The organism is Chryseosolibacter histidinae, from assembly GCF_018598225.1.
GTDB classification, from domain to species: Bacteria; Bacteroidota; Bacteroidia; order Cytophagales; family Cyclobacteriaceae; genus Chryseosolibacter; species Chryseosolibacter histidini.
Genome location: NZ_JAHESF010000050.1, coordinates 1 through 43,886 on the forward strand (window position 1 = coordinate 1; position 43,886 = coordinate 43,886).

Annotated in this window: 33 protein-coding genes; 11 read left to right on the forward strand and 22 right to left on the reverse strand. The window is 50.7% G+C overall.

What is annotated here, in order from left to right; translation table 11 throughout:
* Positions 1-190: 190 nt before the first annotated feature.
* On the reverse strand, positions 191-1,942 hold the full coding sequence (locus KK083_RS28480; RefSeq protein ID WP_254169549.1) for a serine hydrolase: 1,752 nt from the start codon (positions 1,940-1,942) through the stop codon (positions 191-193).
* A gap of 84 nt (positions 1,943-2,026) precedes the next feature.
* Positions 2,027-2,947 (reverse strand): YceI family protein, encoded by a 921-nt coding sequence (locus KK083_RS28485; RefSeq protein ID WP_254169550.1) that lies wholly within the window; start codon positions 2,945-2,947, stop codon positions 2,027-2,029.
* Positions 2,948-3,065: 118 nt separating this feature from the next.
* Here KK083_RS28485 and KK083_RS28490 point away from each other — a divergent pair, with 118 nt between their 5' ends.
* The 4 genes from KK083_RS28490 (at position 3,066) to KK083_RS28505 (ending at position 8,091) form a co-directional block, all read left to right on the forward strand.
* Entirely contained in the window at positions 3,066-3,944 is an 879-nt protein-coding gene (locus tag KK083_RS28490; protein ID WP_254169551.1) for a winged helix-turn-helix domain-containing protein, read from the forward strand.
* Positions 3,945-4,213: 269 nt separating this feature from the next.
* Positions 4,214-5,131, forward strand: a complete 918-nt coding sequence (locus tag KK083_RS28495; protein WP_254169552.1) for a hypothetical protein — start codon at positions 4,214-4,216, stop codon at positions 5,129-5,131.
* Between the two features lie 9 nt (positions 5,132-5,140).
* Complete coding sequence (locus KK083_RS28500; protein ID WP_254169553.1) at positions 5,141-5,920, forward strand: hypothetical protein; 780 nt, start codon at positions 5,141-5,143, stop codon at positions 5,918-5,920.
* Positions 5,917-8,091 (forward strand): tetratricopeptide repeat protein, encoded by a 2,175-nt coding sequence (locus KK083_RS28505; RefSeq protein WP_254169554.1) that lies wholly within the window; start codon positions 5,917-5,919, stop codon positions 8,089-8,091. Before KK083_RS28500 ends, KK083_RS28505 begins: the two co-directional genes overlap by 4 nt.
* 178 nt (positions 8,092-8,269) lie before the next feature.
* Here KK083_RS28505 and KK083_RS28510 read toward each other — a convergent pair whose 3' ends face one another.
* The 6 genes from KK083_RS28510 to KK083_RS28535 all read right to left on the reverse strand — a co-directional run bounded on the left by KK083_RS28510 (position 8,270) and on the right by KK083_RS28535 (position 15,314).
* On the reverse strand, positions 8,270-8,893 hold the full coding sequence (locus KK083_RS28510; RefSeq protein WP_254169555.1) for a TerD family protein: 624 nt from the start codon (positions 8,891-8,893) through the stop codon (positions 8,270-8,272).
* 1 nt (position 8,894) lies between these two features.
* Positions 8,895-9,455 (reverse strand): TerD family protein, encoded by a 561-nt coding sequence (locus KK083_RS28515; protein WP_254169556.1) that lies wholly within the window; start codon positions 9,453-9,455, stop codon positions 8,895-8,897.
* 173 nt (positions 9,456-9,628) lie between these two features.
* Positions 9,629-10,453: a PspA/IM30 family protein gene (locus KK083_RS28520; RefSeq protein WP_254169557.1), complete on the reverse strand. Its 825-nt coding sequence runs from the start codon at positions 10,451-10,453 to the stop codon at positions 9,629-9,631.
* Between the two features lie 529 nt (positions 10,454-10,982).
* A complete protein-coding gene (locus KK083_RS28525) occupies positions 10,983-13,376 on the reverse strand; it encodes an ABC transporter permease (RefSeq protein ID WP_254169558.1) in 2,394 nt (797 codons plus the stop codon).
* A gap of 245 nt (positions 13,377-13,621) precedes the next feature.
* Positions 13,622-14,050: a DUF1801 domain-containing protein gene (locus tag KK083_RS28530; RefSeq protein WP_254169559.1), complete on the reverse strand. Its 429-nt coding sequence runs from the start codon at positions 14,048-14,050 to the stop codon at positions 13,622-13,624.
* A gap of 397 nt (positions 14,051-14,447) precedes the next feature.
* Positions 14,448-15,314 carry a pirin family protein gene (locus KK083_RS28535; protein ID WP_254169560.1) on the reverse strand — a complete coding sequence of 289 codons (867 nt, stop codon included), beginning with the start codon at positions 15,312-15,314 and terminating at the stop codon, positions 14,448-14,450.
* Positions 15,315-15,430: 116 nt separating this feature from the next.
* On the opposite strand from KK083_RS28535, the gene KK083_RS28540 reads away from it, so the two are divergent.
* The gene (locus tag KK083_RS28540; protein WP_254169561.1) at positions 15,431-15,832 is read left to right on the forward strand and encodes a winged helix-turn-helix transcriptional regulator; all 402 of its coding nucleotides are present in this window, start codon (positions 15,431-15,433) and stop codon (positions 15,830-15,832) included.
* Between the two features lie 75 nt (positions 15,833-15,907).
* On the opposite strand, the gene KK083_RS28545 is transcribed toward KK083_RS28540, so the two are convergent.
* Positions 15,908-18,301, reverse strand: coding sequence for an ABC transporter permease (locus KK083_RS28545; RefSeq protein WP_254169562.1), 2,394 nt, complete (start codon positions 18,299-18,301; stop codon positions 15,908-15,910).
* A gap of 134 nt (positions 18,302-18,435) precedes the next feature.
* The gene (locus KK083_RS28550) at positions 18,436-19,953 is read right to left on the reverse strand and encodes a helix-turn-helix domain-containing protein (protein WP_254169563.1); all 1,518 of its coding nucleotides are present in this window, start codon (positions 19,951-19,953) and stop codon (positions 18,436-18,438) included.
* Positions 19,954-19,960: 7 nt separating this feature from the next.
* Between KK083_RS28550 and KK083_RS28555 the strand changes: the two genes are divergently transcribed.
* The 3 genes from KK083_RS28555 (at position 19,961) to aceA (ending at position 23,422) form a co-directional block, all read left to right on the forward strand.
* Positions 19,961-20,329 (forward strand): hypothetical protein, encoded by a 369-nt coding sequence (locus KK083_RS28555; protein ID WP_254169564.1) that lies wholly within the window; start codon positions 19,961-19,963, stop codon positions 20,327-20,329.
* Between the two features lie 28 nt (positions 20,330-20,357).
* Complete coding sequence (gene aceB, locus KK083_RS28560; RefSeq protein WP_254169565.1) at positions 20,358-21,974, forward strand: malate synthase A; 1,617 nt, start codon at positions 20,358-20,360, stop codon at positions 21,972-21,974.
* A 140-nt stretch (positions 21,975-22,114) separates the two neighbouring features.
* Complete coding sequence (aceA, locus tag KK083_RS28565; protein WP_254169566.1) at positions 22,115-23,422, forward strand: isocitrate lyase; 1,308 nt, start codon at positions 22,115-22,117, stop codon at positions 23,420-23,422.
* Between the two features lie 365 nt (positions 23,423-23,787).
* Here aceA and KK083_RS28570 read toward each other — a convergent pair whose 3' ends face one another.
* From KK083_RS28570 to KK083_RS28605, 8 genes are all read right to left on the reverse strand, one after another.
* Positions 23,788-24,678 carry an EamA family transporter gene (locus KK083_RS28570; protein ID WP_254169567.1) on the reverse strand — a complete coding sequence of 297 codons (891 nt, stop codon included), beginning with the start codon at positions 24,676-24,678 and terminating at the stop codon, positions 23,788-23,790.
* A gap of 32 nt (positions 24,679-24,710) precedes the next feature.
* Positions 24,711-25,097, reverse strand: a complete 387-nt coding sequence (locus KK083_RS28575; RefSeq protein ID WP_254169568.1) for a hypothetical protein — start codon at positions 25,095-25,097, stop codon at positions 24,711-24,713.
* A gap of 113 nt (positions 25,098-25,210) precedes the next feature.
* A complete protein-coding gene (locus KK083_RS28580; RefSeq protein ID WP_254169569.1) occupies positions 25,211-26,863 on the reverse strand; it encodes a RagB/SusD family nutrient uptake outer membrane protein in 1,653 nt (550 codons plus the stop codon).
* Positions 26,864-26,874: 11 nt separating this feature from the next.
* Positions 26,875-30,210, reverse strand: coding sequence for a SusC/RagA family TonB-linked outer membrane protein (locus tag KK083_RS28585; RefSeq protein ID WP_254169570.1), 3,336 nt, complete (start codon positions 30,208-30,210; stop codon positions 26,875-26,877).
* Between the two features lie 27 nt (positions 30,211-30,237).
* Positions 30,238-31,260, reverse strand: coding sequence for a FecR family protein (locus tag KK083_RS28590; protein WP_254169571.1), 1,023 nt, complete (start codon positions 31,258-31,260; stop codon positions 30,238-30,240).
* 175 nt (positions 31,261-31,435) lie between these two features.
* The gene (locus KK083_RS28595; RefSeq protein ID WP_254169572.1) at positions 31,436-32,023 is read right to left on the reverse strand and encodes an RNA polymerase sigma factor; all 588 of its coding nucleotides are present in this window, start codon (positions 32,021-32,023) and stop codon (positions 31,436-31,438) included.
* Between the two features lie 138 nt (positions 32,024-32,161).
* Positions 32,162-33,355 carry a formate-dependent phosphoribosylglycinamide formyltransferase gene (gene purT / locus KK083_RS28600; RefSeq protein ID WP_254169573.1) on the reverse strand — a complete coding sequence of 398 codons (1,194 nt, stop codon included), beginning with the start codon at positions 33,353-33,355 and terminating at the stop codon, positions 32,162-32,164.
* Between the two features lie 115 nt (positions 33,356-33,470).
* Positions 33,471-33,893, reverse strand: a complete 423-nt coding sequence (locus KK083_RS28605; RefSeq protein WP_254169574.1) for a response regulator — start codon at positions 33,891-33,893, stop codon at positions 33,471-33,473.
* Between the two features lie 342 nt (positions 33,894-34,235).
* On the opposite strand from KK083_RS28605, the gene KK083_RS28610 reads away from it, so the two are divergent.
* Positions 34,236-34,649, forward strand: a complete 414-nt coding sequence (locus KK083_RS28610) for a response regulator (RefSeq protein ID WP_254169575.1) — start codon at positions 34,236-34,238, stop codon at positions 34,647-34,649.
* Between the two features lie 196 nt (positions 34,650-34,845).
* Here KK083_RS28610 and KK083_RS28615 read toward each other — a convergent pair whose 3' ends face one another.
* Entirely contained in the window at positions 34,846-35,736 is an 891-nt protein-coding gene (locus tag KK083_RS28615; RefSeq protein WP_254169576.1) for an SMP-30/gluconolactonase/LRE family protein, read from the reverse strand.
* A gap of 311 nt (positions 35,737-36,047) precedes the next feature.
* On the opposite strand from KK083_RS28615, the gene KK083_RS28620 reads away from it, so the two are divergent.
* Positions 36,048-37,631 (forward strand): hypothetical protein, encoded by a 1,584-nt coding sequence (locus tag KK083_RS28620; RefSeq protein WP_254169577.1) that lies wholly within the window; start codon positions 36,048-36,050, stop codon positions 37,629-37,631.
* Positions 37,632-37,761: 130 nt separating this feature from the next.
* Here KK083_RS28620 and KK083_RS28625 read toward each other — a convergent pair whose 3' ends face one another.
* Together KK083_RS28625 and KK083_RS28630 are read right to left on the reverse strand one after the other, a co-directional pair.
* Positions 37,762-39,282, reverse strand: coding sequence for a TolB family protein (locus KK083_RS28625; RefSeq protein WP_254169578.1), 1,521 nt, complete (start codon positions 39,280-39,282; stop codon positions 37,762-37,764).
* A gap of 179 nt (positions 39,283-39,461) precedes the next feature.
* Positions 39,462-40,895 (reverse strand): S41 family peptidase, encoded by a 1,434-nt coding sequence (locus KK083_RS28630; RefSeq protein ID WP_254169579.1) that lies wholly within the window; start codon positions 40,893-40,895, stop codon positions 39,462-39,464.
* A 165-nt stretch (positions 40,896-41,060) separates the two neighbouring features.
* Here KK083_RS28630 and KK083_RS28635 point away from each other — a divergent pair, with 165 nt between their 5' ends.
* The gene (locus tag KK083_RS28635) at positions 41,061-41,948 is read left to right on the forward strand and encodes a YihY/virulence factor BrkB family protein (protein ID WP_254169580.1); all 888 of its coding nucleotides are present in this window, start codon (positions 41,061-41,063) and stop codon (positions 41,946-41,948) included.
* Positions 41,949-42,045: 97 nt separating this feature from the next.
* Here the strand turns inward: KK083_RS28635 and KK083_RS28640 are convergent.
* Positions 42,046-43,886, reverse strand: a 1,841-nt coding sequence (locus KK083_RS28640; protein WP_254169581.1) for a BamA/TamA family outer membrane protein, incomplete at its 5' end; no start/stop codon positions are given.

Here is a 43,886-nt window from a genome sequence, read left to right on the forward strand (position 1 = left end):
GGGTACGGCAATACACGCGCGGCATTTAGGGCGATTTGTATTTTGGAAGTTATCAAAGTTTTCATCAAAAACCTCCAAAATCGCCGTCATGATTTTTCGCTGTAACAAACGATCACCCGGCATATCTGGTCTGTTGCTTCCCCCCTCCTGCCAATGCACGTTGCCGGTTTTTCTCCCTAAAAGTCTTTTCTCATATCACCTTTTTGAACTTCACCCTTCCAAAAAGCACCATCGTTATCGCATGCTTGTCTTTGGTATCGAATACCAATGAAGCGCCATCATCCGGATTGACAAACGCTCCTTCTCCCCCAACCGGAAGTACTTTATACCGGTAGCCCCTGTCATTGCCATACAAGATGCCTTCTGTCACATCAAATTTGATCTTCCATTCTTTGTTATCAGCATTCATGTATTCACCTTCCAAAAGTTTCAGGTATTCGATAGGAACTTTTTTGATCAGGTCATCTGTCTTTACGCCATTGTCTTTTAATATTTTGATGCCGTTTTCATTACCTGGATTTAACCTGACGGAGGTCTTGTAATTTTCGATGGCCTCTGTTTTGTTTCCAAGCGCCATCAGTGCCTCACCATAGCTGTCAAAAACATTGGCTGATTTGGGAAACGCTTGTGTATTGAGTTTAAAAATGGCTGCTGCTTCTTTCACTTTACCCGATTGCAGGAATTCGTATCCTGTCCCGTTCATTTCGTTTTCATTGAGGTAGTACCCGTCGGAATCTTTGATGCCTTTGTAATATTCAAGCGCAGCCGGAATTCCGTCTTTCTCTATCCTGTCAGCCAGTGAATAAGCAACCGATCTTTTTGGAAGGTCGTAAGTTTTGTCATAAAGAATTGCGGCGATGGCATTGGTCATTTCATTGAGAGGAGCGCCTCCCGTGTTATTCAATAACACAATGAATGATTTGTCCGAGGGGATCCGGGTGATCTGTGTGTTAAAGCCGTTTATCCCGCCTCCATGGCTAATGGTCCCTATTCGCTCCGCTGTGTTCCCCAAGGCGATCTCACCAATGCCCCAACCATAACCATAATAGCTTCCGCCTGATGGAATGTGTTTTTTAAATAACAGCTCCATATTTTCCTTCCGCAGCAGCTGATTGCCGTACAATGCCTGATCCCAGAGATACAGGTCTTCCACTGTTGAATACATGGCTCCGGCAGCGTGTGGAACTGACATGTCAATAAAACCTGCATTGAAATAATGCCTTCCATTTTTCTCATACCCATGAGCCCGGTTCTTCAGCAAAGGTTCATGATGGTCATACCCGGTATTATTCATTTTGAGCGGGCTAAGAATGTTCTCTCGCAAAACCTGCTCGTAAGATTTACCCGTTACTTTCTCAATGATGTAACCCAGTACTAAATAACCTGAATTGCTGTAGGCAAATTTTTTCCCGGGCTCGAATTGCAGCGTTGAGTCGGCAAAAGTAGTCACAAGCTGCAGGGGACTGTAAGAATTACGCATAACGTTCTTGACGAACCCCGGAAACGCGGTCATATTCGGAATTCCGGAGCTGTGCGTGAGCAGGTGATGGATCGTAATGACATCTCCGTTTTTTTTAGGGTAGTCAGGCAGATAGGTGGAAATGGGAACATCTAATTTCAATTTACCTTGTTCAACCAGTTGCATGATCAGCATGGCGGTAAATTGTTTCGTGATGGAACCTAACCTGTGTTTTGTGTCGGGCTGGTTGCGGATATCCCATTCCATATCAGCCAGTCCAAATCCCTTTTTGTAAATAACTTGACCTTTTTCAGCGACCAGCACTGAGCCATTGAATTTTCCATAGTCAGCGTATGCACTTACGAGCTTATCGAGCTTATCAGCTTTGGCTTGTCCATACGAGACATTAAAGATCCCTGTTGCGATAAAGACACCCAGGAAAACGGTGCGGATAATTGTTCTGTTAGATTTACCCATCATCATGTTAGTGTTGTTTTTGATAACGTGCCGCCTATGCTTCAGAAGAATTCTGATACCAAAAGTTATTACTTTTTTGTGGATTGCGACTTATTTTTTTGCTACGATCTTCATATCGAATTCAATGTTATCCGAAATGGCTTCGTCAGCCAGATCGGCGAAGAACTTCCCTGATCGGTAACGGACATCCCACTGGGTCCGGTCGATGCTCACTTTGCCATTTGCAGTAACAGTTCGTCCATTGACCTCTACTTTGGCTGGAAAAGTAACTTCGCGTGTGATGCCTTTAATGGTCAGGTTTCCTGTAACGTTTATATTTCCACCGTCTGCTGGCGCAACCCTGGTAATGGCGAATGTCGAGGTGGGAAATTTTTGGACATCAAAAAAATCAGGATCTTTTAGATGGTTGATAAGGTTATTATCACTCCCATGGCGCTCATCTGCAATGGTATTCATGTCCACTTCAACGGCGCCACCCACCAGCTGGCTTTTTTTAACGAGCAATTCACCTTTTGACAGCGAGACGTACCCATTATGACCACCCTTATTGGCAAATACCATGGAACATTTCCATTTTACGACACTTTCCTTTGTATCGATCACATATTTTTCATTGGCGGTATGGGCCGCGTATACGAAGCTTACCGACGCACGGTCTTCATTTTCCGGTTCTGCGGGTCCCTGGTAAGCGGAGAACAAAGGAGCAATAATGACGATTGAATAAACGAATGATATTTTTTTGAAAGATTTCATAAATAAAAATTGTTTTAACTTCACGTATCCAAACCTACGCAACCACGTTGCTGCCCATTGTAAATGAACTGTAAAAAGAAGTGTAAAATGCGTGTAAATTCTGCTTTTAAGGGCTTTTTGAATAACCGGATGGTAATGAGCTTCGGCATTGCCATAGTGATGCCCGCCATTTTTTTTATCGCCTCGTCTTTCACAGAACACCCAGACCGGGAGTTGCGGGCGAAGCAGGTGAACCTGATGATCCGTCTGATCGGCCATCGGTTGCTGCTGCAGGCCGGTGACTCAACCTCGCGTGTATTACCGGTGACCGAGCCTAAAGAAGGCACGTTTCTGCTCGAGTTCGAAAATGGATTCGTTTTTAGCCACGACTCGCTCCATGGCGCTGTCACAGAGCCTGCTTCCAAAAACACAGTTCCCTTCCGGTTACACCGTTACAGTACTTGATTGCAAGGAAGCCGATATCATCTATGGTTTCCTGGTAAGCAATACCTCACCAGACCTCCTGCCATGCAAGGGCAGACAAGAGCCCGTGGGTTGTTACATCATCGAATTTGCCTTTCCTGATTTTTATAAGAGCATAGAACAGAAGAAGACTGACATCGGCCAGCTGGCAAAAGAACCCAGGTCCGCTAACGTTGATGCTGCCGAAGCCAATCCAAAACTTGAAGCAGTCAAAGCAACAATCTTCAACGCTGACAATGAACAGCTCGCGGAAGAGGTCAAATCAACTGGTTCACAGGAAATCAATCCAAAACGTGAGGAGATCAAACCGGCAACCTCCGAATCTCCATTGATCAACCTGATTTACAGTGGCACGCTGGTGATGTTCAGTGTTACGCTGTTGATTGTACGTTTCGGGAATGTTTTTAAACCGGTGCGTGTACAGGATAAACACCCGGCTGCCATAAAAGAGTCCGTTCAGGAATTGGCCTCGCTGGGGAAATTTTTATTTGATGTGGAGGGCCAGCGTTTGTTATTAGGAAGTGAGGTGATCAGCCTCACCGACAAAGAATGCAAGGTCCTCGAACTGCTCCACAAAAGTTTCGGCGAGCTGATCCCACGCGAAACCCTGATGCAGAAAGTGTGGCTCAACGAAGGTGTCATCACCGGCCGCAGCCTCGACATGTTTGTCTCTAAGCTTCGAAAAAAATTAAGCAGCGACCCTGAGCTGAGAATAACGAATGTGCATGGTAAGGGGTACAGGCTTGAAAACTTTTTATCTTTGGAGAGCGCCAACCAACACCCTGAGATTTAAACTTTAAAGAACTTCCAGGGCAATGCCTCCGGCCCGGGCTCTACATTACAAGTCCGGCCCCGCTCCTTCCAACGCACTTCGGGCTTTCCATTTCGATCCCTATTGCTGATGATCCACCAGAACATGCAGGCGGTTGATAATTCAGAGACACAGCGCACGCCCTTGTAATCTCGATACTTTTAGCTACCTTTATTTTATGAGCCCATCCATAGACGACATCGTCTGCGGATGGGTTTTTTTGTTTTATCTCGACTTAAAAGAGAACCGTCATGCCCCCACCGAGAACCTTCAGCCTTAAAAAAGACTGGCCGCGATTGCTTTTGTTGTACATCGCCCTGGTGATTGCGAACTACTGGTTTGCAACGCACATTACCATGTCATTGATGGCGCAGCGAATTGTTCAGATTACCTCGGCGTTTTTTGCAGTGCTGGCCTTCATCGCTGGCTTTATGAACAGCCAGGAAGAAGACGACGTTGCAGCAGCCCGCCGGAATATATTTCTGTGGTGCATGGATCGCACGCGACTGATGTATCTGTACAGTGTACTGGCGGTGGTCATCCTCTTTGTTTCATCAGTTACGCTCGAACCAGAGGAAGAGGCGCGGGTGAACGTCTCTACCTCCGGCGTGATAGATGAAAACGATTACAGCGACGTTGAAAAAAGCGCTGTTGTTAGCTTTCCCAGGCTGATCTGGCCGTGGGGATCGGTTTATTATGTAAACGCCATCGGATATATGCCCGATACGGTAAGGCTTTACCCATGGAATACTACTTTCTGCACGCTTAAGCGGGAGCCAATCATTTTTGTCGGCATTCTGGCGCGGCCCGGCTTTTATAAAGATGTTAAATTTTCAATCATACGGGATGATGAACGCGTCGTGCAGGCCAATGACAAAACTTCGCTGCTCATCAGCACCAAGGAAAACAAGATGCCTACCGGCCTGGTGGAGATGATCAAAACTAAGATCATCAAAGACCTTCCGCTTCCTCCCTCGCGCCGCGACTCCATGATTGCTGTCATGCTCGACGATTGGCAGGAAGTTGTACATCACACGCCAGGCCGCCCCCTGGTAAATGGCGACCGCGTGATCGTGCATGCATTGCTCGATGAGCAATCACAGGTCCCTGATACATTGATCATCGATGGCGACAAACAATTTTATGTAACCTTTCTTCCCAAACGTTAACCTCCTCCCATGAATCGAAAAAAAATCCTTGTGCTCCTCCTGATCAGTTGTGCGTTGGCTGGACATGCAGCGGAAAAGCCTGTGATCCGATTGCAGGTACAGCTGAACGATGATGAGATCGTTAACAAGTATCGATTAAAAATGCCCATGCTGGAGATGGAACGCATTGTGGGCGATAGCATTGCAGCCTTCCTCAATGAAAGAGTATTGGTATTCCAGTTCAGCACACAAAAACCCTCGTCGCAGGTGTTGCATATCAACTTTAAAAAAACGGACAACAGCCCGCTGTATGGCATTAAGTTTCAGCTCTTACTCTCCGGCGCTGATAACGCCTCCCCTTGCCTTTGGCCTTGCGTAGACATGTTGCGCTACTCGGACTTCCTCAAAGACGAACCCACCCACTTCATTTCAACACTGATGACCGCATTCAAAAATTCTTTCAACAAAGACGAGCTTATCGAAAAACAGCTGGGGCATGTCACCATTGGCAACTTGGCCCGCCCTGACTTCAATAATCAACATTGGATCCTCAACGTCACGCACAGGGAAATGACCATCGGCGAACGAACGGAGTTCAGAGTGAAGCACGTGGACAAGGACAATAATTATGTCCTTTTCTCCTCGGAAGTCGTGTCGCGCGACCTCAGGAAGAATATTGTCCTTGACCTGATGACCGGCGACAGGAATAAATTCAATTCCAACATTTGCAAAGGCCTTGAAGGGATCCAGATAATCAAAGTATTCAAGATGACACTGCCTGAGGCAACCGATAACTACAACAACCGATGAAAAGATATCTTCTATCGCCGATGGTTGCTTTCACGCTGCTGCTAACCTGCAAACCGGCGCTGCACGGCCAGCATTCGAAAAGAAATGATTTTGACAGCACCATGAATGTCATAAAAATGAGCATTGCTAGACAGGAGTGGAAACTCGCTGAAAGCGCCATTCAAAACCTTGAACGCGCATCGTTACCCAAATCTAAGGCGCCCGAAATTCTTTTCATTCGCGGATATTTATACCAGCGTGAGGCATCGGTTGAGACCGATAGTGTAAAAGAACAGGAGCTCATGGCCCGCGCGCTCTCAACCTACCTGCGGGCCAGCGATCTTGCCCCGCGCAACGGCAGCCTCCATCAGAATATTGCCATCCTGTACGCGCAACAGAACAAAACCACCGATGCCATTGCCAGGATGCAGCTGGCGTACAGACAGGAGAAATTACCTGCGTATAGCAGTTTCCTGGGCGACTTGTATATGCAGGCAGGACAGTACGATTCCGCCCGGCGGTTCTACGAGCAGACCATTAAAGATGATCCGTTTAACGAGCCCGTTTACGACAGGCTTCAATATGTTTACCGCCGTGTTAATGTCAGCCCCGATGACGTGTTGACACTATGCAACGAAATGTGTAAAACCGGACATACCCGGGTTGCAGCTACGATGATGGCAGATCTGGTCAGGCGAAATTATAAGGATGAAGCACAACAGAAACAGGTTGAGCGCGCATTCGTCTGGTGGGTTAACTTGCTGGGAAGACGACAGGCCGCGAACAAACACTTCACAAAGGTCTTCGACATCCCTTGGGATCACCCAGCCTATCAGGAGCTATTGGAAGTATGGAGAAATCCAGAGCGCTATCCTCGCATGGACTGGTGGCTCCGTGACGTGCCGTTGAAGCTCTCGAACGATCTTACCGTCATACCGATAGAAGTATTCGTCGGCGCCCTCCAGGAACTGGGCGGTCAGCTGATCGAGAAAGACAGCATTGCGGTGGGCGTTGACGTATACCTGCGTGCATTCGAGATCATCGCCGGGCGAAATGAAGACGCAGTATCGACAAATCGCGAATCGCCGGATATCTTCTTTGAGGCCGCCAACAACCTCGGTGTGGCATATGCGAGATACCCCTCGATTGATCCCGGTGGAATTCGATTCAATTCATTGGCGAACAGATTACTCTTCGGCAAAGGCGAAGCCTACCGTAGCAACAATAGAAAAGCGATAGCAAAATTCCATACAACTCTCGGCGTGATCTATGCTACCAAAAAGGAATGGGACCAGCCAAACCCGGCCAATGGCATTTTTCAACTCGAGAGAGCCATTGCCTGTGCGCCGGAAACGCAAAATACGGCATCGCTTAAAGTGTTACTGGCAGGTGGGTATCTGAAAAAGCAAAACTTCGATGCTGCGCGCAATATGCTGCTATTGGCGGCAGGCGACTTCTTAAATGACGATAACCTGTCCACTGCATCGCATGCGCTTGCCCGGTACGATTCTATCCAGGGCGATAAGCATGCGGCGGGCTTTCGCGACCTCAGCAAGATCATCGCATTCCGGAACCAGATACCGCGCCTGACAAGTGCTTCTTTTCAGGATGTAGATAAGTTGAACGACGCCATCGATAGCCTCACACAGGGCAGCGCACTCCCGGCGAACTTTTACAAAATACAACGCTTCAAAATATTATCCGATTGTGGAACGCGTGCCATTAAGGTTGACGACAGTGATGCGGCCACAGTGCTGCACATCAAAGCGCTGAAACAAGCCAGCGAGGTGGACAACATGGGAAATTTGAATGACTTCAACAGGCTGAACCAACAGCAAAAGACAATCAAAGAGTCTATACCATTTGAGGGCAGGTCAAGACCAGAGACCATTAAAAGATCGCAAAGCAGCTTGCAAGGCGTTAAAACGTGGCAGGCACCGGCGCCCGGCAATGACCGTGGCGAGCAGCTCCAAATGAAAACGGATGTGCTGGTGGCAGCGCAGGTGGCGGATGTTATCAATGAACAGGCAGCAACGTCTCCCGAACAAAAACCTCAGGTGGTCATCAATCAAACTGAGAACACCGTAGAGATTCGTCACAATGCAACACCCGGCAAAACACTCAAGCGCGAACTCGAAAAGCCGGTTAAAAAAACGGGCATGGACATCCAATATAAACGGACACCTCACTGAGCCAGGCTATTGTGCTACTCCTCCTTTCCCTGGCGGTCATTCCACTTGACTATGACTTGCACCAAATCAACAAGGCTGCCCCGACCTGGGGCAGCCTGTTTTCGCTCGCCTCGCCGTTGTCAGTGTCCTCGCCGTTGTTGGTCTTCACCAACAAACCACCAACCACCGGGCTCACCCACTAAACATACGCCGCGCTGATATCCCGGATACACTCCGGAATGTTCCGCGCACGGATCGGCTCACCAACCGACCTGAAGTCCCACCCCGAATTGGTGCGTACAAGCTTTCCGAGCACCATCGACACATACCCTTTAAAGGTCTTGTCGGTAGCCACGTTGAACGTTGCCAGCTCTTCGAGGTCGTTGGGATTCGTGGAGTCGATGATCCGGATCTTGGCATACGGGATCGTCTCGAAGGCCTGCTGCTCGAAAGAATTCAGGTAAAACACCACCTGATCTACTTCGGGATTCAGTGTGCGCAGGTTTACATGAATGGTCTCGTTATCGCTGCCATCATCCCCGTACCGGTCTCCCACCCTGTCGTCGCCTGAATGCCGTACGGCACCATCCGTTGAACGCAACTTTTTATAGTACACGTTGTCGATCACACGTTTGCCGCTGACCATGGCCACCGAGCTGTCGAGGTCTACCGCCGTATTGCTGAAGGTAATTCCCCAGAGCTGATGCCTGATCGTGCCCCAGTTGATGCCCACCATCACCTGCGACAGCACGCGCCCTTTTTTCTCCAGCGAAATGCTTGAGCCCTTCGCGAGATTGATACCACTTTTTTTGATCAGGTTCATATTATACATATCTGTCTACAAGACCTTGAATACCTACGTTACTTCCTTCACCGATGGCAACGAACTCCCAGTTCGCGGCATCGGACCTACGCAATTTTCCGAACAGCACCTCCGTGGCATACGAAGCATCCGCGTCCAGGTCGTACACGGCGATCTCTTCTTTCTTCTCCACATCCACGATACGGATATACGCGTCCTTCAGCTTACCGAAGTTGTGCGCACGTGCCGTGGCTTCGTGAACCGTAACATACACCAGCACCTCCTGCGCTTCGGGCTGGATCTGCTTCAGGTTCGCCAGGATCAGCTCGTCATCGCCTTCACCCACACCGGTACGGTTGTCACCCTGGTGTGCGATACCGCCATCGGGTGTGCGCAGGTTGTTGTAGAAGATGAAGTGCTGCTCTGACAATAACTTACCATTGGCGCCCAGCACGAACATCGAGGCATCCAGGTCGAGCGACTGCGTCATCAGCTCCCATCCCAGACCGATGTAGATCTTCGACAATTTCGGGTTTGCTTTTGTCAGGTTGATAGAACCACCTTTTTTTAAATTGATAGACATAGTTGTTTGGTTATATTCGGTTATAAATTGTTTCACTTTGATTATACATGATTAACATGATTTACAGGGATTAAAGGCAGATCGTCGAGCCGTCTGTTTCATTCTGAGATCCTCGGATGAATTTGAAAATCATGTTCATCTGAGATACTTTAATCCTGGTCAGTTAATCCTGATCACTTACCATCGAAGAAATGTTTCAGTTTTTCGTCCTTCGGTGGTGCGATCTGTTTTTGTTCCTGCGCCGGTTTTACCGGTGTTGCTTGTGTGTCGAGTTTGATCTTCACCTGTTGCAGCTTCCGTTCTTCCAGTGCTTCTTTTTTCTTTTGTTCTTCCGTTGTCATTTCAAGCTTTAAGGTTTCCAGCTCGTGAGAGACGTTGATCGTAGACTCGAGTTGTTCAAACTCGCGCTCCAGCTGCTTCTGCGAGAACAGCGACTCCTGTAATGCTTCACTCTGGTCTGCCATCTCGTTGATCTTGTCTTCATATCGCTGAAAGTTCGACAACGCACTCGTGCCGATGCCCTGGAGCTGCTTCGCGATCTTTCCCTGCGCCTCCGCATTTTTCGCTTTGGCCTCGAGAATGGTCTGCTTCGAGCGCATCTCTTTGAGCTTGGTCTGCAACGAATCGAGATTTTGCCTCAGCACTTTGATGTCGCTCTCCGACTTCTGGAAGATTGCCGAATACTCCAGCACTTTCCGGTCTTCGTTCGACTTCTCCGTCAGCGCCTTCTTCGCCATCGCTTCATTTGCCTGGCCGAGTGCCATCTTCGCTTTTTGTTTCCAGCTTTCCGACGCAAGCGTTGCCTGCTGCAGCTCCCGGTCCCACTTCTTATGGTTGGCAAGCGCGATGGAGAAAGCTTCCGTTGCATCGTTGATCGCTTTCTCAAGCTCGGCAACAGCAAGCTTCGACATGTCGACAGGATTCTCCAGCCGGTCTACCGCCTTGTGTGCTTTTGCTTTAAAAATGTTTGAAAGCCGTTGTAGGATTTGTGACCACATAGGGTTGTTAGTTTTGGTTTGTTTACGGGGTGCCTTAAGGTCAATTCCAGCGCCAAATGCCCTTGCGGGCCTGAAAAGGGCGTTGCGGGATTGCGGTTTAGCTAATTCTGGAATCCCATGTACCAAAAATTGGAAAAAATGACTTTTTGAAGCCACAATCAAAAGGCATTCCATTCCCACGCTAAAAAATAGCCTTTTTCAGCAGATCAGGGTTTCAATAATAAATGTAAGTTCTGTTGGTTACGGGTAGGTTTCTGGAGGTATGGAGCCCCCTTGAATAGTAGGCAGTAGGAAAATAGGGCAATAGGCAACCGTTCGAAACACGGGCCTGGTTAAAACACCGAATGTCGAACTACGAAGGAGCACTCACCCACTTCGACATTCGACATTCCTTGTTCAATCGATATTCAAAAAAATTCGGAGCCTCTAGCCTCTCCTTAGCGCGGAAGTTTCTTCCGTGCGCCTTTCAAAACCTTGTTCGATAGCAAAGTCTCTCCTGGGAACTTAGTTCCCACCCCCAACCCCTTTCTCATTCCGATCTCAACGAGTTCACCGGATTTATCGAGGCCGCTTTAAATGCCCGTAACCCAACCGTTGCCATGGCAATAAAGAAAGTGATGGCCAAAGAGGCCAGGAAGATCAATGGCCCAAGGTGGATCCGGTAAGCAAATTCCTGCAGGATCTTATCAAGGAAGAAAACACTGATGGGAACGGCCAGCACAAACCCTATGGTGATAAGTTTTGCGAATTCGCCTGAAAAGAGGACAATGATGTTGTTGACCGATGCGCCCAGTACTTTGCGGATACCGATCTCTTTGGATCGCTGATTGGCCATGAAGGAAACAAGTCCGAACAGCCCCAGGCATCCGATAAAAACTGCAATGAACGCGAACGTTGTGATGAGCGTGCTCATTTTACGCTCTCCCCTGTAGAGGTGGCTGATCTGCTGGTCGAGAAAATCATATTTAAACATATGCTCCGGGTAGGCAGCCTCCCATAGCTTCTGTATGGCAAGGATCGATCCCTGCATGTTAACGGGCTTTAGCCTGATGGATAAGTTCGTATAACTTTTCTTGTCGTTGACCATGATCACGGGCTCCATGGGTTTGGTCAGCGACCGCGTATTGTAGTCTTTCACCACACCTTTCACGGGAATCTGCTTTCCCCAGAAGTCGATCATCTTGCCGATAATGGCTTCGTTGCTTTCGTACCCCGCCGTTTTTACAAGTTTTTCGTTGACCACAAAACCCGTCATGGTGTCCAGGTCGCTAAGAGGCTCTCCGCTGAGTAGCTCGATGTCGAACAAAGAAATATAGTCGCCATCAACAAGTTTTACCTGCGTGCTCAGTTCTTCATTTTTTTCCAGGAGCTTGAACCCTGTGCTCATCACCCCCGCTGATGATGGCGGACTGCTATTAAGGCTGGCTTCTTCAACACCTTCGAGCCTGAGGATCTCATTTTTCAATGCGCGCATGCGGCTCACTGGCGAAAGCCCTTCCCGCACAGGGATCGGCACGGAAATGATGGCGTCTTGCCGGAAGCCGAGATACTGTTCTTCCATAAAATCCATCTGCCTTACCAGCACGATGGCGCCGATGATGAATAACTGAGAGATGAAGAATTGTGTTGCCACCATACCGCGCCGGAGGCTGAACCGCGAATGGCCTGTTATGCGGAGTTGTCCTTTGAGTACCTGTACAGGCTTGAAGCGCGCTGTCACGATGGCAGGGTACAGCCCGGACAGGATCGATACCAGTACCATGAGCACGATTAAGAACAGCCACAGACGAGAATCGTTCAAGTCGAGGCTGAGGGATATATCCAGGAACGAATTGACAGAACGCAGCGCGAGCTCGGTGATACACAGCGAGATCAACATAGCGATGAAGGTAATAATGAACGTCTCGCCTACAAATTTTATGATCAGCTGCAGCTGTGAGCTCCCCAGCACTTTGCGCACCCCGACTTCTTTTGTTCGCTTCATGGCCTCGGCTGTAGTAAGATTGATGAAATTGATACAGGCCATGATCAGCAGAAAAACGCCGATGACCGTGAGGGTGATCTTGGCCTCCGGTGGCATCTTCTTATTGTAGTTGCCAAATCGTGTATCGGTGTGAACATCTTTCAGCGGTTGTAGTATATAAGTTTTTTCCGCGGCGTTGTCGTCGTCTCCCAGGTACTTCTTTCTAAATGAAGCAACGTGTGACCTCATGTTGTCGATGGATTCACCTTCTCTCAGCAGGAAATAGCAGTTATCGGCATCAGAAACATTGCCCCATCCCTTTTCATCAAAGGCTTTTTTTACGGTGCTGTAAGAAAGCATCAGATCAAAGGGTAGATCGGTAGTTGACGGATAGTCGTCCATTACCGCCGTGATCCTGTAATCGTTGTCTTCGTAACGCACCAGCTCACCTACAGCGTCTACTTTACCAAAATAACGGAGTGCCCATTTCCTGGATATGATGGCTTCGTTGGGATCGTCCAGTCTCTTCAGCGCATCGCCGATGATCATGTTGCGATCGAAGATCTTGAAGAAAGCCGGAGTGGTGATGACAAGCCCGGTTGGCTCCTCGAATTTTTTGAAAGTACCATCGGTTTGTTCAATCGCAATGATGCTGTTTCGCCGGTATGAAGTGAACACCACCTCTTCTGCCTCACGGAAGTCATTCTTGAAAGCTTCAGGAAGTGCCGGAGGTATGCCTTGTGTAAAAGTGTCTCTGCCATTATCCTTCGATTTTGAAACCACACGAAAGATCCGTTCGTAGTGGGTGTGATATTTATCGTAGCTCGCGCCATCTTTCAATATCAGAAAAAGTATGAGGCACGATGTTATGCCGAGGCTTAACCCGGCGATGTTGATCAAACTGCTCGCTTTTTCCTTTAAAAGATTACGGATGGCGGTCTTGAAGTAATTTTTCAGCATGGCTATTTGTTAAAGCCCGACCATTTGCCAAAATGGTGCCAACCCCCGGATCGTATGATTTTCAGCATAATACAGTAAAGCCTTGTACTATTAGCGATACACGCCATGTATCATAAACGAACAAAGGCACAACGCCTGACCCTCCGCTAGCGCGGAAGTTTCTTCCGTGCGCCCTTAAAACTTTCGTTCGATAGCAAGATCTCCCTTGGGAACTTGTTCCCACACCCAAACGTCTGGCGCGCTACCTATTTCTTCTTCTTCTTTTTAGCAAACTGCTCATCTATCATCGCAGCTTCGAACAGCAGCGCCCGCACCTGGGCTTCATCGATATCCTTAAGCTTTTTAAAGTACATCACATAGACCTGCTTACGCCCTTCGGCTAACAACACGCCATCTTCGTTCGACATCAAATTCCCCTGGTTAAAACCGAGCGACACTCCTTTTGACTTGTGCTTTTCATAGGAAGCGGCTGATTCCCACGACACCGATGGAGGCCAGATGAAACAGATCAACCGGTTCCTTGTATAAAAGGGTATAGACCAATCGTAGTATGCCTTCTCCGTTGCCTGCGGAATGCACTCCATAACAAGGGCACGCAATCTTTTCACCAGCACCTGCTCGTCGCGGGGAAGGTTAGCGATCATTTGCTCGATATCAGCTGTTTGTCCTGGCATTGTACTTCAGATCTTTTGTCTCTCTTCTTTTATTGTCTCACGGATTCTGGACGAAGATAGAAAAATATCAGCAGTCTGAAGACGACTCCACCGCCGGCGCCGAAGCACTCCCTGGCGCGGAAGTTTCTTCGCACACACTAGCGCGGAAGTTTCTTCTGTGCGCCTTCCAAAACCTGGTTCGATAGCAAAATCTCCCTTGGGAACTTAGTTCCCCCACCATAACTAAAGCCAATGTCGAATGCCGAAGCAGATCCACTTCGGCATTCGACATTCCTTGTTCAATATTCGATATTCAAAATTCGGACCGCCCCTGGCGCGGAAGTTTCTTCCGTGCGCTCTAAAAACCTTGTTCGTAGCAAAGCCTCCCTTGGGAACTTAGTTCCCACACCCGAACACCTTAATACGAAAACTGCTGTTCTTCCGGAACATCATGGATATGTCCCATCCTTCCTGAACGGTAATCCGCATAAAGTTGCCGGATGTCTTCCATCGTATCGGCAATGAATGGTCCGTGAGAAACGATCTCGTGATGCTGTGGCTCCGCTGCGTAGATCACAAGACGTGCGCCGTCTTTTCCTGCAGTGATGTTCAGCTCGCTTTCGCCGGGAAGGGCACTGCGGTCAAGCCATCCCACCTGATCGCCTGTTAATAGATAATTCCCCGATCCCGTTTCAGCGGCGCCTTCGATCACATAGATAAAGGTGCTGAAATTGGCGGGAAGAACCGATTCAAGCTTCGCGTACGGGTCCAGTTTCAGCTCGACGAGTATCAGCGGTGTATGATTCTTCAGCGGTGACGTAAGGCCTGCGAAAGCCCCGCTGTAAACTTTTACGGCTACTCCATCTTCAGATCTAAAAGGAACATGCGCTGCGCTCAGGCGTTGTACGCGCGGTTGTGCCTTCCTTTCAAGTTTGGGAAGGTTTAACCAAAGCTGGAGGATGTGCATCGTAGCTGGTTTCGAGATGGTCTCGGTATGCACAATGCCACTTCCGGCAGTCATCATCTCCAGGTCACCGGATCTCAGCGCGTGTTCACCTTCTCCGATCTCGCCGGCGAGAACGAGCGTTACCGTCTCGAAGCCTGCATGCGGGTGCGGACCTCCCACGGGTGTGTGGTCTGTTTTTTCCAGCCGGTCATCCATGAGCATGATGAACGGGTCGCTCTGATCGAAGTCCACAGCAACAACCGGTCGCGCGGTGTGCCCTTTCCCTAAAAATCCGGGCTGCGCATGGGGTGTATAGACGGTGGTTAGTTTCCTTTTCATATTTATAGTTTGTTTTTCCTACTTAACAACAAAACACTGTATTTTTGCTTACCAAAAGTAAGCGCTTTACTAAAGGTAAGTAGTTACCTTTTTGTAAGTGGGTGGAATGATCTTATATGGCAAAGGAAAAACAGGATCCGGCTTTGAATGATGTTGAATGCCAGTCACAACTGGGGGCTATCGGCGATGCCCTGTATGCCATTGGCGGAAAGTGGAAGCTTCGCATCTTCGTTGCGCTCATGCACGGCAAGGGCCGGTTTAATGAGCTGCAGCGAACCATCGATGGCATCTCATCGAAAGTGCTGTCAGCAGAACTAAAGGAACTCGAGTTGAATGGGTTCGTCAAAAGGCGGGTGTTCACCGGAAAGCCGATCGTGATCGAATACGAGCTGACCGACTACGCCCTCACCGTGCGCCCCATCCTCGACGCACTAGCAGAATGGGGTGGCATGCACCGCCGAAAGATCCGGCAAAGCATGAAGCAAGACTTCGAAGCCAGCAAAATAAGTAGGCAGTAGGCAAATGGACAGTAGGCAAGATGCAGATACCGAAATCGTACCTCGTAAATCGTACCTCGTACCTAAGCCTAAATGCTATTCCGACCTCAGACTCTTCACTGGGTTTGCCATCGCTGCTTTTATCGACTGATAGCTCACCGTCAGCAACGTGATCACCAGCGCTCCAATGCCAGCAGCGGCGAAGATCCACCAGGCCATGGTGCTCCGGTATTGATATTTCTGAAGCCAGTTGTTCATGAGGTACCACGCCATGGGCATCGCCAGCAGCAACGAGAGCGCCACCAGCCGCATGAAATCTTTCGAGAGCATACCCCAGAGGTTTACCACGCTGGCGCCCATTACTTTGCGCACGCCGATCTCTTTGGTGCGTTGTTCTGCTATAAAACTGGCCAGCCCCGAAATGCCCAGGCAGCTGATGAAGATGGCCAGCACGGCAAAGAAGCTGGCGAGCTTACCGATCCGTTCTTCGTCGCTGAACTTGCGCGCATATTCCACGTCTACAAATTCATGGGTGAAGGGCGATGCGGGACTGTGTTTATTGAATACCGTTCTGATCTTGTCAATCGCCTCGTGTGCGCTCATGTCGGGATTGAGCTTTAACAGGGCGATGTTGATGTTGTCGTAACGGTCGATGTGCCAGAGTGAAGGTCGCACGGGCTCATAGGGCGACTCGATGATCATGTCTTTGATCACGCCAACGATGGTATAAGGCCTCTCGTTCCAGGTCAGTATCTCCCCTACAGCATTGTCAAACCCCAGGAATTTTTCAGCGGCTTCGTTGATCACAAACGCGTTCGAGTCGCTGGCAAACTCGCGTGAGAAATCGCGGCCGTCCTTAAATTGCCAGCCTACCGTTTTGCCGAACTCGTGGCTTACGCCGTTGTTGGGAAAATCGACAGCCAGTGCCGGATCTTTACCTTTCCAGGTGAAGCCACCGTTGCTGTTCCATACTTGTGTCGGAGGACTGCCAGCTTCGGCCATCTCTGTGATGGCGCGTTGTGATTTCAGCTCATTGCGTACAGCGTCGAAGTGTTTGTGGATGTCGTTTGTTTGTAAATATACATTGATCAGTCCATTGCGGTCGTAGCCGATGGGCCTGTCTTTGGCGAACTCGATCTGGCGGAATACCACGATGGTGCCGATGATGAGCGTTACAGAAACAGTGAATTGTAATACCACCAGCACCTGTCTGGGAATAGAAGCAAATCTGCCTACACGGAACGTTCCTTTCAATACTTTCACGGGCTGGAACGAAGACAGGTAGAGCGCGGGATAGCTGCCCGCCACAAGACCTGTGATGAGGCTGAATCCGATGCCGATGAGCCAGAACCGCGGACTGCTCCACAACAAGGTAAGTCGTTTATCCGCTACCTGGTTGAATTGCGGCAACGCCAGGTATACCAGTCCGATGGCCACCACGAAAGCCAGCAACGCCACCACGATAGATTCACAGAAGAACTGGTTGACGAGTTGGGATCTCATCGAGCCGACCGACTTGCGGATACCTACTTCCTTGGCGCGTTTCTCGGAGCGGGCTGTGCTCAGGTTCATAAAGTTGATACACGCCAGCAGCAACACAAAAACGCCGATGATGCCGAACATCCAAACGAATTCGATGCGGCCGCCCACATTCTTGCCTTCCTTGAACTCGGAATACAGGTGCCATTTGCTCATGGGCAAAAGGAACACCTCCGGTTTGTACTTGCGGTCGTTGTCCGTGCGAAGCCTGTTATATTTTACGTTGATGATCTTGGCTGAAACCTGGTCGAAGTCCGCGTTATCGGCCAGCTGCGCCCATGTTTGGGTGAAGTTGCTGTCCCACGGATCGTCCATGGTCTTGATCCATTCGTTTTCGATGATATAGAGCGACCACGGCATAATGAAGGTCATCTCCCGGAATTTGGAGCTGTGCGGCATGTCTTCATAGACACCTGTCACTTTCACGTCGTGTTTGTTGTTCACGCGCATCATCTGGCCCATGGGATCGGCATCGCCAAAGAAGGTTTTTGCCACGGTCTCAGAGAGTATGATGGAGTACGGATCTTTCAACGCGAGCTCCGGATCACCTTTCAGCAGGTTGATCGAAAACATATCGATCACCGGTGGCTCCCAGTACATACCTGCTTTGTTGAACTTCTTATCGCCCACCGCAAGGATGCGCCCGAAGTTCCAGGTCGACTGAATGACATATTTAAAATCGCTGCCGAAATTATTGCGGATCTCCTCGGCCATCACGTAAGGGTTGGACACCTGCGATTGTTTTACGCCATTATAGATGTTATGCTGCCACACCTGCGCAAGCCGATCGTAGTTCTTATGGTAGCGGTTGTACGTCAGCTCATCCCAGATCCACAACCCGATCAGCAAGGCCACGGCCATACCCGTAGCAAGACCGGCAATGTTGATAAACGTGTAGCCCTTATTCTTGATAAGGTTCCGGACGGCGATCTTGAAGTAGTTGCGGAGCATAAAGAGACAAAATTTTGAACTAGACGAAAGGGATACTCAGTAAAGTTACAAAGGTTACAATCACGAGGGACCCCGGAAAGGCCAATCAATAGGCGCAGTAACTGGTAACTGGCAACTGGCTAACCGTCAACCGGTCACCTATCCGACAGCGCCTTCAAAGCCGTTTTCATCACGGCGATCCGCTGACCTTTTTGCAACACCTCCGCTTCTGCCGCGCGTTCTGCACAGTCGGCCGCCGGACATCGCTGGCACGTCTCTCCCACCATACGAATGGGAATGGTTGGGTCATTCCAGAACATCACCTTCTTCCGGAGCTGATTGGTGAGCAACAGCCCTACCGAGATGCTGTGGTTGATATTGGTGCCTTCCATCGCGGGTTTTGCCAGGCTGAGGATCAGGTACTCTTTTTCGTTGCCAAAATACCGCGACCGCTGCGCCATGCACAACGGTTTTGAATAGATCCCTTTTTTCAATTGCACCGAAAGACTGCGGAGAATATTGATGGAGATCCACCGGCGGCAGTAATGTTCCTGCATCATGTTAGCATGGGGGTTGTGCAGTCCTGCGAGGTGCATCTCCTTGGTCAGCTCGAACTCTTCACTGCCATTGCGGTTGCTGAAGCGTAAAAAGAACAGCTCCTGGATGCCAAAATATCGCGGTAGCAGGTTGGTAAGGCGATGTGCAAGGATCTCGGGCGATACCTTGAAGTCTTCCATCAGTTGGATGATGTCACGGCTGTTGAATTCGGGGCTGGCAAAGATCACCTCGAGCCGCTTCACCAGCGATTCCCGGGGCAGCAGCAACGCGCAGGAAAAATAAGAAGCTTTGAAGTTGTTGAGCACCTGCTCGAAGGAGTCGAACTCCACCCACGATGTTGTATTCGGTCGCTCCGTGATGCCAAGGAATTGAAAGCCGATCTCGCGTCCGAGGATGAACGCTTTCTGAATGCGGTTGAGATTTTTGTTCAGCAGCAGTTTGGGACGTTTTCCCGGAAGCAGCACAGACCTGAGTTCCTGGAGCTCGGGCTGGTTAGACAGGCCATCTTCTTCAACCCGGTATTGATAATTCTTTTCCAGCACGGCGCGGAGTTGCTCCCACTCAATTGCCTGATGGACATCCAGGCTGTTTTGCGACATAAAGTTGTCGACTGCTGTCTCGATCTCCTCGAAATAGTTTTCGTGCATCTCCTGGTAAGAGCGAAGGGCGGAAAAGTAGATGTTTTCAACTCTCATTCCGTAGTTACGACTGATCTCGATCAGGGTATTGAGAAATGCATTGAGCTTGACAGGCACACGGGCCAGCAGGTCAAGCAATTGCGCCTTGTCGATACCGAACACATCGAGCAGCAGCTCTTTCATGATGCGCGATTGAAGCACTTCGGCAACCGGCGCCAGCTTTTTGTTCGTCTTCAATGACACCAGCCAGTCGTAGCTCACCTCCAGCGTATTGGCCAGCACGGCAATCTTGTCTGCCTTGGGAAGTTTTTTTCCTTTCTCGATCTCGTTCAGGTAAGAGATCGAGATACCCGTAGCCTGCGCAAGCTCCGCCAGCGACATCCCTTTTTCAGTACGAAGCTGCTTGAGCTTGAGACCCATGATGAGCTTGAGGTGGGATTCGTCTACGGTAGCAGGTGACTTCTTTTTGGGTTCCATAATTCAGATGGTTACTAGTTGCCTGTTGCCAGTTGCCGGTTGCCTGTTGCCGGTTCATTTTGTGTTTATTATTACTACTGAGTTTCTCAATCGAAAGACACCGAAAAAACTGACGGCATTATCGAGCTTCCGCCAACCGATTTACCAAGATTCCGAACGCAATGCTGTCCTCGCCCCAACCGGCCACCCGGTAACTGGCAACTGGCAACAAGCCCCATTCGCCGATCAGCGAACAAAAATATTTTTCACACAATCGTTAAATCTGAAACCCAAAAACCGCCTCCCAATCCAAATCAATCGTTTACGCCTGGCTTATAAATGTAGCGAAAAAAGTCTGTCAGCGAAAATTCGCTTGATTTTAAGCCCCGGCTTTTGAAGGTTTGTGTCACCAAATCACCGGAATTATGAACCCAATCATGTCAGAAACAACCACCATGACCGGCAACATTCGGCTCAAAGGCGAGCTGAAAGCAGGTTTTGAAACAGTGCTTACACCCGAAGCCCTCTCCTTCCTGGCGTTCCTTCACGACCAGTTCGATACCAGAAGGCAGACCCTGCTCGTACAGCGAAAAGATCGGCAGGCCGAGATCAATGAAGGACATTTTCCCACTTGCCTGCCGGCCACCGAAGACGTGAGAAAGAATGAATGGAAGGTTGATCCCGTACCGCCGTGCCTGCAGAACCGGCGTGTGGAGATCACCGGCCCGGTTGACCGGAAGATGGTCATCAACGCACTGAATTCAGGCGCCAATGTTTACATGGCCGATTTTGAGGATGCTACTTCGCCCACATGGCAGAACATCATCGAAGGTCAGATGAACCTGCAGGATGCCGTGCGAAAGGAGATCAGCTACACTGCGGCTGACGGAAGATCGTATCACCTGAACGATGAAGTGGCCGTGCTGATGGTGCGTCCGCGGGGCTGGCATCTTGATGAAGCACACATCCTCATCGATAACAAACCGGTATCGGCATCACTGACTGATTTTGCTTTGTTTGCCTTCCACAACGGCGCCCTGTTGTCAGCCCGGGAACAGGGCCCGTTCTTTTACCTGCCCAAGATCGAAAGTCACCTCGAGGCGCGTTTATGGAACGACGTGTTCAACGCCGCTGAAGACATGCTCGGACTGACCCAGGGCACCATCAAGGCGACCGTGCTCATCGAGACCATCACGGCCGCGTTTGAAATGGAAGAGATCCTGTACGAGCTCCGCACCCACATCGCCGGACTGAATGCAGGCCGCTGGGATTACATCTTCAGCATCATCAAAAAATTCCACCGTCACCCGCAGTTCATGATGCCGGAGCGGGCGCTGGTGACCATGAACGTACCTTTCATGAGTGCTTATGCGCGTCAGCTGGTGAAAGTATGCCATAAACGCGGCGCCCATGCCATGGGTGGTATGTCGGCCTTTATTCCCAGCAAGAACGAAGCCGTAAACAGGAATGCCTATGAAAAGATCCGCAGCGATAAGGAACGCGAAGTGATGCAGGGCTATGACGGCACCTGGGTGGCACATCCTAAACTGGTTTCTGTTGCCAGGGAGATCTTCGACAAGGTGCTGGGAGATCAACCCAACCAGAAGCACATGATACCCGCGCACGATGATGTCACGGCAGCGGAGCTCCTCGATGTAGCCTCGGCCAGGGGTACCATCTCCGAGTATGGGTTCCGCACCAACGTGAACGTGGCGCTGCTTTACCTTGAGTCGTGGCTGAGTGGCACCGGGGCTGCGGCATTGTATAACCTGATGGAAGACGCTGCCACCGCCGAGATCTCCCGTGCCCAGTTGTGGCAATGGATCAACCACCGCGCCATGCTGGAAGACAACCGTACCATTACCACGGCATTGTACCAGGAGATCTGCGACGAAGAGTTCGACAAGATCAGCGACGAATTCTTCACCGCGGGCAAAGACGCATCACGGCTGCAAACAGCACGCCTCATCCTCGATAAGCTGGTGCTATCACCAACCTTCGAAGATTTCCTTACCCTCAAAGCATACACTTACATACAGTGATAGATATGAGATGTGAGATAATACCGAGTGACTCGAAAACCGCCCGGTCTCATCCCGATAGCTATCGGGACTCAAGTCTCACATCTAACTTGAAACTTCAAACTTGAAACTTTAAACTTTTAACCTCAAACTTTCCGAATATGAACAGGCAGGAGAAAATCAGTCAGTTAACCCATAGCTGGAATCACGACACAAGATGGCGCGGTATCACAAGGCCTTACACGGCAGCGCAGGTAGTAAAACTTGCAGGCACAGTTAAAATAGAACACACGCTGGCAAAGCTCGGCGCTGAGCGGCTCTGGGATCTCCTCCATACGGAAAGTTGCGTGACGGCATTGGGCGCCCTTACCGGCAACCAGGCCGTGCAGCAAGTACAGGCGGGACTAAAAGCCATTTACCTTAGCGGATGGCAGGTGGCTGCCGATGCCAATCTTTCAGGGCAAACCTACCCTGACCAGAGCCTCTATCCGGCAGACAGTGTACCGGCCGTTGTGAGGCGTATCAACAACGCCCTGCTACGCGCAGACCAGATCCAGCACGAGACCGGTGAGGGAAATGTATACTGGATGGCCCCCATCGTGGCAGATGCGGAGGCGGGCTTCGGTGGCAACCTCAACGCGTTCGAGCTGATGAAGATGATGATCGAAGCAGGCGCCGCTGGTGTGCATTTTGAAGACCAGCTCTCATCGGCCAAGAAATGCGGCCACCTCGGGGGAAAGGTGCTCGTGCCCACACGTGAGGCCATCGACAGGCTTGTTGCTGCCAGGCTTGCCGCCGATGTGCTGGAAGTGCCCACCCTCATTGTAGCCCGCACCGATGCCGATGCCGCCACCCTGCTCACCAGCGACATCGATGAACGCGACCGGCCATTCATTTACGGGCAACGGTCACATGAAGGTTTCTACCAGGTGAAGAATGGTATCGATCAGGCCATCAGCCGGGGCGTTGCATATGCACCGTACGCCGACCTGGTGTGGTGTGAGACATCGCATCCCGACCTCGGGCAAGCTTACGAATTCGCCCGCGCCATTCATGCGCAATACCCCGGCAAGTTGCTGGCGTACAACTGCTCACCATCGTTCAATTGGGCCGCTAAGCTTACGGAAATGGAGATGCTCAGCTTCCGCGAACAGCTCGCCGCCATGGGATATAAATTTCAGTTTGTGACGCTGGCAGGCTTCCACGCCCTGAACACCAGCATGTTCGAGCTGGCACTCGCCTACCGGCAGAACGGTATGGCCGGATACGCTTCCCTGCAGCAAAGGGAGTTCACGCTCCAGCATGACCATGGCTTCAGGGCCGTCCGTCACCAGGCCTTCGTAGGCACCGGCTACTTCGATGCCGTCCAGGAAGTGATCACCAATGGCCAGGCTTCCACCACAGCGTTGAGGAATTCTACGGAAGAAGCGCAATTCGGAGAAGTGAAGGCGGTGCCGCTGGTTGCGTGAAAAAAAATTGACAGTTGACAAGGCTCTCACCCTTCAAGGGCTTTTCAGGTGCATCACTTTATGAAAATTGGTATACGCCACCTGCAGAACCCTTGAAGGGTTGTTCCGTGGACTAATCGTACCTCGTATTTCGTACCTCGTACTTTTTAGCAAGACCGATATTCTGAGCAAGGCACGTGTGTCGGCATGCGGGGAGCGAAGAATCCCGTTGTAACGAAGTGCACACGCATAGAGCAGATGCAGTTATAAGTGCGCGGTGACGGTCACGGGATCCTTCGCTCGCACACTGCCCCGCACAAAGACACCACTCAGGATACCGGTTTCTATGGGGCCGCGGCCGTGGACTGTCGACTGTGGACCGTGGACTATTTACTCACCACTCTTCTAAAATTCGGATAATTAAAAATCACCAGCGCCACCGCAATGATCGCATACCCCGTCAACTGGATGGCGTTGATATGCTCGTGAAAAACAACGAATGCCAGCGTGAAGTTGATGATGGGGTTCACATACATCAGGATGCCGATGGTAGCGGAGTTGATGCGGTTGAGCGCAAAGAGGTTCAGGAACAGGGGAACCACGGTGAAGATCACGGCGATCATGGCAATGAAGGCGTAGAACCTCGTGGCCGATGGAACACTGCTCACCAGTGTGTTGACAAACAGGGTCAGGATGAGCAGCGAGAACAATACCTGCACGCCCAGGATGATCATGCGGTCGAAACCCTGGTTCTTGCGTTGTGAGATCAGGTACAGCGCGTAGGTGAACGCTGTGAGAAAGCTGTAGCCCAGCTCGAGCGTGGAGTTGAGACCCATCAGCACACAACTGATCGTACAAAGCGCCACGGCGATCCACTGCAGCGTTGTCATCTTCTCTTTGATGAGCACGTACCCCAGCACCGCCGTGATCACAGGGCAAATGAGATACGAGAACGACGCCGTTTTGATGTTGATGTTGTTCACGATGTAAATAAATGTGAGCCAGTTCACGGTGAGCAACGCGCCGCCAACGAGGGTGAGCGCGATCACCTTGTTTCGCTGCGTCGATGCCAGCGACCGAAGGTTTGTGAGGTTGGTTCTAAGGTCGTTACGCTTGAAGCCGAAAATAATGACCGCCAGCACCAGCACCGAGGCCAGGATCCGGAAGTAAAGGATCTCCCCTGCTGAATAGTCTTTTAAGGCACGGAGCGGGATCGAAAAGAATCCCCACGTTACGAAGGCTGCGATCGCCGCAGCGTAATGCTTGCTGTTGCTCATGATTGAAGGGGCGAATATAACAAATCGCTTGGCTATTCCCCGTTCACTTTTTTCTCCTCGCGTTTGGTGATGATCTTTTCCTTTTTGATGTCGATGCGCAGGAATGCGTACAGGCTCATGTAAACGTTTGCGATCCATACCAGCGCAAAACCCCCGATGAGGTAGCCACGCCAGTCGTCGAACAGCAGCTTGTATTCGGTGATGGCGAGCATCAGAATGGTCACGTAATGGCTGAAGCAGTACTCGCAGGTAAAAAGATAAAAGAACTTCCGCACAGGCAGTGACGTTGCGTCCTGGCTTCTCCGTGTGCAATATTCCCGGGGTTCTTTGAAAACTTCCTCATGAGTAACAGTCCATGCCATGCAGGCAATGGGAATGGCCAGAATGAACAGCCAGATGATTTGTGTATCGAGATCCATCTTTTAATAAGAACACCTGATCCCTTAAAATATTCTGCCAACATGCCCAAAAACAAAAAAGGCTGCTTCGCGATGGAAGACAGCCTTTCTGTGCGCAAGGCATATGCAAGGGTCTATTTAGGATAACCGTCGTTCTGGCCAAGGTTCGGATTCAGCACGCGCTGCCGCTGCGGAATGGGAAACAGCTTGCGGGTTGGGTCAGTAGGCACGTGATCCCACCATGAGGCCGTGGTAAATTTGTTCCAGCGGATCAGGTCCTGCCGGCGGAACCCTTCGAAGATGAACTCGCGGCCTCTTTCGGCCAGCAGCTCATCCAGCGTAAGCGTGTTGACAGTATAGGCACGTGAAGCCCAGTCGGCCGGAGCAAAAGCGCGTTTTTTACTGTCGTTGATCAGCTGCACAGCCTCGCCGGTAGCAACGCCACCGTTCTTACGCATCAGGGCTTCTGCTTTTGCAAAGTAGATCCAGGTAAGGCGGTAAGCATTCCAGTCGGTGCTGTTATAGCTGGCGTGGGTCAGGTTGCCGAGCTTGTACTTGTTGAAACGGATGCCGCTGTTCTCTTCACCCTGTGTCATGTCTGTGGGCAGGAGTTCGGGATCTGTGCCGTTCTGCGCAGCCTGTTTGTTCTTGCGGATATTATCGACGAACACCAGCGGCTGACCTGCATACTCATTGCCGCTGCCGCCCAGCACGGGTGATGAAGGATTGTCGTACCGGAATTGCGGTCCTGCCAGCAGCCAGGTGGATTTCCTGAGGTCCTCATTTTCGAAAGTGGAATAGACACCAGGGATCAGCACCACGCCGTCATTTCCATTACGGGCGCCGCCATAGATATCGCGTTGGTTGAAGTGGTAGAAATCTCCCGGCCATTGCGGCTGAAAGTTCGAGGTCTGAAATTCGTAGGCAATGGAAAAGATCGTTTCCTTCGACTGGTGGTTATTAGGCCCGAACCCATCCGTGATGTTGACATCGAGCGCCATGGTGGCATCGTTTTGGCCCCCGGCCTCTCCGTTGATCAGCTTGTTGGCGGCGGCGATACAATCATCCCACCGTGCTGTGCCGGTCCAGACCTCTGCGTTGAGGTATAATTCAACGAGCATGGCATATCCGCCGGCCTGCGACATACGGCCCAGCATCGCTTTCGAAAGTTTGGGAGCCTTGTCGATGTTGTCCTTGATCTCCTTCTCGATGAAGGCGAACACCTCGGCCCGTGGACGCGACGGAGGACTTACCGGCTCTCCTACTTTGGTTACGATGGGAATATCACCATACAGGTCCATCAGCTTCAGGTAATGGAATGCCCGCAGCAGCTTCAGCTCGGCGATAAAGGCATCCTTTTCTTCCTGTGTGATGCCCATCGACTGGATGCTTCTTTTTTCCAGGTTCTCGATCGGGTCGGTACACAGCCCGAGTCCCCACCACATCAGCCTCCACGGGTTCCAGATAAAGTCATCGTCAACGGTCCAGGTATGGTAATGCAGACGGATCCATTTGCCGCCATCCTGACCGTGCCTTCCTTTCACAGGCCATGCAAGCTGGTCGGCAGAGAGTTCACCGATCCGCCACCATCCGTCCTGCCCCGGGGTCATCCAGGCATTGGCGTGGGTATAAGGGCGCAGCACGGCTGACACCACTTCGTTCTTGTTGTTATAAAAATTATCCGTGAGCAGCTGGTCGTATACATTTTCAGAGAGATCGGTGCAACCGGCCACCACGAGCGCCAGCACAGCAACACAACGTTTCAGGTATGTCTTCATGGGTTTCATCTTGGTTCAGGTTAAAATCCAACATTAAGTCCTATCAGGAATGAGCGCGTGCTCGGATATGGGCCGCGGCTGTCGATGCCAGGACCAAGGCCGGTGTCGTTCACAAAGTCAGGATCATTGCCCGAGTACTTGGTGAAGATGGCCAGGTTCGATCCGTTCACATACACCCTGAGGTTGCGGATGTACGATGTGGGCAATCTGAAATTATAGCCGAGCGATACTTCGTCCAGCTTCAGGTAGTCACCGGGCTCGAGATAATAATCCGAGTACTGATAGGTGTCTTTCAACGCAGCGTGATCGGTGAACGCACTGCGCAGCAGGTTGGTTTTGGAGACCTGGTTGCCGTACGAGATCTGCATGGTATTGAGGATGTCGTAGCCGAACTTGCCGCGCATGTAGATCCTGAGGTCGAAATTCTTATAGGCAAAGCTGTTGGTCCAGGAGAGATAATACTTGGGGATCGCGTTGCCGATCACCGCGAGATCAGACTCCTCCGGGTTGATGGAGTTGTTGATCTGATCGAACGGAACCTTGCTGCCATCGCGTTTGTAGAAGAGCCATTTTCCATTCTCGTCGAAGCCGGCGAAACGTTTGCCGTAGAAAGTGCCGAGGTCGCCACCTTCGAAGGTACGAATGGCATCACCGAGTGCGCCGAAGCCGCCGATACCACCGTAGGTTTTATAGTCGAGCTTATAAACATCGTTGGAGAAGCTCTCCATGGTATTTTTTGCCGTGCTGGCAGCCACGTCCATGCGCCAGGTGAAGTCGCCTTTGGCCATCACCAAACCGTTCAGGGTGATCTCGAGGCCTTTGGTAGCAATAGTGCCTACGTTGGTGTAGATGCTTTCGCGCACAAACGGAGGCAACTGTGACGTATAGGTTTCAAGCAGGTCTTCCGTTTTACGTGAATACAGCTCGAAGGCGCCGCTGAGCCTGTTGTTGAACAAGCTGAAGTCGAGTCCGATGTTCAGTTCTTTTTTCTTCTCCCACCTTAAGTCGGGATTCGGGTTCCGGTTCGGGCCATAGGTCTGCCGCCAGATCCCGTCAGGGTTGATGTAGTTGCCGCCGGTACCCAGGGTAACAAGTGATGAATAGTTGCTGATGCCGGAGTTTCCGGTAACACCGTAGCCACCCCGTATCTTCAGATCGTCGAGGAATGTTATGCCTTGCATAAAGCTCTCACGGCTGATGTTCCAGCCCGCGGATACCGCCGGGAAATTTCCCCATTTGTTGTTGGATCCGAAGCGCGACGAACCTTCGCGGCGCAGCACAGCCTGTACGAAATACTTCTCATCGAAGGCGTAATTGATCCTGCCAAAGAAGGCGATGATGGTGTTGTCATTCTTGAAGCTGCTCATGCCTGCCCTGCCTGCTGCGAGCGCGCTACCCGTACCGATGTTGTTATCCTCGAAAACATCGTTGATGAATCCTGTGTTGCTGGCATCAAATCCTTCGTTCAGTTCATACCGCCAGCTATAGCCCGCGATGGCGCCGATGGTCTGTTTGCTGGCAAAGCTCCTGGTATACTCGAGCGTGGGTTCGATGGCGTAACGTTGCTCGAGCGTGGTACCCCGGTAAGCATAACCACCGTTCCTGCCTTCGGGCGTTGTACTTTCCACGGAAGATTCAGAATCACGGAGCCGGTACTGGCTGTCGTGATACTGGTTCCGCTGCAGCGCGCCGAAGAACGATCCCTTCAATCCCGGGATCAGCTCGAGCGATACTTTAGCGTCCACGGAGCTCGTCTGTTGCTGCCGGCGGCTGGTCTCCTGGTACAGGCGTGCCACCTGGTTGGTACTGGTGCCCTCGAAATAGTAAGTGCCGTCCGGGTTTGTGATCGGAAGCGTTGGGTTCCTGATCAGCTGGTCTTCCCAGCCTCCGCCTCCCAGCAGGTTGGCATTGTTAAAATTGGTGGCCAGGTTGATCTGGGTGCTCAGCTTGTTATTGAGACCGCGTTGCTGCAGATTCAGCCTGAGACCATACTGTTCGCGGCGGTTCTCCAGGGCAATGCCTTGCAGATCCTGGTAGTACAAGCTGGCGCGGTAGCTTGTATTATCGGCGCCACCGGAAAGCGCCATCGTGTGATATTGCGACAGGTTGCTGTGGTTGACGAGCTTGTCAAAAGCATCGATGGAGCTGCCGTAATCGGTTCCGTCAGGCAATGAGCCATCGGCTATTTTTGCGCGGTATTCATCCGCCGTCAGGAACTTGGGCCTGCGCTGAATGTATTCGCGCCTGATGTAGGTGGAGTAGTCGAATTTCGGAGGGCCTGGTTTTCCTTTTTTGGTGGTCACGAGGATCACACCACCGTTGGCCTGGGTGCCGTAAATAGCCGCGGCTGAACCATCTTTCAATACATCGATGGAGGCGATGTCTTCCTGTTGCAGCAGGTCGAGGTTACCACCGGGGATGCCGTCGATGACTACGAGTGGTGATGTGCTTCCCGTCAGGGAGGTGATTCCCCTGATCTGGATGCTTACGCCGCTGTTCGGGTTCGTTCCGCTGGTCCTGGTGATGGTGAGACCGGCAACTTTTCCCTGGATGAGGTCCAGTGCATTGCGTGCGCCGCTCTGCCGGAACTCTTCAGCTTTGACGGAAGCTACTGCGGCGGTTATCTCGGCCCGCTTCTGGGTGCCGTAACCCACCACTACAACTTCGTTGAGCGTGCGGATGTCAGGTTGCATCTGAACATCGATCGCCTGGCGGTTCATCAAAGGTACTTCCTGAGAAAGATAGCCGATGAACGAAAATACAAGTGTACCGGTGCCGTCCGGTGCTTCCAGTTTGTACTGGCCTTCGGCGTCTGTCACCACGCCGATGTTCGTGCCTTTTAATAAAACGTTTACGCCTGGCATGGCATCTCCGAGCTCCGTTGTCACTTTCCCCGACACGGAGAAAACAGCGATCTCAGAAAGCAGCTCTTCGCGTGTAGAATCCGAAACAGACAGGTAGGGTGCCAGTTTTCCGGTGCCGGGTTGTTCGCCGATGATCTTCTCTTTGATCCGTGAGGTGATCTTGGGTTCGTCGCGCTCGAGTATAATGTAGATCTTGTCTACTTTCTTATAGGTGAGGCCTACAGGGCTCAGCACATTTCTCAGGGTCTCTTCGATGGAAGCAGTGCCATTGGTCCTTGCATCCACTTCGATCTGCTGGATGTTCTTGTTGTTGAACATGAAATAGATACCGTGCCGGAGATGCAGTTCATGCATCACCTTTTTCAATGGTTTGAAATGCGAAGTGGAAGAATGCTGCGAGGCCGAGGCATAAAACTCCTGTGCATACGAGCTGCTGATGCATTGCACCGTGATGACAGCCAGGAATGAGCTGATGAGTAAACGTTTTTTCATGTTTGGTGATTAAGGTTTTACATTGGGCTATTCAATCAGTACTTCTTTACCCTCCTGTTTAAAGGTGAGGTTAAAAGCAGCGGACAGAGCTTTGAGCAGTGTGTCGAGGTTGTCTGTGGGCACAACACCCGTCACCTCTATATTGGGATCAGGATTTTTCTTGATCACTACCTTGAGGCCATACGTTTCTTCTATTCTTTGCGCGATCTTTTCCAGCGAAAGGCCGTCGAGGATCCATTCGTTATCTTTCCAGGCGCTGTAAACCCTCGGATCGACAGTTCGCTGAACAGGTTCTTTTTTCCTGCCCGAGATCTCCACCATATCGCCGGGGTTCATCATGATGGTTTTGTCAGGCAACGTGAGCGCTATCTTACCGGTATTGAGCACCACGCGCGTGTCACTCCGCTCCGATACCGTGAATTCCGTACCGAGCACATTCACATCGAGCGTGTTGGTATGCACAATGAATTTCACGGGTTCTGCGTTACCTGATGCGCGCTTTTTCTTGCGTACAGAGAAGAAAGCTTCACCCTGCAACCACACTTCCCGGTCATTTTCCCATCGGCCCAGGGTCAGCTTTGAATTGGCGTTCAATGTCACCACTGAGCTGTCGGGCAACACGATCTTGTGTGTCTCGCCGAAGCTCGTCTGGTAAGAAATGGCCTTGTCGCTATACGGAGCATACAACCACACGCCGGCGAGCAATAAAATACCGGCGATGGCCGCGGCTGCCTTCCACCACAGGCTGATGGTGCGTGTAGGCTGCAACGTTACCGGTGGCGCTTCTGCCTGCTGGCGATTGGTTGCATTGATGCGTTCCCAGATATTTTGAGTAGCCTCCTGCGCATCCGGATGCGGCAGAAAGGTCATCGAGAGCACCAGGCCCCGCGCCTCTTCTACCACAACCCGCTTGTGCGGATATTTGCTGAGCCATGCTTTCCAGAACTCGTTGCCTTGCGGGTCGGCCCGCTTCACCCACTGAACAAAGTCAGGGTCAGTAGCAAAGTCTTCTACTGAGTAGTTTTCGTAGAGCTTGTGTTTGTCATTCATATACATGTATGTTGATTAAAGGATGTAGTTGCAGTTTTTTACCAGGAATATTTCGGGAATTTTTTTGAGGGCTGGGGTCAGTGCTGTAAAAGACTGATCAGCAAACGCTTATAACTGAAGATTTGTCATTGAATGGTGAGGGTCCGTATATAATAGTAGTATTGGCCGGCGCTGGTTATTCCAGGAACACCGGTAGCAGGCTGGCGTGGCTGAGCTGTTTTCGAAGAGTCTGAATAGCAGTATGGACCTGGTTATAGACCGTGCGAATGTTCAGCCCCATGATCTCCGCGGTTTCGGGATAGTCAAGGTTGCTGAAGTAAAGTAAAAAAATAGCTTCACGTTGTCGTGGTGGCAGTGCCGTTACAGCCTCCATCAGGTGTTTGTTCCTGCTGGAGGAGGTCTCCGCTTCGATCATTTTTTCTTCCGGCGATGAAGCAGTTTCCGGCAGCGTGTTGGTGAACTCATTCCCACGGTTGTGCTGCCTGGTACGCGTTTCAACTGCTTCCAGGATCCTCCTTCTCAGCGATTTGAACAGGTAGTATTTGATGGCGTTGGTCTCGCCCAGCGAAGCACGGTGCTGGAACAGGTACACAAAAAGGTCGTGCATACAATCTTCCACCAACGGCCTGTTATTCACCACATAAAGGCCATAGCTGAACAGCTCCACGGAATGGCGGTGATAAATGTATTCATACGCTTTATCACTTCCTCCCCTGAAAAGATTCCAGATCTCTGCGTCGCTATAGGAAGAAAAACTTTCCATTGTAACCAGTAAGCACTCCGTGGTTGAAGTGTAGTGTAAGGCAAAATAGTGAAAAGTTAGGTACGAAGTACGATTTACGAGGTACGAAGTAATGCAGATCGGGCTACCGTACCTCGTACTTCGTATCTCGTACCTAAACTAAAGTGTATAGTGGATGCCCGCAGCAGCCCTATTCGCTTTTTCCCTGGCTTGTTCAACAGACGATGCCCTGGCGAGGCATACACCCATTCGCCTTTCTCCGTTCACGTCGGGTTTTCCGAAAAGGCGAAGTTGTGTGTCAGGTTCTGACAGTGCCTGTTCGATGCCGGAGAAGACAACATTCTGCGAAGTGCCTTTTACCAGGATCACACTGGAAGCGGATGGACCCAGCTGAACGATGTTGGGAATGGGCAGGCCGAGAATGGCCCTCACATGCAACGCAAACTCGGAAAGATCCTGGGAGATCATGGTGACCATACCGGTGTCATGTGGCCGCGGTGACAGCTCGCTGAAGTAAACCGTATCACCTTTGATGAAGAATTCCACGCCGAAGATGCCGGTGCCGCCGAGCGCGTCAACAACCTTGGCTGCGATGCCCTGCGCCTGACGTAAAGCCTCGTTGCTCATAGGGTGTGGCTGCCACGACTCCTGGTAGTCGCCATGTTCCTGGCGGTGGCCGATGGGTGCGCAAAATGAGATTCCGCCTTTGTGACGGATCGTGAGCAGGGTGATCTCATAGTCGAAGTCAATGAAGCCTTCGATGATCACACGGCCTCCGCCACTGCGCCCTCCCTCCTGTGCGTATTGCCAGGCGGTGTCTATGTGCTGTTCATTTTTTACAACGCTCTGCCCTTTGCCGGAAGAGCTCATGATGGGTTTCACCACGCAGGGCATGCCGATGGCTTTGATGGCCGAGATAAATTCTTCTTTGGTTCCTGCAAACCGGTAAGGTGAAGTTCTGAGGCCGAGCTTCTCCGCTGCCAGTGTGCGGATGCCTTCGCGGTTCATGGTGAGGCGTGTGGCGTTGGCTGAGGGAATCACCCGGTAACCTTCCTTTTCAAGTTCCACCAGTGTATCTGTAGCGATGGCCTCAACTTCCGGGATGATGTAATGAGGTTTTTCTTTTTCGATGAGCGCACGCAACGCCTGGCCATCCAGCATGGAGATGGTATGTGCGCGGTGGGCAACCTGCATGGCCGGAGCATTTTCGTACCGGTCTACGGCGATCACCTCAACGCCATAACGTTGAAACTCGATCACCACTTCTTTGCCGAGCTCGCCCGAGCCCAATAACATAACTTTGACCGCCGATGATTTCAGCGGTGTGCCTATCGTGAGGTTTTCCTGAGACATGCTCAATCTGATGCTTAAGGATCAGGGCGCAATGTAGGGCTTATTCTCAGGTAGAAAAAAGTAATGTTTAGTAAATCGGTGTGGTAGGTGTTGGATGAAACCTAACCCTAAATGGCTATTGTAAAGGAAGGTCTGTTAGGGGAAGGTCTCTGGTTTTGCCGGCGAGCGCCACCACGTTGTTCATTTTTAAAAGGTCCATCTCAGAAAATACAACGGGTTTCTCGATGCACATATGAAAGCCCGAGCCAAGGATCCGTTCCAGGTCGCCTCTCTGGAGCAGGGCGGTCATGGCGACAAAGGTGGTTTGGGGTGTTAATATTTCCTTGAGCTTATTGAGTATGTTAAGTCCACCGAAATTTCCCCAGAAGTGGATCTCGATAAATACAATGTCGAAAGGCGTTTCCAAGGCTTTCGCCACCCCCTTTTCCGGGGTATCGAAAATATGGATCGTTACATCGTTCCTGCCCTGAAATATCCGCTCATAGATGAAACGATTCACATGATCGTCTTCAAAAATGGCTATCACTTTTTTGTTCATGGTTATTCCAAAGGTATTCCGGATCACCCTATTACATTATCAGTGCCATACTCTGGAAACAGCTTTAAACGGCAAAAAGGTCCCTTTTCGTCTCTTATAAATTTCCGGATTTGGGAGCTTTCAAACAGGCCGGATACAATAATGAGCGTGAAGTGGAAAAAAATCTTTGTCTGTTTTGAGCGCCTTGTGCCGGCGAATATGCCGATATTTTTTTTGAATTACGCATGTAATAATGAGGGCTTTTTATGATAATTATTGCGATATTAAAATGACCAATTTAATCCTTTTAACCTAAAAACCGAATTCAGGCAGTCCTTCCCGATGGAAAACTGCCAGCCAACTATGTCAAAGACCGGACCTATCATCATCATAGACGACGACCCGGACGATCAGGAGATGATCCACCGTATTCTCTCGCGGTTAACACCGGAAACGGAGCTTAAAAAATTCAACGACGGAGAGGCAGCACTGGCTTATTTCCTCAGCACAAAAGACCGGCCGTTCATTGTACTTTGTGACATCAACATGCCGCTGATGAACGGACTTGAGCTGCGAAAGAAGATGGAGACCGAGCCCATGGTCAAGCAAAAGATGACCCCCTTCATCTACCTGACCACAACGGCTAGTCCAGACCAGGTCCTGATGGCGCACCACCTTGCTGTTCAGGGCTTTTTTGTGAAAGGGCAAAGTTACAACGAGCTCAAGGAAACCCTCACCGATATCATGGCGTACTGGAAGCGGTGTGAACGACCTTAAATGGGTTGCCAGTTGCAGGTTGCCAGTTGCCGGTTTAGACCGGGGACACTTAGACTATCGAGCTATGGTCTAAAACTGGAAGCATAGCTCAGTCAGTAGATGACCACTGCACTCACTGGCAACCGGTAACTGGCAACGATAAATAAAAACGCAGGACCCTTTCAAGCCCTGCGTCCCTTTGTAAATATCTGACCGGTTACTTCGTAACCTCGTAAGCCATCACCTTGTTCTTGAAGAAGCCGGGTACCAGCAGCAGGTTTTTCTCCTGGATGTATTCGATATCGGCCGCGCTCACTGAGTCGGCGCGGGTATCCAGCACGAGCGTTTTTTTCCACTCAGGGCTGATGTAATGCACCATACCATTCCAGCTTGATACAAAGTAGGCACCGTTGCCGATAGCCTCGATGCCGTCGGGGTTTTCAATACTGTCGGTACGCACCGTTACCTGTTTGCCGGTAACGTCTATCGTATTGAGGTTGGTGCTATCCCACAACACCATCAGCATGGTTCCGTTTTCGGCGAGCAGACCGTTCGGGCCGGCCAGTCCTTCCAACCACTTCGAAAGCTTGCCGTTCTCGATCACTGAAATGGTACCGCCTCCGGTATCGCTGATGTATACTTTTCCGGTAGCATCCGTTGTGATGTCGTTCAGGAATTTGGCACCCGCTACGGAGTGGGTTTTGGTGATCTTGCCGGTAGCCGGATCGATCTCGTGTACCCGGTCGATATCTGCCACATACAACTTGCCATTGGCCAGTCCCATTCCCTTGGGCGCATCCATACCTTTGGCCCACTGTGCCTCTGTTACCTTGCCATCAAGCGATACTTTGGAAATGAAGCCATTGCCATCCTTTTTGTCGGGCACGCCATTGATGTTGGCTACGTACAGCACGTCGCGTTCCTTGTCGTAAAGAACCGATTCACAGGTTGTTAAAACGGTATCGGTTTCCCACTTCAGCTTCAGTGTCACCGGCGGAGGTGCAACAGCAGTCGTATCTGCCGTGGTCGCAGACGATGTTTCTTTCTGGCTCTGGCATGCAAGGGCAATGACGGCCAGGGCAGGCATCAGTACGTTGAGTTTTTTCATAGTTCGTTTTGGTTTGCGCGCAAATATAATAAAGTCCACGGTCCACGGTCGACTGTCCACAGCAGATTCGTATGAACAGTATGTAAAATCTACTTTCATGAAACTGGTTACGGTAAAAGCCAATCGTCACAGTGCACGGATATCGGTAAGTTTCTCTACTTTCTTTTTTTGACACCCGATTGCTTTACTTCTCGATTTCACTTACTTTCATTCAGGATTCCTTGAGCCGCTGTGATCGTGCTGGCTAGCCCACCTGGAATTTCATCATCAATGATTCAACGATAGCCAGGCAACAATTCCTGGGTAGTACCATGGACGAATTAAAGAGCAAGGTCGCAGAGCATTATCTTTCCCTGGCACATGCGAAAGCCGAAGGAACGTCCAACGCTATCATCATCTGGACCATCTCCCTGGTATACATCTGGTTTTTTGGTATCGAAAGAATCCATACGGACTATAGAGACCTTAATAATCTCGTCAACGAAAAGGTCGTGATCAACCAAAAGATCAGTGAGAAAAGAGACTCTTTACGAGCGAGGTATGGTATCCTGAAAGGGCTGGACGAGGCGCTGATCGAACAAAAGGTCTACTATGATAACGCCTATAATGAGGTAAGTAATGATCTTGGGAATGCGCTGGTGACCAAGAAGAATGAGATCGAAGCGGCGAAAAAAGAAATTAACTTCAAGATCCCTCCTGATATCGATGTGCCAGTAGATCCACAGTATGCACCCCTGGCATGGAGCCTCCTGCTGCTGGGGTTTCTGGTGTATGTTGGGGCTTCAAGGGCAAGGATCCTGAACTTGTGTGCCAAGACGCTCAGGATCTACCGGCATGACTTGTCATACAAACCCGAACACTTTTCAGATTTCATTTCAATGCCCTTCTGGATCGCGCCGTTACCAACAAAAGATAGTAAGGTGTTCGCGGATGACCTCTGCCATGCGTTGGGATGGCAGCGGCAGAAAATGAAAACCACAGTTTATGTGCTGATCGGCATCTTCGTTTTCTTTGTACTCCAGTTGCGTGTCATGTACATCAATTTTGAAGTAGCAGACCAGTTCACGAACGATGTCAGGCATGTATTTTTGGTCCTCAACCTTTCCATCCTGGGTTGGCTCATCTATTACTTCATCCACTGGTTCAGGCAGCTTGTAGTTCCAGACCACTATGCCAATGAACCCTCCCCCAATTCCCTGCGCCGGCGCGACATTCTACGCATGTCAGCGTTCAGCCTCTCTTTCGGCCTGCTGTATCCCGTCGTAAAGGTTTCAGAAATTGTTTTTAAGCCACGGGTACCGAGATTCAGAAAGCACATTCCCAGCTTCACTTCCAGGCTTGCCCCTGGCTATTATTTTAACAACCTCAGCTCAACCATCCATTACGTCAATAGCGATCAGAAGATCCGCTCCATTGTCTGCATCAACCAGGATAACCTGCAGCCTGAGTCAGTGGCGTCCATTAGCGCCTTAACGTCCTTTAAAACTGTCAGTAATAAACGGGTGCACCTGGCTACATCTTCGCAGGTACTTGAAACAACCGCTTTGGAATTGGTGAGCAGTGGGAAACCGCTCGATGCCATAATTTTGTTAAGGGCTTCAGTTTTTCATGACCTTTTCTTAAAGAGTCGTAATTCACAAGACAAGCCCGTGGCGTTTCAACACAAGGTCACCCAGAAGCCAGGCTATAGGATCTACGATCTGCTGGCCGGATTATCCGTCAGGTTTGAGCCGGACAGGAGAAACCTGAAAGTCTTGCTGCGGATATTGAGAGATTCAAGAAATGTAGCACAGTTCGAGACGCGGTACAGCAAATGGAACAACGAGAAAAGTATATGGTTTCAGAAATGGAAGGATAAGAATAAAAAGATCAAATGGTCTTCCACTTTGGTTTAAGGATACATTTTAATATACAGTCCGGTCTTCTAATGTAAGATACTCGTGCTCCGCAAGCGAAAGCCTGTGGACAATACGAAAGATGGGGGTTCGAATCCCTCCCGGGCAGCTTTTATCGCATGCCCCTCCTTTAATATTTTTCAGAGTTGCTCACAAATGAAATGAACTTACTATCCGGTGACCAGGAAGGAACGTTGATGGTTCCCTGGCCACCGTACAGGTAGGCGATCGCTTTGGGTGCTCCACCACCGGCAGGCATCAGCCGCAGCATTACCCGTTTGTAAAAGGGATGATCGTTTGGATCGATGTCCTGAGGGAAGGAGATCATTACCAGCCACTTCCCGTCAGGAGAAATGTGTGGGAACCAGTTGTTGTACTCATCGAAGGTCAGCTGTTCCTTGCCGGAGCCGTCGGGTCTCATGCGCCAGATCTGCATTGTGCCAGAGGGGTTCGCATTGTAATAAATGTATTTTCCATCGGGAGAATACTCGGGACCATCGGCATGACTTGTTTTGTTGTCGGTGAGTTTGGTTTCCGCCCCGCCATTGATGGAGACCTTGTAAATATCAAAGGTCTTGCCATCGCGCTGGCCCACAAAAAGTACCTCTTTTCCATTGGGAGCCCAGCCATGCCAGTACGAAGGTGTTTTTTCCGTGACTTGCTTCGGTGTTCCACCCTGGAGGGGAAGCACATAAACAGTTGAGCCGCCTCCCGGTAATCCATCGCGGTGGTGACTGATGGCCAGCATCTTTCCATCGAAAGAAATGCCGTGGTCGTTGTTGTTCCTGTTAGCGGTGCCGGTGTTCACTTTCTCCGGGGTGCCTCCTTCTATGGGGATCATAAAAAGAGCGCCATCCTGGTTGAACAACAGCTTTCTGCCATCAGGCATCCAGTTGGGCGCCTCAAAACGGCTTTTAGACTCGTGGATCACCTTGCGCATGCCGTCGGCAACATTCAGGATCTCGAGACGTGATCCCATAAATCCCTGCTGGTAAGCATTGTAAGAATCCGCTACGGGTTTATCGATGCGCACGTTCCAGACACGGGCTTCTTCCACCACATCTTCATTGTGTGAGCTGATGAATATGCCGGCCAGCACTTCATCCGTAAGCGCCTCCATCTCATGTGAGCCGATGGTCTGCAGGGGTTCGCCCCAGTGCGCTGCCCTCATGGTGATCTTTTTTCCGGATCGCTCGAGCTGCAGGGTGCGGTAGTGCTTCTTGGGCGCGAACAGCTCATCTTCGGGATCTCTCATGTGTGAACCCTTCAGTGGACGCCACTGCAACACGGTAAGTCCATCGCCATGCAGCGTAGCCGTGATATGCGGTGCATTGTCGTCGGTGGTTTGCCGTACCATCCAACCGATCTTGCGATGGGCATCGGTGCCACTACCCACGAATTCGAAGTCGGCCGTAACAATAAAGTCTCCCTTGAGCTTTTTGAAAGCATATTGGAATTCGTCTCGTCCAAACCAGATGTTGTACCCGGCGCCCTTCAGGGTATAGACCTGCGATGAAGCATCGAATTGTACACTGCCTTTCTTTTTAGGGTTGCCAACGTCAGCGCTGGCCTCGAAGATGCCAACGGGATTTTGCTGAGCTTGTACAGTTCCTGACAAAACCAGCAGCATGAGTGGTAGAAATGCTCGCATTTTCCGGGTAGTTTAGATAAAGATGAATTTATCAAAAATTGCCCGGAGCGCCGAAGGAAGGTCACTCTAATTAAAAAGTGAGCAGGAAAGAGTCCACGGTCCACGGCAGTGACGAGTTACGTTTTTTGCTCACCTGCGATCCGATAGCTATCGAACGAAGTACGATCGTGTAGTTTACACTACTCTACCGTGGACTGTCGACTGTGGACGGTGGACTGGACTATCAGACTAAAACCCCTCCGCTTCTGATCCAGCGAGTGACCGATGATCGGTCTTGTTTCGCGTGATGGTGCACGGCCTGTTGTTGCTGTGCCGGTGATCTGGGCGATGGCCTGGCTGAGCAATGTTTCGCGTGTATCGCCGAGGGGATAGATGAACAGGCTGTTATCTTCGTTCAGCACGTTGGGGGTAAAGCCGTTCCCATAGTCAGACTGGTCGAGGCTGTTGTATACTTTCACCACAATGGGCTGCATGCCCCAGGTGTTGGAAGCGTTGTTCTCTTCGTAAAGCGATATGGAACCAACATTCTTGCCATAGGTGACATCGCCGATGAGGAATACATCCATGAACGGTTTCAGTGCGTTGATCACAAGCTCGCTGGCGGAAGCGGTACGGGAGCTGGTGAGCACATAAACACGGCCGCCGGAGAGCATGCTGCCGATGTTCGAAGCCTTGGAGGTGAACTTGGCGATCAGGAAATCAGCGCCATAGCGCGGATCGTCAACGATCTCCTTTTCAACCTGTGTGTTGTACGATTTTCGGGCGAATACTTTTGTGTTGTCTATACCCTTGCCGATAAAGCTGGCCAGGCTGTTGGCAGCGTCTTCACCCCCGCCACTGTTGAAACGCAGGTCGAGCACCAGGTCTGTGATGCCGCCCGACTTGAAGGTGGCAAAGATGTTGGCCATCTGGGCATCGTAGGCGTTGGGATTGCTATCGGTGCCGCTGGCGAAGAAATTATAAACATAGTAACCTATCTTTTTTCCGCCCACTTCCAGGATGCGGTTCATGTAGTGGGGATTCTCGGCGTATTGAATGGTGGTGAGCGAAATGGTTTTTTCCGCATCGAACTGCTGCTCGTTGACCAGCAGCGGCTTGTACCGAAGGCTGTGGTTCTCCTTTACCTGGGCCATTACCGTTTGATAATTGGAGACAGTGATTTGCTGATCGTTGACACGGGTGATGAGGTCGCCCCGCTTGAGGCCGGCGGCTTCGGCCGGTGACGAGGGCTTCACATACAGTATCTGGGCCACCACGTTGTTGCTCGATTCGTTCTCGCGGTAAAGCACATATTCATAACCGGCTTCCTTGCTGATGCCCTGGAGCGAGTTCAGCAGATCCCGGTAGTTATCCTGGATCCAGGAAAAACGATCTTCGGAAGAGAGCAGCGATTTGAAGAAGGTTTCCGGGTCTGTGTTCTTGTTGGGAGACGCGGGAAGCTGGTCGTTCCAAAGGTACCAGAATTCCATGGTATCAAAGATCCAGTTGTTGACCTTGGCATCTGCGGTCAGCGGCTGTGGATCATCCTCTTTACAGGATAACAGGAGCACAAGCAGCAGCAGAACGGGCTTGAAAGAGAACAAGGAAAGAAGATTGTTACGCACTTTTTTCATAGATAACCAAGAAACGAATTTACGCCATTAATTGTATCACCGGGTACCGTTTTTGCCGTTGAAAATCCCCTTTTACGAGACAACCGCATCGGTTCCGGGTATGATTCTTTACCTGCAGGCTGGTGATCAGTTGTTTAGATGCCACCGGGATTAAAGACGATACTCATGGCCCTCAAAGAAGCTTTTAAGCTGCTCAGCAAAAAAGAGCCGCTGGTATTGTCTTCTTCCACCGCCTTTTTCGCCACCTTTTCCATTTCGCCCATCATCATTATACTGATCAGCCTCTTTGGACTGTATCCGCAATCTGAACGCATCAACAATCACCTGTTCCAGTCCATCGGTTCCATCTTCGGAAGGGAAACCGCCTGGCAGATAGAATCGATCGTTAATAATTTTATGTCCATTGAAGGTAACTGGTTCATCACGCTGGCCAGTGGTGTCTTTTTTATCTTCGTGGCCACCACGTTGCTGAGCGTGGTCAAACATGCCATTCAGAAGATCTGGCATCTCAGGCCCAAGCCGCGCCTGAGATTAAAGTATCACTCGCGCGAGAGAGGAACACTCTTCGGGGTGATTGTGTTCACGGGTGTGCTTTTTCTGGTATCGGTGGTGATCGATACAAGCCTCGGTATGTCGCTCGACTACCTGCAGGCGGTCTGGCCGGGTGCCGCCATTGTGATGGTGCGGGTGTTGAACGTGCTCTTCTCCGTAATTATAGTGACCATATGGTTTACCGTGCTTTTTAAGATCCTGCCCGAAGCAAATATTTCATGGGACACCGCTTTCAACGGCGGACTGCTTACCGGCATCCTCTTCAGCATCGGCAAATGGCTGCTGCATGAAGTGCTGGTCTATGCGCGTTTCGCCACCATCTTCGGCGCCTCGGCTTCATTTGCCCTGCTCCTGCTTTTTGTTTTTTACTGCTCGTTCATCCTTTACTATGGAGCGGCGTTCACCTACCAGTACAGCGAAATGAACAACGCTCATATCTGCGCCGGGAAATATGCGGATGAATATGAGGAGCGGGTAAAGGAAGACGTGAGTAGCCCGTAGTGAAAAGGTAAGAAGTACGATCCCGATAGCCATCGGTAACGAGGTACGATAACTGCACCCCGTACCTCGTCCATCGTACTTCGTACCTAATACCTAACTAGAATAGGAAGCCCAACCTCACATAAAACAACGCTCCTTCTTCCGAAGCCCCTACCTCCGTCGAAAGCACGCCCATATTGAACGGTGTAAACCAGATGCCGCCGCCCCAGCCTTTGTGCCACACCTCAGATTTTCCGCCAGGCGCAGAAGGATCGATACCAGCAGCGTCTTTATACCATACCCTTCCGAGGTCGTGAAAACCCAGGATGCCCAATGAAGCCGGGAAAAGGTAAGTGCGAAGGCTGAGCAGTCTCATGCGCACCTCCAGGTTTGAATACAGCTTGCTGTCGCCATAAAAGCGGGTTTTCCGGAAACCCCTCAGCTCCGTTTTTCCATCCAGTATCTGAGCCTGGTAAAACTCATAGTTGCCAGTGTTGACACCGCCACCGATGCGCACGGCAAACGTCATCCTGGAAACAGCGCGAAACGAATGATAGAATGAAAGCACGCTTTCAAAAGATGAAAAGGTGCTCGCATGTTTATCAAGACCGGCCATCGATCTGCCGGTAGTGGTCCACAGAAGTCCACGACGCGTAAACTGTCTGCTGTTGCGTTTGTCGATGGCGAGCTCCCATGCGCCGCCTGCATAGACGTTGTACTCGTCGAAAAGATTGTACTCCAGCGTATTGGCATATTCTTCTATGAAGCGATCCTGGCCGGCACTGGGTTCCTCCATCTCTATCCGCTGAAAGGCAGGCCCGATCTTGAATGAAGCGCTTCCGAAATTCCGCGAAAGCGCCGGCTCTATTCTCAGCTCCTCAAAACGATACCGGTAATAGTTGATAGAGTTCTTCACTTCGATGCCGGGAACAACTTCAATATCGTCGTTGTAAATGCTCTCGTTGCCCATACCGAAGAAGTTGTTCACATAGTTGGGCGAACGGAGATTCACATCCATTTCAAAATTCCATTTTCCAACCACTTCTGTGAATTTTCCCTGGTACCTGAAGCTGAAAGACTGTGTGAGCGGAGCGATGCTCGCCATAAAGATATGGCGTTGCTTGAACGGCTGCTTGCGGAAGCCATGCGCGATGTTGAGAAAACCGCCGCCGATGAACAGCCCATCGTCAGGATTGTAATTTCCAAACAACAGCGGTGCAAAGAGGTTGTACCGGAACGACATCCTATCATACGCATTCACTTCCGGCACATCAGATGTCATGTCTTTTACCCGGGTACCGGGGCTCAGCTTGAACTGTCCCGTCTGGTCATACAGGAAAGCGCGGGCATTACCTCTCGCCTGTGCGCTGTCAGCGAGCTTGTCACTGCCTTCACCGCCGATGACGCGCAACGTAACAGCTTTTCTGTGGGGCGATCCTGTAATGATAAAATCGTCGTCGCCGCCAAGGCCATAAAGCCTCACTTCACGGGTCTCGTGCCTTTTAAAGTGCCGGTCATAAAGCATTTTTCCCGGCTCGCCTTCTTTGGTAACCTTGAACACTTTCACGCGCACATCGCCGCCCGGTAACCGGTCAACCTCAAACCGCTCGCGCTTGTCCGAACCGGTAACCTCCACTTCGCGCGCCAGGAACTCATAGAGTGATACAGCATATCGGTCGAGCTTGTCACGGCGGTGCTTCAGATCGCTGACAATGCGTGGACCATGCAGGTTGTAGATCGGTTCGGGCCATTGCCTGATGGCGTGTTCGATGGCTTCGTCTGTAAGTACAGCCTGGAGCGCTTTAGCCGTGCTCACCCACTGCTCTTTTGATAAAGCCGTGAGAAACGTGCGATCGAAATAACGGGCGTTGAATGATAAACCCGGCGCCCAGTCAATGTCACTGTCAAACCCTTCGAACTTGGGCAGCGCCCACCGGCGGCTCCAGAGCCTGGCGATCC

Coding starts and splice junctions, on each gene's coding strand:
- KK083_RS28635 (WP_254169580.1), top strand. CDS start 41,061: ATGGCCCTCAAAGAAGCTTTTAAGCTGCTCAGCAAAAAAGAGCCGCTG.
- KK083_RS28575 (WP_254169568.1), bottom strand. CDS start 25,097: ATGGATCTCGATACACAAATCATCTGGCTGTTCATTCTGGCCATTCCC.
- KK083_RS28550 (WP_254169563.1), bottom strand. CDS start 19,953: ATGGAACCCAAAAAGAAGTCACCTGCTACCGTAGACGAATCCCACCTC.
- KK083_RS28540 (WP_254169561.1), top strand. CDS start 15,431: ATGGCAAAGGAAAAACAGGATCCGGCTTTGAATGATGTTGAATGCCAG.
- KK083_RS28605 (WP_254169574.1), bottom strand. CDS start 33,893: ATGAACAAAAAAGTGATAGCCATTTTTGAAGACGATCATGTGAATCGT.
- KK083_RS28480 (WP_254169549.1), bottom strand. CDS start 1,942: ATGATGATGGGTAAATCTAACAGAACAATTATCCGCACCGTTTTCCTG.
- KK083_RS28490 (WP_254169551.1), top strand. CDS start 3,066: ATGGCGCTGTCACAGAGCCTGCTTCCAAAAACACAGTTCCCTTCCGGT.
- aceB (WP_254169565.1), top strand. CDS start 20,358: ATGAACCCAATCATGTCAGAAACAACCACCATGACCGGCAACATTCGG.
- KK083_RS28610 (WP_254169575.1), top strand. CDS start 34,236: ATGTCAAAGACCGGACCTATCATCATCATAGACGACGACCCGGACGAT.
- KK083_RS28570 (WP_254169567.1), bottom strand. CDS start 24,678: ATGAGCAACAGCAAGCATTACGCTGCGGCGATCGCAGCCTTCGTAACG.
- KK083_RS28630 (WP_254169579.1), bottom strand. CDS start 40,895: ATGAAAAAAGTGCGTAACAATCTTCTTTCCTTGTTCTCTTTCAAGCCC.
- KK083_RS28555 (WP_254169564.1), top strand. CDS start 19,961: ATGGTTACTAGTTGCCTGTTGCCAGTTGCCGGTTGCCTGTTGCCGGTT.
- KK083_RS28500 (WP_254169553.1), top strand. CDS start 5,141: ATGAATCGAAAAAAAATCCTTGTGCTCCTCCTGATCAGTTGTGCGTTG.
- KK083_RS28590 (WP_254169571.1), bottom strand. CDS start 31,260: ATGAATGACAAACACAAGCTCTACGAAAACTACTCAGTAGAAGACTTT.
- KK083_RS28515 (WP_254169556.1), bottom strand. CDS start 9,455: ATGTCTATCAATTTAAAAAAAGGTGGTTCTATCAACCTGACAAAAGCA.
- KK083_RS28535 (WP_254169560.1), bottom strand. CDS start 15,314: ATGAAAAGGAAACTAACCACCGTCTATACACCCCATGCGCAGCCCGGA.
- KK083_RS28520 (WP_254169557.1), bottom strand. CDS start 10,453: ATGTGGTCACAAATCCTACAACGGCTTTCAAACATTTTTAAAGCAAAA.
- aceA (WP_254169566.1), top strand. CDS start 22,115: ATGAACAGGCAGGAGAAAATCAGTCAGTTAACCCATAGCTGGAATCAC.
- KK083_RS28485 (WP_254169550.1), bottom strand. CDS start 2,947: ATGGCCGATCAGACGGATCATCAGGTTCACCTGCTTCGCCCGCAACTC.
- KK083_RS28585 (WP_254169570.1), bottom strand. CDS start 30,210: ATGAAAAAACGTTTACTCATCAGCTCATTCCTGGCTGTCATCACGGTG.
- KK083_RS28505 (WP_254169554.1), top strand. CDS start 5,917: ATGAAAAGATATCTTCTATCGCCGATGGTTGCTTTCACGCTGCTGCTA.
- purT (WP_254169573.1), bottom strand. CDS start 33,355: ATGTCTCAGGAAAACCTCACGATAGGCACACCGCTGAAATCATCGGCG.
- KK083_RS28620 (WP_254169577.1), top strand. CDS start 36,048: ATGGACGAATTAAAGAGCAAGGTCGCAGAGCATTATCTTTCCCTGGCA.
- KK083_RS28595 (WP_254169572.1), bottom strand. CDS start 32,023: ATGGAAAGTTTTTCTTCCTATAGCGACGCAGAGATCTGGAATCTTTTC.
- KK083_RS28525 (WP_254169558.1), bottom strand. CDS start 13,376: ATGCTGAAAAATTACTTCAAGACCGCCATCCGTAATCTTTTAAAGGAA.
- KK083_RS28510 (WP_254169555.1), bottom strand. CDS start 8,893: ATGAACCTGATCAAAAAAAGTGGTATCAATCTCGCGAAGGGCTCAAGC.
- KK083_RS28495 (WP_254169552.1), top strand. CDS start 4,214: ATGCCCCCACCGAGAACCTTCAGCCTTAAAAAAGACTGGCCGCGATTG.
- KK083_RS28545 (WP_254169562.1), bottom strand. CDS start 18,301: ATGCTCCGCAACTACTTCAAGATCGCCGTCCGGAACCTTATCAAGAAT.
- KK083_RS28625 (WP_254169578.1), bottom strand. CDS start 39,282: ATGCGAGCATTTCTACCACTCATGCTGCTGGTTTTGTCAGGAACTGTA.
- KK083_RS28530 (WP_254169559.1), bottom strand. CDS start 14,050: ATGCCAGGACAAACAGCTGATATCGAGCAAATGATCGCTAACCTTCCC.
- KK083_RS28580 (WP_254169569.1), bottom strand. CDS start 26,863: ATGAAACCCATGAAGACATACCTGAAACGTTGTGTTGCTGTGCTGGCG.
- KK083_RS28615 (WP_254169576.1), bottom strand. CDS start 35,736: ATGAAAAAACTCAACGTACTGATGCCTGCCCTGGCCGTCATTGCCCTT.